This window comes from Armatimonadota bacterium, assembly GCA_020354555.1.
In the GTDB taxonomy this organism is placed as follows: Bacteria; Armatimonadota; Hebobacteria.
In genome coordinates, this window is sequence record CP070648.1 from 1,268,350 (window position 1) to 1,326,020 (window position 57,671).

General features: G+C 65.5%; 43 protein-coding genes (1 of these 43 running past the window's edge). 14 read left to right on the forward strand and 29 right to left on the reverse strand.

The features are described 5' to 3' along the window. The 4 genes from JSV65_05175 to JSV65_05190 form a co-directional block, all read right to left on the reverse strand. Positions 1-1,082, reverse strand: a 1,082-nt coding sequence (locus JSV65_05175; protein UCH35745.1) for a Gfo/Idh/MocA family oxidoreductase, incomplete at its 3' end; no start/stop codon positions are given. 155 nt (positions 1,083-1,237) lie between these two features. Next, the gene (dprA, locus tag JSV65_05180) at positions 1,238-2,308 is read right to left on the reverse strand and encodes a DNA-processing protein DprA (GenBank protein UCH35746.1); all 1,071 of its coding nucleotides are present in this window, start codon (positions 2,306-2,308) and stop codon (positions 1,238-1,240) included. An 83-nt stretch (positions 2,309-2,391) separates the two neighbouring features. Next, positions 2,392-4,029 carry a phosphoenolpyruvate carboxykinase (GTP) gene (locus JSV65_05185; protein ID UCH35747.1) on the reverse strand — a complete coding sequence of 546 codons (1,638 nt, stop codon included), beginning with the start codon at positions 4,027-4,029 and terminating at the stop codon, positions 2,392-2,394. Positions 4,030-4,489: 460 nt separating this feature from the next. Continuing rightward, positions 4,490-6,886 (reverse strand): DUF4838 domain-containing protein, encoded by a 2,397-nt coding sequence (locus tag JSV65_05190; protein UCH35748.1) that lies wholly within the window; start codon positions 6,884-6,886, stop codon positions 4,490-4,492. Positions 6,887-7,178: 292 nt separating this feature from the next. Between JSV65_05190 and JSV65_05195 the strand changes: the two genes are divergently transcribed. From JSV65_05195 to JSV65_05220, 6 genes are all read left to right on the forward strand, one after another. Continuing rightward, positions 7,179-8,378 (forward strand): hypothetical protein, encoded by a 1,200-nt coding sequence (locus tag JSV65_05195; GenBank protein UCH35749.1) that lies wholly within the window; start codon positions 7,179-7,181, stop codon positions 8,376-8,378. Positions 8,379-8,442: 64 nt separating this feature from the next. Then, positions 8,443-10,602 (forward strand): hypothetical protein, encoded by a 2,160-nt coding sequence (locus tag JSV65_05200; protein ID UCH35750.1) that lies wholly within the window; start codon positions 8,443-8,445, stop codon positions 10,600-10,602. Positions 10,603-10,715: 113 nt separating this feature from the next. Next, entirely contained in the window at positions 10,716-11,591 is an 876-nt protein-coding gene (locus JSV65_05205; GenBank protein UCH35751.1) for a hypothetical protein, read from the forward strand. A 68-nt stretch (positions 11,592-11,659) separates the two neighbouring features. Next, the gene (locus tag JSV65_05210) at positions 11,660-13,570 is read left to right on the forward strand and encodes a VCBS repeat-containing protein (GenBank protein UCH35752.1); all 1,911 of its coding nucleotides are present in this window, start codon (positions 11,660-11,662) and stop codon (positions 13,568-13,570) included. A gap of 63 nt (positions 13,571-13,633) precedes the next feature. After that, positions 13,634-14,101 carry a hypothetical protein gene (locus JSV65_05215; GenBank protein UCH35753.1) on the forward strand — a complete coding sequence of 156 codons (468 nt, stop codon included), beginning with the start codon at positions 13,634-13,636 and terminating at the stop codon, positions 14,099-14,101. Beyond that, a complete protein-coding gene (locus JSV65_05220; protein UCH35754.1) occupies positions 14,098-14,550 on the forward strand; it encodes a hypothetical protein in 453 nt (150 codons plus the stop codon). The genes JSV65_05215 and JSV65_05220 overlap by 4 nt, the downstream gene beginning before the upstream one ends. 120 nt (positions 14,551-14,670) lie before the next feature. Here JSV65_05220 and JSV65_05225 read toward each other — a convergent pair whose 3' ends face one another. The 5 genes from JSV65_05225 to JSV65_05245 form a co-directional block, all read right to left on the reverse strand. Then, positions 14,671-15,369, reverse strand: a complete 699-nt coding sequence (locus JSV65_05225; protein ID UCH35755.1) for a DNA alkylation repair protein — start codon at positions 15,367-15,369, stop codon at positions 14,671-14,673. A gap of 114 nt (positions 15,370-15,483) precedes the next feature. Then, complete coding sequence (locus tag JSV65_05230) at positions 15,484-17,913, reverse strand: VWA domain-containing protein (protein UCH35756.1); 2,430 nt, start codon at positions 17,911-17,913, stop codon at positions 15,484-15,486. Positions 17,914-18,196: 283 nt separating this feature from the next. Then, the gene (locus JSV65_05235) at positions 18,197-19,462 is read right to left on the reverse strand and encodes an exo-alpha-sialidase (GenBank protein ID UCH35757.1); all 1,266 of its coding nucleotides are present in this window, start codon (positions 19,460-19,462) and stop codon (positions 18,197-18,199) included. 71 nt (positions 19,463-19,533) lie between these two features. Continuing rightward, positions 19,534-21,342 carry a right-handed parallel beta-helix repeat-containing protein gene (locus tag JSV65_05240; protein UCH35758.1) on the reverse strand — a complete coding sequence of 603 codons (1,809 nt, stop codon included), beginning with the start codon at positions 21,340-21,342 and terminating at the stop codon, positions 19,534-19,536. Positions 21,343-21,397: 55 nt separating this feature from the next. Further along, complete coding sequence (locus JSV65_05245; GenBank protein UCH35759.1) at positions 21,398-24,568, reverse strand: hypothetical protein; 3,171 nt, start codon at positions 24,566-24,568, stop codon at positions 21,398-21,400. A 223-nt stretch (positions 24,569-24,791) separates the two neighbouring features. On the opposite strand from JSV65_05245, the gene JSV65_05250 reads away from it, so the two are divergent. Then, positions 24,792-26,132, forward strand: a complete 1,341-nt coding sequence (locus JSV65_05250) for a DUF2029 domain-containing protein (GenBank protein ID UCH35760.1) — start codon at positions 24,792-24,794, stop codon at positions 26,130-26,132. Here JSV65_05250 and JSV65_05255 read toward each other — a convergent pair. The 4 genes from JSV65_05255 to JSV65_05270 are packed head-to-tail and all read right to left on the reverse strand — an operon-like array spanning position 26,080 to position 30,773. After that, a complete protein-coding gene (locus JSV65_05255; protein ID UCH35761.1) occupies positions 26,080-27,468 on the reverse strand; it encodes a TIGR04282 family arsenosugar biosynthesis glycosyltransferase in 1,389 nt (462 codons plus the stop codon). The two genes, JSV65_05250 and JSV65_05255, sit on opposite strands and share 53 nt — an antisense overlap. Before the next feature lie 24 nt (positions 27,469-27,492). Continuing rightward, entirely contained in the window at positions 27,493-28,437 is a 945-nt protein-coding gene (arsS, locus tag JSV65_05260; protein UCH35762.1) for an arsenosugar biosynthesis radical SAM protein ArsS, read from the reverse strand. Positions 28,438-28,466: 29 nt separating this feature from the next. Beyond that, a complete protein-coding gene (locus JSV65_05265) occupies positions 28,467-29,687 on the reverse strand; it encodes an NAD(P)/FAD-dependent oxidoreductase (GenBank protein UCH35763.1) in 1,221 nt (406 codons plus the stop codon). Positions 29,688-29,690: 3 nt separating this feature from the next. Next, positions 29,691-30,773, reverse strand: a complete 1,083-nt coding sequence (locus JSV65_05270; protein ID UCH35764.1) for a 4Fe-4S binding protein — start codon at positions 30,771-30,773, stop codon at positions 29,691-29,693. Between the two features lie 378 nt (positions 30,774-31,151). Here JSV65_05270 and JSV65_05275 point away from each other — a divergent pair, with 378 nt between their 5' ends. Next, a complete protein-coding gene (locus JSV65_05275) occupies positions 31,152-31,913 on the forward strand; it encodes a DUF547 domain-containing protein (protein ID UCH35765.1) in 762 nt (253 codons plus the stop codon). 38 nt (positions 31,914-31,951) lie between these two features. Here the strand turns inward: JSV65_05275 and JSV65_05280 are convergent, their stop codons facing one another. Next, positions 31,952-33,499 (reverse strand): sulfatase-like hydrolase/transferase, encoded by a 1,548-nt coding sequence (locus tag JSV65_05280; GenBank protein UCH35766.1) that lies wholly within the window; start codon positions 33,497-33,499, stop codon positions 31,952-31,954. Between the two features lie 383 nt (positions 33,500-33,882). On the opposite strand from JSV65_05280, the gene JSV65_05285 reads away from it, so the two are divergent. From JSV65_05285 to JSV65_05300, 4 genes are all read left to right on the forward strand, one after another. Then, positions 33,883-35,718 (forward strand): heparinase II/III family protein, encoded by a 1,836-nt coding sequence (locus JSV65_05285; GenBank protein ID UCH35767.1) that lies wholly within the window; start codon positions 33,883-33,885, stop codon positions 35,716-35,718. A gap of 302 nt (positions 35,719-36,020) precedes the next feature. Then, complete coding sequence (locus JSV65_05290; GenBank protein UCH35768.1) at positions 36,021-37,637, forward strand: hypothetical protein; 1,617 nt, start codon at positions 36,021-36,023, stop codon at positions 37,635-37,637. Between the two features lie 35 nt (positions 37,638-37,672). Then, on the forward strand, positions 37,673-39,808 hold the full coding sequence (locus JSV65_05295; protein ID UCH35769.1) for a hypothetical protein: 2,136 nt from the start codon (positions 37,673-37,675) through the stop codon (positions 39,806-39,808). Between the two features lie 110 nt (positions 39,809-39,918). Next, a complete protein-coding gene (locus tag JSV65_05300) occupies positions 39,919-40,323 on the forward strand; it encodes a hypothetical protein (GenBank protein UCH35770.1) in 405 nt (134 codons plus the stop codon). 114 nt (positions 40,324-40,437) lie between these two features. Here the strand turns inward: JSV65_05300 and JSV65_05305 are convergent, their stop codons facing one another. From JSV65_05305 to JSV65_05370, 14 genes are all read right to left on the reverse strand, one after another. Continuing rightward, the gene (locus tag JSV65_05305; protein UCH35771.1) at positions 40,438-41,337 is read right to left on the reverse strand and encodes a diacylglycerol kinase family lipid kinase; all 900 of its coding nucleotides are present in this window, start codon (positions 41,335-41,337) and stop codon (positions 40,438-40,440) included. Between the two features lie 156 nt (positions 41,338-41,493). Then, positions 41,494-42,534: a bifunctional riboflavin kinase/FAD synthetase gene (locus JSV65_05310; protein UCH35772.1), complete on the reverse strand. Its 1,041-nt coding sequence runs from the start codon at positions 42,532-42,534 to the stop codon at positions 41,494-41,496. Positions 42,535-42,590: 56 nt separating this feature from the next. After that, positions 42,591-43,559 carry a tRNA pseudouridine(55) synthase TruB gene (gene truB / locus JSV65_05315; GenBank protein UCH35773.1) on the reverse strand — a complete coding sequence of 323 codons (969 nt, stop codon included), beginning with the start codon at positions 43,557-43,559 and terminating at the stop codon, positions 42,591-42,593. A 3-nt stretch (positions 43,560-43,562) separates the two neighbouring features. Beyond that, positions 43,563-44,474 carry a bifunctional oligoribonuclease/PAP phosphatase NrnA gene (locus tag JSV65_05320; GenBank protein ID UCH35774.1) on the reverse strand — a complete coding sequence of 304 codons (912 nt, stop codon included), beginning with the start codon at positions 44,472-44,474 and terminating at the stop codon, positions 43,563-43,565. Positions 44,475-44,484: 10 nt separating this feature from the next. Next, positions 44,485-44,889, reverse strand: coding sequence for a 30S ribosome-binding factor RbfA (rbfA, locus tag JSV65_05325; GenBank protein UCH35775.1), 405 nt, complete (start codon positions 44,887-44,889; stop codon positions 44,485-44,487). A 62-nt stretch (positions 44,890-44,951) separates the two neighbouring features. Next, positions 44,952-45,236: a DUF503 domain-containing protein gene (locus JSV65_05330; protein UCH35776.1), complete on the reverse strand. Its 285-nt coding sequence runs from the start codon at positions 45,234-45,236 to the stop codon at positions 44,952-44,954. Between the two features lie 76 nt (positions 45,237-45,312). Further along, positions 45,313-47,646 carry a translation initiation factor IF-2 gene (gene infB, locus JSV65_05335; protein UCH35777.1) on the reverse strand — a complete coding sequence of 778 codons (2,334 nt, stop codon included), beginning with the start codon at positions 47,644-47,646 and terminating at the stop codon, positions 45,313-45,315. Between the two features lie 55 nt (positions 47,647-47,701). Then, on the reverse strand, positions 47,702-47,980 hold the full coding sequence (locus tag JSV65_05340) for a YlxR family protein (GenBank protein UCH35778.1): 279 nt from the start codon (positions 47,978-47,980) through the stop codon (positions 47,702-47,704). 15 nt (positions 47,981-47,995) lie between these two features. Then, on the reverse strand, positions 47,996-49,435 hold the full coding sequence (nusA, locus tag JSV65_05345) for a transcription termination/antitermination protein NusA (GenBank protein ID UCH35779.1): 1,440 nt from the start codon (positions 49,433-49,435) through the stop codon (positions 47,996-47,998). A gap of 221 nt (positions 49,436-49,656) precedes the next feature. Next, positions 49,657-50,664: a Gfo/Idh/MocA family oxidoreductase gene (locus tag JSV65_05350; GenBank protein ID UCH35780.1), complete on the reverse strand. Its 1,008-nt coding sequence runs from the start codon at positions 50,662-50,664 to the stop codon at positions 49,657-49,659. Between the two features lie 75 nt (positions 50,665-50,739). After that, positions 50,740-51,726 (reverse strand): Gfo/Idh/MocA family oxidoreductase, encoded by a 987-nt coding sequence (locus JSV65_05355; GenBank protein ID UCH35781.1) that lies wholly within the window; start codon positions 51,724-51,726, stop codon positions 50,740-50,742. A 27-nt stretch (positions 51,727-51,753) separates the two neighbouring features. Next, on the reverse strand, positions 51,754-53,097 hold the full coding sequence (locus JSV65_05360; protein UCH35782.1) for a sulfatase: 1,344 nt from the start codon (positions 53,095-53,097) through the stop codon (positions 51,754-51,756). 191 nt (positions 53,098-53,288) lie between these two features. Beyond that, the gene (locus JSV65_05365; protein UCH35783.1) at positions 53,289-54,089 is read right to left on the reverse strand and encodes a sugar phosphate isomerase/epimerase; all 801 of its coding nucleotides are present in this window, start codon (positions 54,087-54,089) and stop codon (positions 53,289-53,291) included. Between the two features lie 239 nt (positions 54,090-54,328). Beyond that, complete coding sequence (locus JSV65_05370; GenBank protein ID UCH35784.1) at positions 54,329-55,321, reverse strand: Gfo/Idh/MocA family oxidoreductase; 993 nt, start codon at positions 55,319-55,321, stop codon at positions 54,329-54,331. Positions 55,322-55,545: 224 nt separating this feature from the next. Here JSV65_05370 and JSV65_05375 point away from each other — a divergent pair, with 224 nt between their 5' ends. Together JSV65_05375 and JSV65_05380 are read left to right on the forward strand one after the other, a co-directional pair. Further along, the gene (locus JSV65_05375; GenBank protein UCH35785.1) at positions 55,546-56,322 is read left to right on the forward strand and encodes a tetratricopeptide repeat protein; all 777 of its coding nucleotides are present in this window, start codon (positions 55,546-55,548) and stop codon (positions 56,320-56,322) included. Between the two features lie 237 nt (positions 56,323-56,559). After that, positions 56,560-56,949 (forward strand): hypothetical protein, encoded by a 390-nt coding sequence (locus JSV65_05380; GenBank protein UCH35786.1) that lies wholly within the window; start codon positions 56,560-56,562, stop codon positions 56,947-56,949. A 36-nt stretch (positions 56,950-56,985) separates the two neighbouring features. On the opposite strand, the gene JSV65_05385 is transcribed toward JSV65_05380, so the two are convergent. Further along, positions 56,986-57,671: the 3' portion of a cellulase family glycosylhydrolase gene (locus JSV65_05385; protein UCH35787.1), read on the reverse strand. Its footprint extends 493 nt past the window's final position; 686 of the gene's 1,179 nt are visible here — the last part of the coding sequence; the start codon falls outside the window, past its right edge — the gene reads right to left on this strand; it ends in the stop codon at positions 56,986-56,988.

A 57,671-nucleotide genomic window follows, 5' to 3' on the forward strand; every position in this document is an offset into this window, starting at 1 on the left:
AGCGCCGCGATCATGTCGCGCCGCTTCGCGAGCGCATCGTCGGCCGGCAGGCCGCGCGTGGCGGCCGCGATGGCGCGGATATCATTCACCCCCTGCATGATGCTGTCGTACCCGTAGCCGACGTACTCCGGCTGATCGGGGCTGTTCCAGTCATCGTAGGTCTTGAAAAAGTTAGGATTGTAATGCTCGAACCCGCCGGATTGCGTGACGAAAAGGAGATTGCGGTTCTTGTGATCGGCCCAGTACTCGCCCTCCGTACCGAGGAGATTGAGCCCCTGGTTGGTCAAAGCCGACTGGTGCTCCGAGCAGACCCATGCGGTCTGAACCCACAGAACGGAGTCATCCTCCCATTCGATGGTTGCCTGCACCGCGTCGAACGCGTCTTTGCCCAACGTCGGCAACAGCTTCTTCTGCGCAAACGCGACGACGCGCCGCGGCCGGAGGCCGGTGATGAAGTAATAGGCATCCACGTAGTGCACGCCGATGTATTCAAAGGACGAGCTTTGCTCGCACCACCGCGCGAACCACTTCAAAGGAATCTCACGGCGCTCCTCGATCCACGCGTGACCGTGGAGCATCTGCCCCAGGTCGCCCTTGCGAAAGCGGTAACGCGCCGCGCGTATCGCGCGATCGTGGCGCTTGTGGTAGTCCGTGTAGACGTACGCGCCGCGCTCGTGTGCCGCGGCGGCGATGTCGTGCGCCTCGCTCACCTTCAGGCACAGCGGCTTCTGCACGACGCAGTGATGTCCGGCCTTAATTGCCGCCATGACGACCGGCGTGTGCAGGTGATCCGGCGTGGCGACGACCACGATTCCCGGTGCCGGCAGCTCCGCTATCGCCTGCTTGTACTCCTCCGGGCGGCTGTCTTCAGGGGCGACACGCTCCGGGTCGGGGTAGCAGCGGAAGGTCTCGTCGGGGAACACGTCGCGGAGCCGCAGGATCGTCGCCGCGCGTCGCGAGGCGACCGCGATATCACCCGCGCGGTGACGCCTGCGCTCCTGAAACAGCGTCGGGAGGACGACCTCCTCGGAAATCATGCCGCCGCCGACGACGAGCACCGGCAACTGCAGATCAGTCTTCATAACCAACCTCCGATCGTATCCCTGGAACCCGTCTTGATGCAACGCGGGGAGCCGACGCGGGACACCTCCGCAACGGCATGACTGTGTGGCGAAGCGACAGTTTCGGCGGAGACGCCGTCCGGTCCTGCCGGCGACCGACGCGGGCCGGTGCCGCGCTAGTGCACGCGCACGAAGTTGTTGCCTGGCATGCGGCGCACCAGGCCGCGCAGCTCGAGGATCGTGAGGATTGCGTTGACCTGCGAGGAAGGCAATTGCGTCTCGACGATGAGCGAATCCACATCGGTTTGCTGTAGGCTGAGGCGGGCCAGGATGTCGCTCTCCTCTTGCGACAGGTCCTCGACCGGAGGCTCGGGGCGCTTGGGAGCCGCGGGGAGGTCCAGCTCGTCGAGAATGTCGTCAACGGTCTCCACGAGCTTGGCGCCCTGCTTGATGAGCAGGTGCGTCCCGCGACTCTGCACGGTGTTGACCGCGCCCGGGACCGCGAACACGTCGCGGCCCTGATCGAGGGCATGGTCGGCGGTGATAAGCGCGCCGCTCTTCTCGGGGGCTTCCACGACGACGGTGGCAAGCGCGAGTCCGCTGATGATTCGGTTGCGTGCCGGGAACCGCCACCGCTCGGGGCGCGCGCCGAGCGGGAACTCCGGAATGACAGCGCCGTGCTCTACGACGCGCCCGATGAGGGCGTGATTGCTAGGCGGATAAGTCACATCGAGCCCGCAGGCGCACACGCCGACGGTGCGCCCCGCCTGCAAGGCGCCCTCGTGTGCTGCGGAGTCTATGCCGAGCGCGAGGCCGCTGATGACGGTGAGCCCTGCGCGAGCCAACTCGCGGCCCAGAGTCTCAGCAACCAGGCGTCCGTAGGGGCTGGCCCGGCGCGTGCCGACGATCGCGATCGCGCGCTGGTCGCAATCCTGAATCTCGCCCCGGACGTAGAGGATTGGCGGCGACCCGTGAATCTGCCGGAGCAGGGGGGGATAGTGCAGGTCGCGGATGGTGACGATGTGCCCGCCGAGTTCCTCGAGTTTCCGCAGGTCATCGTCGGCTGGCGCCTGAGCGGCATCGCGCAGCCGGCGCTCTTCCGACGGGGACAGGGGACAGACAGCACGCCATTCCCCGGCCGATGCCGCCAGCAAGTCATCGGGCGACGGAAAGCGTTCGAGCAAGGCCAGGGCCTGTGCCGGCCTCAGCTCTGCTCTGCTCAACGCCAGCCATGCCTCGAGGGCCACTCTGACTCCCTTGCGCGAGCCGCCGGCCGCACAATCGCGCGCAACTCCAGAGCGCGACTGACGCCGCGGCCGGCGCGTCGTGCTCAGTCCTCCGCGGCTTTGACTATCGCGGGGTCGAGGCCGGTGAACTGCTCCACGTACTCGCGCCGCTCGCGCTTCAAGTCATTGACGAGCCGCTCGACCTCGGCCGTGGAGTAGAAGGCGGACGGATCGAACTTGCGGATGTCCACACCTTCGATCTCCTCCGGGACTTCGAGGCCGAAGTGCGGTTCCTTGGTCCACTTGACGGTGCCCCGCACGGCGGCGCGGAACAGCGCCGAGGTCTCAGGGATCTGGATGCGCATGACCTCGCGCTTGACGCGGAACGTGCCGTCCTTCTGCTTCTCGCGCACCTCGCCGACGCCGCCGGTGTTGATGAGGTAGCACTGAACGTTGGGGTGCTTGCGGAAGAATCCCAAGACCCAGTTGCCCTCCGCGGCCTCGTCGCCAACGATGAACGGATTGGTGCCGACGACGCGCACCGATTCGCCGGCACGCCGCGGGTCGCCCGCCGAGCTTTCCACCGATTCGCCGAGCATGAACGCCAGCGCTCCTTGCTCCGGGGTCAGGCGCGATACCATGGGCAGCACCGTATTGCGCCGCGTGATGAAGAACAGCAGGAGCCCGTCGGTCTCGTCGGCCGGCGGCAGGTCAATGGTGTCACTCGCGTGCGGTGCGAAGTTGGCCATCTGCACGACGCCGCGGCCATTGCTGGTCAGGGTTTCATCCTGGAAGTCAATGTTGCCTTCGGAGTCCACCATCACGTTCTCGAAGATGGTGTTGGGCTGAATGGCGGCGTTGTAGAGCAGCGGCTGGCCGTGAGGATCGAGGCCCTCGGTCTTCAGGTAAAAGCCGCGCTCGGTACCCAAGGCGCTGCCATCCTTGCGCAGGAAGCAGACGTCATCCTGGACGACATCCATCGTCTCGCCGTCCTGGGACAGGCCGTGATCGTGACAGGAATGCGTCGTCTTGCCTGTTGCCGACAGACCGAACAGGAGTATGCTGTAGCGATGCATCTTGCCATCAGGCTGACGCGCCTGCACCATCTTCGCCCCCGCGTGCACGCCGAGCATGCCTTCCTGCTTGGCGTACCACATCGCCATGCGCAGGAACCCTTTCTTCGCCTCGCCCATGTAATCCGAGCCGAGCACGAAGGTGACGCCTTGCTCGGGGAACACCAGGATCTGGCGATTCTGCTCCGGCCACTCCGGGACGCAGATCCAGTGCATGTCGGGACCGGGGGCGGTCGGCCTGTACGCGAACAGCGTCTCGCCCCACATGTAGGCGAGCTGTGCGGCGTACTTGCTGTAGACCGAGACGTACATCGTGCAGTGGGGGCAGAATGTGGTGTTGTTGCCCATGGTGCGCTCAATGCAGATCAGCCGCGTCCGGTCGAGATAACGCTGGAGCTTGCGCAGCGTCTCGGGCGCTTGGTCGAGGATCTCGCGCTGGCGCGGGCTGAGGTCGGGTTGCAGCACCTTCTTGCTGCCTAGGTAAACCGTCAGGCCCGCACTGCGGTTGCGCACGCTGGATACGAAGTTGTAACTCCCGAACTCGGTTAGCTGGCCGAACTGGAGCGCTCGATCCTTGGCGGCAGCATCCGACAGATGCTCCACGTTATGGTAATGGTACAAGGCTCTGGCCAGCTCTCCGACGTCGAGTTGCGTCTTCTTCCTTGCCATACCACGACACCTCCGCGACGCTGCTTGCCCAGTCTCGCCAGCGCTGGTAGTCCTCAACTCGTCGGGGACGGGGTCCGCGAGAATGATTCCTCGATCCGCCGACCTTCCGGTGACACACGGGCCCTGTGAGTGTGGGGATCTGCGCGTGCAGAAAGGATGCCAAGGGCGCCCGTGCCCGCCCCGGCGGTCGCACCGTCAGCAGCCCGCAGATACGAATGTTACCATAAGGGTCTCATTCCGCGCAACCTGGATTCCGGAGAAGCCGTGAGCGGCGAGCATACATGACGCCGCTTGGCGACTCAACGACTTGCCGGCGCCGTGGCAGCAGGATTTGCGCAATGCCTACGCCGGAGAACGCCTTGGCTCTCGGTGTTGCACGTGGGTGCGCCGGCGCGAGCTGACTGCGCCGCGCGGCGGAGGTGGGCAAATCAGCGATGACAGTGCGCGGCGAGGTCGGCGCTCACAGATCGCCGAGACGGAACAGAGCCACGTCGTCCACATAGACCTTCTCATCCCGCTCGAAGCCGTTGACGATGACGATTGCCAGTAGTTCCGCGACTCTCTTCCCATCGAGCTCCGCCGGGATCCGTGCGGCGGTTGCCACAGCCTGCCAGCGGCCGGAAACAGGGGTGATCGTCGTGCTCGCCGCGGGCAGGTTGCGGTGCTCGGCATCGCGAGGCGTGATGGAAAGCTCGACGGTCCCGGCGCTATCCTGTCCGGCGGGCGTATAGACTAAGCACACCGCCGCATAGCGCCCGGGGTCGAAAGGCGCGAGTTGATAGGGCCCGCCGCGCTTGACGCCATCGCACAAGACGCTCGCCCCGCCGCTGTGGGCGAGCTCCTGCGTTCCGGTCATCGAGCCGATGCCCCACTTGACCCACAGGCTCCACTGCTCCGGCTGCTCGCCGCCCTGCTCGAACGAGGGGTTGGCGAGAAGGTTGCGGCCGGTGCCCTCGGCGACGGCCAGCATGGTGCGGGCGTGGTCGCGCAGCGCCTCGTTCTCCGTGGAGTCCACGATTTGCCGCAGGCGCGCACGCACCTCCTCGCTGCGGCCGACCCAGTCGTAAACCTTCCACAAGCCGGTGGCGCCCCAGTCGCCGCCGCGCAAAGCCGGGTATCGCTCCATCGTCAAGGGCTGCACGAGGACCGGGTCATCGGGGAACTGCTCGAGCGAGAGCCGCCGGCGCTTCTCGTCCATCGCGATGCGCCCTGCGGCGTCGTCAACGACAGCGAGAGCTGCGCGTTCTGAGGCCACCGGATCACTGAGCGGTTCGCGGCGCGGGTAGGCCAGCGCTGATGCTTCGTAGTACTCGAAGGCTTGCAGCAGCAACTCCGCGCGGGCGCGCTGCTTGTCGGTCTTCGTCTTGGCGACGACGGATCCGAGCAGCCGGCGGCATTCGGCGATTTCGTCGGGCGTAACGTCGGCAAGATAGCTCGCGTTATAGAAAGGCAGGTACTGGCCCGCCTCGGCGAACCATGCCGAAGCGAGGATGCGCCGCGTCCAGAACTCCTCCCAATGTACATAGTAGGCCTTTAAGTCACCCGCCGCGTCCGGGCCAACGCAACGGTCGTACCACTCGTCCAGCAAGGCATCCACATCAAGATACGGGTTCCACTGGAGCTTGAGCGAGGCGTACAACTTCGGCCCCTCGCCCCAGTTGGGGTACGCCTCGGCGTACAACGCGCGCACGCCGTGCTCGCGAGCGAAGCGGTAGTAATCCGCCATGTGGTGGAACCACACCCGTGGCAGGCAGTACGGGCTGCCGTAGATGTAGTCGTACCAGCCGACGGTCGGCGAGGCCGCTTGCCAGGCCTGCGTCATCTCCTCACCCTGCGCGCGCAGGGCGGGATGAGTCCACTTCATACGGTCGTAGGTCATGAAGGGGATAATGCGCTCGTGAACCTTGACCCGGTCCGGCGGTTGAGCGATTTCGCTGTACGCCAGGCAGCCGAAGAACTTGTCGGGATGATGCTTGAGCACGCCCTCTACCACGGCGTTCGCCCACTCGAAGTAGCGATCCGAGAGGTGATCGCGGCCGAGGAAGTTCTTCACGCCCGGATCGCGGGCGCGGCACGTCTCACACTCGCAGTGGCCGCTGGAGTCGTTCACGCCAAGTGAGGATGACTGCGCTTCGGGATGCTCGTCGAAGTACCGGACTATGTTCTTGACGGCCTCTTCAACGATGCCCGGGGCGGTGAAGCACGGCTGCCAGCCGTGGGTGTCGTTGGTGGGGGGCAAGAAGCGTTTGCCGTCATGAATCGGGAAGAACTCTGGGTGGGTCTTCATGTAGGTCTCGGGTGGAAACAACTGCACCAGGTTGTGATGGAAGCTGACCCGGCCGTTCATGCGCAGCCGCCGCGCCCAGGTGTTCTGGACGGCATTCGGGAGGCCGCTGAAGAGGCGCGAGAAGAACGCGGGTTGATCGCGCAGCGGCTCCATCGCGATCCGTATGCTTGCGCGAACCGGCAAGTCCGTGCCATCGGGACCGGGCAGCAGCCAGCGCACGCCAACGTACCGCTCCAGGAATTCGTATACGCCGAACTCGGTCCCGGCCGGGGCCGGCCCTACGATGACGATGTTGAGCGGTTCGGGGAAGGCGATCACGAAGCCGTCGCCGTCGAGGTCGTGCAGATCGAGCGACAGCGCGCTGACGTAGTCGCTCGGGCCGACGTGGATCGCCGCGAGCCCGGCGGGAGCAGCGGGTACGATTGCGAGGAGAGCGCCGGTGGACTCCTGAATCGCGTGCTGCATCTCGGCACACGCTGTCCTGAGGGTCTCGGGCACGTCCGCGGCCAGGACGATGGCTGCGCGCGGCTCACCGTTCTCGACGATGCACACCGTGTCAGTCGCAGCCATGAGCGGGGCTCCCGTCAGCCACGCCAGTACGATCGCTGCCGACCGCATACGTAACATATTGCGCCTCCCGCCTCGCGACGACGAGACTATCCAAGGATTCAGACATCGGACGTCCTGTCAGGGCTTGGTTGGTCTGCATAACCAACTATGTCTTTGGACGCAGTCCTGCGCGCCACCTGCATCGCCGCCGCGCGTGGCGCGGTTGGCTTCACATTGCAGGATCGCGCAAAGAGGATTGGCGCAAGCAGGGGGCAAACAAGAGTCCCGACGACGAGGGATCGGAGATTGGACTATGGAGTATGGGCTGTTCCTGTTTCTGGGCCTGGTGTGCGCCTGTTTCTGCGCGGCGGGCGGCCTCAGCGAGATTGACCGCTGGGGCCTGCACTGGAAGGCGGTCAACTACGAGCGGGCGATGCAGGCCCGGCATCTGCGTGACGGCGGCCTGGCCATCGGCGGCGTTGACTTTCCCTTCCCCAAGGGGCACGAGCGCGAGGATGACGAGAACTGCGCGTATCTGACCGGCGCCTACCTCGCCGCGGTGTGCTTTCGATACGCGGTGACGGGAGAGCCCGAAGCCTTGGAGCAGGCTAAGCGGAGCGCCGCGTCGCTGCGCAAGCTGGTGGATGTGACCGGATCCCCGGGTTACCTCGCCCGCTGGTGGCGCCCGGCAACCGCCGACGCCCCGACGCCGACCGGTTGGCTCGCCAAGTGCTGGCAGAGGAACGGCGCCTACGAATGGCTGGGCAACCCGAGTACCGACCAGTACACCGGGGTCTTCTTCGGCTGGAGCGTCTACTACGATCTGGCGGCCGATGCAGCGGAGCGCAAGCTCACAGCGAAGTATGTCGGCGACATGGCGGGCCGCATCCTGGACGCGGACATGAAGATTCTCGATCCCGAGGGGAAGCCCACGACCTGGTACGACATGGCCCCTGAAACGCTGCAGCAGCCGGTCTACGCCCCGGTGGCGTTGCACCTGCTCAAGGTCGCATACCAGGTCACGGGCGAGCAGCGCTTCGAGGACAAGTATCGGGAGTTGGCGCTGCAGCACGACTACCTCGCGCGGTCCTGCAAGCGAAGCGACGACCCGGAATGGAACCGCTCCGATGACGTGATGAGCTTTGAGTCCTTCTACACCACCATTACTCAGGAGAAAGACGCGGAGATCCGGCAGGGCTTGGTGAAGGCGCTCCAGGTCAACTGGGATGACGTGCGCGCGGATGGGCGGTGGCTGTTCGGCATATTCTACGACGCCCTGTGCCCCGGGCGCGGCCAGTCGAAGATCGCTCTTCAGGAACTCGTCGACTACCCGTCTCACAAGATAACCGTGAAGGATCGCGAGCAGACCGAGGAGCCAATCCCGGCGTGGCAGCGCTCGTACGGCTGGTTCGAGTTCATGTGCGACACACGGATGCGCCTCGTCGGCTCCGAGCAGGCGGGCGTGGACTACCTGCTCGCCTACTGGATGGCGCGCCATCACGGACTGGTATGAACAGCGGCGCCGTCGGTGATACCAGGCTCAGCATCACGCTTCGTCAACGCGCAGGAGAGGCCCCATGCGACTGACTGACATTCTCCCCTCAATCCCTCCTGTGCGCCGTCTCGTGGTCTCCGCGCCCGATGCCGCCGGGGACAGCGTGGACTTCTGGATCTGGTACCGTTCGTTTCAAGGCCTGATCAACCGTGAGGAGCCGCACCTCTATCTCATGCAGGGCAGCGACCGCGCGCGCCGACGCCGGCCGCGCGACCTCTGCGAGTCGCACTGGCTCGACTACTATGTGAAGACGTTCGGCTTGCCCGTGGATGACCTCGATGACGTAGATGAGGTGATCGAACGCTACAAGCACCTCGTCGGCGGCTACATCCTGTACGACAACGAGTGCGTGATTCAGACCCAGAACCTGGCCATCACGCGCGCCGGGCTCGAGAGCTTGCTGCCCGTCGCGCCCGACCAGGAACACTGGATGGAGCGCCACGGCATCGCCAAGCGCGACGACCTGCGCGGCAAGTTCGCCGACGACGCCGAGGCCGCGGAGTGGGCGATTGGGAATCTCTGGCCCTACTGCCACAAACGGCTCTACGCCAACCTGTGCGTCCACCGTCCGTTCTGGTACGCCATGGGTCACACGCTGGAGGACTTCATCGTTTATCATCGAGGCCTGGCTCTCGACCTGCCATTGAGCCGTCAATCGCGCAAAACGCTCCGCCTCTACCGTCGGATGCTGGAGTCCGCCGATGCACCAGGCGTGCAGATGAACTGGCACTGCATCTGCGACCAGGAGAAGGAATACGTCGCCGAGGCGGCCGAGCGAGGATTCTTCACGCTCTGCAGCGTGAGCACGCCGAACCTGACGATCCACGGCGGAGTGGGCGACCTGGATGCGGCATACGAGCAGCCCCGGCCCCAGCGCGAGGACTGTCGCGCCGAGCCGGACAGGATTTACGTCTGTCTCTATGTCAGCGATGGGGATGCGACGTGGGCGATGAACAACCTGCACTCCGGTAACTGGCTCGATCCCGCGCGGGGGCGGTTCAAGCTCGGCTGGGGGCTGCTGCCCTTCATGGTCAAGCTCATGCCCGGGATGGTGCGCTACTACCATGAGACCCGCAAGCCGAACGACTGCTTCTGGGGCCCGTCATCCGGGGCGGGTTACACCTACTCCCACTTGTGGCCGGACAGCCTGGTTCATGGTTATCTGGAAGAGACGCGGCGGCTGCTCGACCAGACCGGCCAGCATGGCTGCAATATGGTGAACTGGTTCCTGCGCGACTGGTGGCGGGAGGTCGAAAACGACACGGCCGTGAGTAGGGAGCAGGAGACTCTGGCGCCGGGCCCGGGATTGATCTGCGGCCTTGGCGGGTCACCGTACGCCAAGAGCTATCTCGACGGGCCGATCCCAAAGCTGCATTCGGCTCACATCGCCAACGGGGGACGCGACAATATCGGCGATATCGTTAGCTTGAGCAGGGAGTGCCCCACGCCGCCGCTGTTCCTGTTCCTTTTCGCCCAGATAGCTGCGGGAGTTCTCGGGCATCTCGCCGGCGAAATGGAGGAACTCGCGCGACACCCTCAGATCCAGCTCCTCGGCATGGACGAGTTCTTCCTGACGCTGCAAGATGCTATCGCTCGGGGGTTGGTCAAGCAGCCGCTGTACGAGAAGACGGAGGCGCTCGCGGAGACCTGGCTGAAAGCGCCGGGGCGACACCGCCTGCCGCTGTGCGATCGTGTCGCGACGGAGCTTGCGCGGGTCGCCCATGCTTCGCCCGAGGAGCGGCGGCGACTGCTCGCGGAAGGCGCGTGGATCGAACTCGTCTCGCGCGAGATCGAGCACGTCGCCCGCGATCGAGAGAAGTTCTTCGCGCACTTCAAGGGCTTGCGGCCCACCCCGCGGGCGGAGGAAGCGGACACGCTGCTCTACGTCGCGTTCACCGTGGCGTGGAACGTCGTGCGCGCCGCGATCGAGGCCCAGGGCATCTACGCGAACCACCGCACGCAGTGCCTCAATGACTTCAAGCGGACATGCGGCGATTGGGTTGACGCGGCGCCGTTCGAGAGACTGTTCGCGGCGTGGGAGAGGTGGGAAAACGGCGCGCCGGGCGTGGAAGAGCTTGGCGGATGGTGCGATGGCGTCGCCCGTGCCGCATCGGTGCTGCGGGAGCGCCTGAGTCCCGGGGAAACCGAGGAGTTCACGGGCTGGCCGCCTCCGACGATTTGAGAATGCGCGCCAAGCGGGAGGCCGCAATGCGGACGATCATTCCACGGGCTGTCGTCGCATCAATCATCATATATTGCCTAATGTTGGGCGCGATCGCGCACGCGGAGGCAGCGATGCTCGTACCGGAGATCTACGGCGAGTGGTGGACGGTTGCGGGGGATCCCGACCTGGGTGCTCTCACCGATCCCAAACAGCAGCCCGTTGATTTCGCTGTCTGGCGGGCCGCCGATGGAACCTGGCAGCTTTGGTCGTGCATCCGAAACACGAAATGCGGCGGCCACACGCGGCTGTTCTATCGGTGGGAAGGGAGGAACCTGACCGACCCGGACTGGACACCAATAGGCGTCGCGATGCAGGCCGATCCGCAGTTCGGCGAGACGCCCGGCGGCCTCCAGGCGCCCCACGTCCTCAGGATTGGCGGGGTCTACCACATGTTCTACGGGGACTGGGAGAACATCTGCCTGGCGACGAGCGCTGACGGCAAGGCTTTCACCCGGCGGCTCAACGCCGACGGCAGGGCCGGCATGTTCAGCGAGGGCCTGGGGAACAACACGCGCGATGCGATGGTCTTGCCCGTGGGCGAGGCGTACCACTGCTACTACACCGCGTTCCCGAACCAGCACGGCGCGGTGTACTGCCGGACGTCGCGCGACCTCATGGAGTGGAGCGACTCCACGGTCGTCGCCTTCGGCGGATCGGCGGGCACCGCGCCGTGGTCGGCCGAGTGTCCGTTCGTCGTGCATCACGAGGCGTCGGGGTATTACTACCTCTTCCGGACGCAGCGCTACGGCCCCGAGGCGCAGACCAGCGTCTATCGCTCGAAAGACCCGCTGCACTTCGGGATTGACGAAGACGAGCGCTACTTGGTGTGCAGGCTGCCCATCGCCGCGCCGGAGATCATCGAGCACGAGGGTGAGTACTACATCGCGTCCCTGCTGCCGAGCCTGAAGGGCATTCAGGTCGCCCGCCTGCGCTGGAGCGAGCGCTGAAGCGCAGGCGACTGCATGCCGGACGGATTGCCGGCGCTGAGCGGGCGTTGTGCGCAAGGTCAGGAGTCATGAAGAAGTCCGTGTTGCTGTGGCTGGCTGTCGCCGTGAGTCTGGTGTCGGGCCCGGGTGCGCGGGCGCGGTTCGAGCGGATTGCCTACAACAATCCCGGACTCGTCGTTGACCTGGGCGTGGGATTGTGGGCGGTGCCGCTGCCGATGGACTATGACGGCGACGGCGACAACGATCTGCTGGTAGCAACCACCAACAAGCCTTCCAACGGCATCTACTTCTTCGAGAACCCCGACGGCGCCGTCGGATTCCCAACATTCAGGCCGGCCGTACGCCTCGGTGATGCGACGGGCAACATTCAGATCTCATATCCAGGCGATGCCTACCGCATTCTGACTCCCGGCCGCGACCATCGTGAATTCAAGAGCAGTCTCCTGACCGCCGGGGAGCCGATCCCGTACGAGCAGAGCTTCTACGCCGGCCGCGCAAACCAATGGCGAATGTACGATTACGATGGCGACGGGGCGCTCGATCTGGTGATCGGTGTCAGCGATTGGCGCGAGTACGGCTGGGATGATGCGTACAACTCCGATGGTGTCTGGACGCGCGGCCCGCTGCACGGATACCTGTACGTCGTCAGAAACGTCGGAACCAACGAGAAGCCGAAGTACGGTGAAGCAACGCAGGTCGCGGCCGGCGACAAGCCGCTCGACGTCTTCGGCTGCCCCTCGCCGAGCCTCGCGGATTGGGATAGCGACAGCGACCTCGACATCATCTGCGGCGAGTTCCTCGACAAGCTGACGTATTTCGAGAACGTCGGAACGCAGCATGCTCCGCGCTATGCCGGCGGTCGGTTCCTGAAGTACGAGGGCAGGATCATCACGATGGATCTGCAGATGATCCAGCCCGTCGCTGTTGACTGGGACAAGGACGGCGATGTTGATCTTATCGTCGGGCAGGAGGATGGCCGCGTCGCATTGCTGGAGAATACGGGCACGTTGATGAGCGGCACGCCCGCCTTCCTGCCGCCGCGCTTTTTCCAGCAGCAGGCGGATTGCGTCAAGGTCGGCGTCCTCGTGACACCGTGCAGCTGCGACTGGGACGGCGATGGCGACGAGGACCTGATCTGCGGCGATACCGCGGGTTATATCAGCTTCGTCGAAAACCTCGACGGCGGGTATCCGCCGAAATGGGGCGCGCCGCAGTACCTGGAAGCCGATGGCGGCACGATACGCATACAAGCCGGTTACAACGGCTCAATCCAGGGGCCGGCCGAGGCCAAGTGGGGCTACACCGTGCCGTGCGTTGCGGATTGGAACCACGACGGCCTGCTCGACATTATGGTCAACTCGATCTGGGGCGAGGTGCTGTGGTACCAGAACATCGGAACGCGGGCCACGCCGCGGCTCAAGTACGCACAGCCCGTGGAGGTTGAATGGCAAGGCGACCCGCCGAAGCCGGAATGGAACTGGTGGGATCCCAAGGGCAAGCAACTCGTGACCCAGTGGCGGACGAGCCCTGCTGTGATTGATCTCAACGGCGATGGCCTCAACGACCTCGTGATGTTGGATCACGAGGGCTATCTCGCGTTCTTCGAACGGCGTAAGGCCGCGGGCGAGTTGCAGTTGCTACCGGGCAGGCGCATGTTTTTCAACGAAGACGGCAGCCCGCTTCGATTGAACGCAGGTCGCGCCGGCAAGAGCGGACGGCGCAAGGTCGTGCTCGTGGACTGGGATCGCGACGGCCGGCTTGATATCCTGGCTAACAGCGTCAACGTGGATTTCCTGCGCAATGTATCGACTGATGGCGGCTACGTCTATCGCAACATGGGGCCGGTGGATGACATGATTCTCGCCGGGCACACCACGTGCCCGACCGTCGTGGACTGGGACGGGAACGGGGTGCCCGATCTGCTCGTGGGCGCGGAGGATGGATTTCTCTACTATCTGGAGAACCGTCACGGCTCCTAGCCCGGGCGCGATGCGCCGGATACGATCGAAGTCGCGGAGCCGCCGCGCAAGCTGGAGCGCACGATGCCGAAAGAAGTGATGCGGCGCAAGGCCGCCGACAACGTGTACCTGCACAAGGACTTCCACGGCGCATTGAGCGCGGGCATTGAGTACTTGCACGAGCGCTACGGCGACGAGGCGGTGCGCGAGTACCTGCGCGGATTCGCCGCGACCTACTATGGCCCGCTGATCGCGGCCCTGCGGGAGCGCGGGCTGATTGCACTGAAAGAGCATTTCGAGCGGATTTACGCGGCCGAGCAGGGCGACATTCGGGTGACCTGCTCCGACGACGAACTCCTGCTCGAGGTAGCGGCCTGTCCGGCTGTCAGCCACATGCGCGGGCGGAGCTACGCCGTCGCACGGCTGTTCTCGGAGACGGGCAAGGCGGTTTACGAGGGCATCTGCGAGGGGACGCCGTTTGCGGTTGAGGTGCTGGAGCGCGACGATGCCACCGGCCGCAGCCGCGTGCGGTTCCACAGGAGGGAGCTGTGATCCCCTGCACGGATTTCATTCCCGCCTACAGCGAGCTGTTCAAGTATCTGGAGGCCCGCGGCGGCCGGGAGGCGGTGTTGGACTTCTGGGACTATCTCTCGGACAACTTCCTGGGGAATCTCAGACAATTGGCCGAGCAGCGCGGGATTCGCGGTTGCTGGGACTACTGGACGCACACGCTCAACGAAGAAGCCGCGGACTTCACGATGGAGTTGGACGAAGAGGCCGGTGAGTTCCGTATCACCATGCACCGCTGCCCGTCGAAGGGGTTGCTTCTGCAGTGCGAGCACATCAAACCGTACCGTGACTACTGCGGCCACTGCGATGTGCTCTACCGGCGCATCCTCGAGCCGCTCGGCTACGAGTGCTCGCTCGATATGTCGCGCTGCGACGAAGCCGCGTGCGTGTTTGAGGTGAAACGCAAGGGCCCTGCTGCCGCTGGCGGGTGAGTGGCGGCACAGTATCTTTCCAGTTTTCTGGCGTCGCCGCCCAGGCACTTAGCTTGCGCGAGACTCCACGCTCGCCTTAGTCGCTTTGAGTGACAGCCTCCGGCCGGTCGCCCGCGCTTCTCACGGCTGGGCCTGTGCTTTCCTGCGGCTCAGTCTCGTCCTAACCGCATCGCTGGTCAGCTCGCGCAGGGCATCGGAGGCAACCCAGTTCGTCCTCCGCGGACTTGCGGCGAGAATCTCGTTCGCCGTCCTGATGGCCTTTCGATTCAGACGAGGATTGCGCTTGCCGATTTGCCGCAGAGCCCAATTGATGGCTTTCCTGACGAAGTTTCTGTCGTCGCCGGCCTCGCGCTTGATGATGGGCAGGAAGCTTTCGAACGATTCATCGGTTGCGCCCTTGTCGTGGACGCTCAACGCGGCCATCAGGACGAACCCGGCGCGTTTGACGAACTCCTCGTCCCGCGCGCTCCATTCGAGCGCCTTCTCGTAGGCAAACGGTGTCTTGTCGAAGAGATTACTGCAGCACTGGTCGCACACATCCCACGAATCAAAGTCCCTGACCCACCGCTCCATTTGCCGTTCCGTCACGAGCTTCGGGTCGTCAACCAGGCCGGCGAGTATGCGCGCGTCGTGGATGTCTGAATCCCACAAGCGCTGCGCGAGACCGTGGTCGCGGCGGATCTCTTTCGCTATACGCCGCAGGGCAGGCATCGAGGCCCCGTACGTGTTGCGCGGGTTGATGCCGAACCGCGCCATGCCCTCGACCGCTCGCGGGTCGGCAAGCGACTTCAGGCGCTTCATGATCGCTTCGTATCGCATCTGTCTTCGACGGCGCTGATGGTGCGCACTCCCCGGAACATTTCTCGGCTTCGCCGGGGCATGACATCCGACCAGCCGCCGGGCCATGGCCGGGGGCGGCGTGGAACGACGGCGCTACACCCCGCGCCTCGTCCCGGTTGATCGGTGGCACAGTCCCGCCAGTGCGCAGCCCAGTAGGAGCATGAGGATGCCCACTGCGGTTGCGCGAGGGGCGTGAGACGCGAGTGCCACCGCGTCATCTGTCGGCTCAGCAGCGTCGTCGCCTACCGAGCTGGCGTGCCGGTCTCCGAGCAGTTCGTCAAGCTCCTGCTCCGTGAACACATCCTTGCCTTCGTCGCCGATCTGTATCGCCTGGCCATTCGTCACCACAAGCACGCGCGGGCCCTGGGAGAAATACTGATTCAGCTCCGGCCGCCTTCGCGTCAACTGGAAGTAGGCCTCGCTGTAGGCTTTCACTTGCACCACCTGTTGCACGCCTTCCTTGTACCGCGCGTCCTCCCAATTCCCGCCGCGATTGAAGAAAGCCTGGTTGTTGCGCGTCTGCGCTTGCTCATATCGGAAGGCATCCCCAGCGCGGTCGAGCTGCACGTTCTGCGCGGCGAGGTTGGACTGACTCCTGAGCATCTGCGCGTTCTGCCTCTGCGACGTCGCCCACGACCCGACCGGGCCCGCCGGCCCCGCGGCCCCGGCCGGCCCCTTCAGGCCTGCGTCCACGTTGCTCATGGTGATGCTCCGCGCCTCTTCGAATTCGATTCGGCTCCCTTCCTCAGCCAGGAATGCCGTGTACTCGGTCAGGATGCCGTATCGTGTGCTCAGCGCGATTACCTCGTCAACCAGTTCCTTCTCTTCGCCGTGCACCATGATCTGATCGAGCAGCCAGCCGATCTTCCTGCTTGCCCATAATGGGGCAATGTAGTCGTGCTCGCGCTGCGATGTCGGGAACCGCACCGACGTCGCGAATCGCTTGCGCTCAGGCGAGGCGTAGCCGGTCAGTGAGACTTTGGCCATCACCGGCTTCTCGGCGCGGTAACGCCCGAACACGAGCAGCTGCGACCCGGCGAACAGGTCCGGCATTTCCGCAGGAAACACGTCATAGGTCTCGACTTCGGCGACGTCCAGCGCCACCCGGGTCAGCACCGGCTGGGCGACCTTCGCGAAGAAGCGCGAAACCTTGACTTCGATGTCTTCCTTGGGCCGCACGTACTCCGTCACCCCTCCGTTGTTCTGAGCGAGCTGCTCCAGGAAGATCGTGTTGACGTCGTAGCCCGCACCGAAGACGAACAAGCGGGCTCGCCGATCGCCGCCCTGCGCGTTCCATTTCTCGACGTCTTTCGCAATCGTGCCGATGTCCGTCTGCCCGACCGTCGGCAATCCGTCGGTCAGGAACACGACATAGCTCGCGCGCTTGTCGTCGAAATCCATCCCAAGCGCCGTGTCCAGCGCGGAGTGGATGTCCGTCCCGCCGCCCGCGGTCATGTCCTCCACGAGCTTCCGCGCCTCGCGCACGTTCTCGCGCGAGGCCGGCTTCAGCCGGTTGCCGACCCCGTGCACCCTCACGGTATTGCTGAAAGTGATGATGCGGAACCGGTCGTTCTCATTGAGACTGTTGAGACAGAACGCCAGCGCGCCCTTCGCCTGCTCGATCTTCTCCCCCGACATGCTTCCGGACTGGTCGAGCACGAACGCGACATCTTTGGGCTGCACATCCTTCCTCGCGAGCTGCGGCGACGGCGCGGCCATGACGAGGAAGAAGCCATCCTCCCCCGATTCCTTGTAGGTCAACACGCTCGTACCGACGTCCTTCTCAGATACCGTATAGTGCAGGACGAGATCGAGGCTCGGCCTTGTGCCGTGCTCCTCGAGGGTGGCGAAAGCCGTGTGCGCGTCTGCTTTGTCCACTTGCATCTCGTGGGTGGGGGAGTACACTGCGCGAATGGGTGTCCTGGACTCGACCTTGATCGCCACGCGCACTTCCTCGATCGGCGCGGACGAGAACTTCTCCGTGCTCAGCGGATAGACGTAGCTCACGACGCCGCTGTCGTACGCGAGAAGCTCAGTGTACTCCATCTGAATGCGCTTCGTGCCATGTGCTGGAATCGGGAACACGCGCACGCGATATGTGTCCCTCCCGACGTACTCCAGCAGCGCCGGGTCGCGGCGCTTTCTCACGATGCTCTCGTAGATCTCACGGGCCTTGTCTCGGTTGAGGAGTTCCGCGTGCAGCGGCTGTCCTTGGTCGTAGAGCGTGAACTCGCGCACCGACGCGCCGTGCGGCAGAGGGAAGACATACACCGCCTCCTGCTCTCGACCGGAGCGGTTCTCGAAAACCTGGTCAATCTTCGTGGTCGCCGCTTGGCCCTCGATGGTGACGTCCACGCGGTGGTACTTGACCGCGAAATTGGGGGCGTCGGGACGCTCGGGAATGAGGATGCCGTCCGCGGGTGCAGGAGTCGCGCCGCCCAAGACCACCAGTGCGGCCAGCATGGCGGCCAGGCCGACCCCACGCCGCATGCCGAAAGCCTTCAGGAACACGTTGCGAGACATCTTACCCCTCCTCGATGGGGCCCGGGCGTTGCCGAAGCGCGCTCACGAACCCCATTCCAGAGGAGTTCCGGCGGCGCGGCGCTCTGCGCCACGCATCCAACAGCCGAAACCCCTTGAGATCGCACTATCCATTTGACCTCTAGCAGGGGCAGAAGGTTCCAGGGATTCTGGCATTGCGCACGTGGAGGGGGCAACGACAGGCAATCCGAGGACTGACGGCTAGCCGGCCACGGCGCACAAGTGCTCGGCGTGCCTCAGGCTGCTTGCCGGCGGGCTGTGGGCCTTACTGCGGCACTTCGAGGTCAGCCAGCCATTCGTCCGTGATGCGCTTGCCGAGGAGGAAGAACTTGCGGTCGGGGTGCCACAGGACGTTGTTGCTGTTGCGCGTCGTGAAGCTCGTGTAGACTCCGATGTCGGTGCGCTTGAGCGGCCCGATCCCCGCGCCGTCATTGTCCATGAGCTGCTTCGACTCGCTGAACCAGATCGGCTGCTCGGCGCGCGGACGATACTTGCCCAGCGCGATGAAGGCCGGGCGCCGGTTGCGGCCGGATTCCTCGGGCTGGCTGCCCTCGAAGCGCCCGTCATTGTTGTGGTGCAGCAGAACGTAGCGCCCGTCGGGAAGCTCGTATATGGGGCAACAGCACAGCGGCTCCAAGATGGGCTGCCCATGATCGCGCCGCAGCAAAGGCGCCGGACTGCGCCATGTCCTCCCGTCGTCGTCGGACACGCTGTACCAGATGTACCCGCTCATCGTGCGCATGGTGCAGAACAGCCGCTGGTCGGGAAGGCGAACAAGGCTCGGCTCCTGCGCGACGCTCAGCATCGGCTTGTCGTAGTATGGAACGCACAGCGCCTCGTCGCCCCACGCCGAGTACTCGACGTTGATGTCCTTCGGCTCGGGGTTGTCATCAATATTCGTGAAGCGCATGAACTCGACGACCGACTCCCACGCGCACCAACTGTTCTTGTGCGGCGGCGTGCGCACCGCCTTGCTCACCCACCGCGTGAATCCCGTGAACCAGCCACCGTGCAAGTCGCGAATCGGTTTCTGCCACACGATCCAGTTCGACGGCACCTTGGGATCGGGGTCGTCGTGCGGGCTGCGCGGCATCGGGATCGTCTGCGGCGACGACCAGCTCTTGCCCATGTCGTCGCTGTAGACGCAGTCCATCGTGCCCGTGATCTGATGGAGCACGTCGTCAATCCCGTGGTACTGGTTGTAGATCACGTAAATGCGGCCGGAGCGCGACACGATCGGGAATCCCCAGCTTGCCATGTAACCCTCGCCCGGCTTCATCGGACCGACCAGGCGCTCCGGCGCGATCCACGTCGCCCCTTCGTCGTCCGACCGCGAGAAGACGATGCGATGATCCCCCGCCCCCTCGTGGCTGCTCTGGGTCCACACCGCCATGAGCGATCCGTCCGGGCCGTCGAAGACGAGGAAGTGCTCGTTCCCCGTATCATAAGTGGAGCCGTCCACCGACCCCGGCCTGTAAACCACATAGTCCGGCTTGGTGCGCTGGATTTCAACATCGAGATCGACGTCCATGCTCGCATACCTCGTTTGAATTCGCGATGTCGCCCGGGCGCATCTCGCGCGCGGACGAGCGGCGGCGTCGTCTATTTCGGAGCCTCTCGTCTCAGCGGCAGGAGAGGCAGCGCGCGCGCGAGGGCGTCCGCATCATCTTCGAGCAGGAACACGAACACCTTCATGCCCGCGCGGTTCACCTCGCCGGTGTCGCGATCCGTGAAATCGCTCCGCCCGTCGGCGACGTAGACCAGGCCGTCCGAGACGGCAATCCCCCGCGGGTCATTGGAAAACGGCCCGAGATGCCAGAAGCCTCGAAGCTCCTGCAACTCGGAATCCATTTCCAGGAATCCGCTGCGATGGTTGCGCCAGTTCTGGTTCCCCACATAGGCGGAAAACGTCGCGAACACGCGGCGCTGCGTCTCGTCCGTCCCGATCCCCGCGATGTGATCCCCAAAGCCCTCGAAACGCGGGATCACGGGATCACCAAGTGGGGCCAAGGTCTCGGCCGTCACCTGATAGATCTTCGTGCGCCCCGCCGCCAGCAACAGCCTGTCGTCAATCGCCTCCATGCCCTCCACGGCGCCGATCGCCTGCGTACTCCAGCGCCGCAGGACCTGCCCCTGCGCCGCATCATCGAGCGACAGGGAATAGATGCGTTTGCCGTCGTCGTCCGCGAGCAGCAGCACGTCTTCGCCGTTGACGCGGACGACGTCCAGGCCCTCAGGTCCCGGCGCGGTGAGCGTGCTGCCCGGGAACGGACTGGTCGGGATCGCGCGCGCCACCCGCCCGGTGCGCCGGTCAAGTGCATAGATCAGATGCGCGTTGTCATCGGCCACATAGACGCGCTCGCCGAGCACAGTCACGCCCTCCGCGTCTTCGCCCATGGTGCCGTCCGTCGTCGGCCGCAAGTTGTAGATCCCGACCAGGAGCGGCACGCGCACCGGCAGCTCGTGGGAAGTCCGGGCGGCGCCGCGTTCCACCACACCCGCGACGGTCCTGGGATATGCGTTCGGGGCTTCGAAGACGCTCGCGTAATTGGCGCTCACACTCGCCTCGCCGGCGTTCGAGAAGACGTTTGCGGCAGCATAGACGGCGGTCCTGGACATCTCTCCCGTGTGCTGTTCGGCGCCGTGCGCGACGAACCCCACGCCGAAGCGGCGGTTCGCGCTGAACGTGCAGTTCTGGACGCAGAGCACGTTGTAGTCGCCGCCCTCGACCGGAGAGTTGATGATCTCGACGCCGTCCTCGCCGTTGCCGTTGAACCGGCTGTCAAGGATGAGCGCATGCGTCCGCGTCGCGAGGCGAATCTCGATGCCGTCGTCGCCGTTGTCTGAGAACGCGCAGCCGTGGACGAGCACGCCCGCGTCCCCGTCGTAGTCCAGGCCGTCATCGCGGTTATCAACTAATCGGCTGGCGAGGATAGCCCCCTGAGTTGATTCGAGGTCAACGCCGTCGCCGTTACCAGTGACGAGACACCTCCGCATCAGCAGCACGGTATTGAAATCGTTATCGAACCCGACCCCGTCTGACGCGTTGCCTGCGATGTGACAGTTCTCGATATCCAGCGACGCTCCGGCCCGGAGCAGTATCCCCGTCTCTCCGTCTCGAATGGTGAGACCGGCCATGCGGGAATGTCCCGTCACCGTCACCACGGCGCCGTCGCCGGCTGCTTCGCCCGTGATTACGCACGTCTCCGCGTCTTCGCCGATGAGGTGGATCGCCGACGGCAGCACTACCCGCTCTCGATACGTGCCGGGCGCCACCAGTATCGTATCGCCCGCCGCCGCGGCCTGCACGGCCCCGCCGATCGTCTTGAAGTCGTCGGGCACACGACGCATCGCCGCCTGGCATACCGTACACGCGAGCCCCGAGATGGCCAGAACGAAGAGGTGTCGCACGACACGGCTCCGGAAATGCGATCGACGCATCGCCACAGCGCAAGCCGTCAGCCGTCTAGTCATCGGAATTCCGCCTTTCCAGGATTGGCTCACCCCAATGCGCCCAGTCGCAGACATTCGCCCCATCGGAATCCGTAATGAGAGTGACGAGAACCGTCTGCCCCGCCCATTTGCCGAGGTCCAGCGTGGTCTCCTGCCAGCCCTGCGGCTGAGGCACAGGCGCTTGCCACAGGATCTCGCCGTTCACTGCCGCGATGAACAGCACGCTTTCCCCGCCGTCGCGGACCCCGTAGTGGAAGCGCAGTCGGCATGGCTCCTCAGGAAGCGCCAGCGCCCAATCAAGCACTGTCCGTCCTTGCGACGGCGTGTGTCCGCTGATCGCGCGCATTGAGACGTCTCTCATATCCACGTCTGCGATGGTCCCGCTGCCATAAACGCTGCGGTCGCCGCCGAGGCCTCGCGACAGTGTCGCCGTGCTGAATGGCAGGTCGGCCAGCTTGGCCGGCAGCGACACCTGCTCGCGCTCGTACACCAGCGCCGCCCACAGTGAACGACCGCCCCCCTCGAAGTGATAACGGCGCGGCCTCTGGTCGCTCGCGGCCGCCGACGGGATCGTCGCCTGTGCCCGCGCATCTGACACCAGGTCAAACGCCAACGGCCCCTCGTCTGCGCCGGCCTCGATCCTGGCGTCATTCCAGTAAGCCCAGTCGTAGGAAACATCGCCGGCGGGACCGGGAGCCGTAATCAACCGCAGCGTGGCCACCGTGCCCGCGAGGTCGCTCAGGTCGACTTCGCTCTCCATCCAACCCGCGTCTCGGCTCTGGTGGCGGGTGAATCGGGGTTCACCGTTGATCGAGATGACGAACGTGACGCCGTCTCCGGTATCCTTGAGGTCGGGAACGTGGACGATGTCGGCGAGCCCTGTGGCGAAGCGCAGCGTCAGCGCCTCGGCCCGCGGCAGCTCGACAGTGAACTCACCAATCGTTGCTCCACCCGCCGCCTCGCCCTGCCACGGAGGGTGAGCGAAGATAGCCGGGCGCCGCTCGCCCTTGCAGGGGGCGCTTCGGGCGATGAAGACGCCGCCATCGGCAAGAGGTCCGGTCTGACCGTCGAGACTGCCGGGCGCCTGCCCGGGCGGTGACATCAAGCGCCGCGCTTCGCCCATCGCTTTAGACGCCTCCCACACGAGCTTCGCGTAACGCTTGACCTGGGCAACGGCCCGCCGGGCGCCGCGATAGAATGTCTGCAGCACCAGTGGTCGCTCGGGACGCGCGACGGCCACCGCTTTCGGCACCGGTTTTCCGGGCCGCGCCAGATAACGCCGTTCCGGGTCGAGGCCGTACACCCCGTTCCTGTCTTGCGCCGGCCAATCGGACACCACCCACGGCGCCGGCAGGGCATTCGTACCCGCGGCTATGAGCATGACGGGCGCCCGCTCCGGGCCGCGCAAGACCCAGCCGTACGACTCGCGTCTCAAGTTCGCCCGGAAGCCGGCGTTGCCGCGCCACGCCATGGCCTCGCTCGGCGCCAGATCAAAGTCGGGTCGGAGCTGTTGTGTCGCCCACAGCCGCCCGAGATCCAGCGCAAGCCGCACGCCATCGGCTTCCCAGTCAATGCTCGACTCGTGGACAGGCAAAGTCGGCAGGGACGCCAGTCGGACACCGACCTCTGTTGCGTCAACGTATGCTGCCAGGGCGGTCACCGGGTCGGGCATTCCGAGATGCCCGTAGAGCTGCACGAACGGAGAGAACAGGAAGCTCCGCACGGGATGGTACGTCCCCAGGTGCTCGTTCGGGTTCCAGAAGATCTCGCCCAGCTGCGCGAACGAGCATGGCAGGAGCACCTCGTGGATCCCTTCCGTGCCGATGGCGACCTCGGGCAGCGCGGCGTGCAGCTCGCGGAGGTATAGCTCCGCGCCGCCGAGGGCGTTGACGCCGTTCACGCGGCCGTGGGTGCTGTTGATCAGCACGGGATAATCCAAGTGGATGGCGTCAAACCCGAGCGTGCGATGAGCTTCCACCATCCGCTCGATGAGCAAGCGCCGCGCCTCGGGATACGCCGTGTTGAGCACGACGATCTGATGCTCCGGGTCGTGAGGGCGATCGAGGTACCAGCCGACGAGGTTCCCCGACCAGCGATCGCGCAGGAGCATATCGTCGTATTCGTCTCGCAGCGGATGCCGCGGGTTGATCCCGGCGAAGTTGAAGTGCAGCATGACGCGAAAGCCCAGCCCTCGGACCATGTTGATCCAGTCCGCGACGCCAGGGCCGGGCTCGTATTCCGGATAGTTGACGTCGTAGCCGTAGGACCGCCAACTTGGGACGTAGATCAGCGTGCGGTCTGGCGGCACTTCGCGGGCGAGTCGCTCCAACTCCGGGCGCTCCAGGAGAGCTTGAATCCGCACCACGAAGCCGATGCGACCTGCCCAGTCCGGTTGCCGCCGGGCGAGAGGCGTCAGGCCGTAGGAACGCTCCATCAGCCTGCGGTACTGCCCGGCGGGGCTTTGCCAGTGGCCCTGATACGCATCCAGTCGCCACGTCACGGCATCAAAGCTGCGATGGTCTTGAGCCGGGCCGTCGGTTTCCGTGGCAAAACGCAGAGCGGCCGTCTCGCCCGTGCGCTCGTAGCTGAGGTGTTTGAACTGCCTGAGGGGATCATCGGTCCAGAGCGAGATGCCGCCCTTCTCGCCTTGAACGAACAACGCGGCCGCCTGCCATGACCCCGGCCACTCATAGTCCACCTCGGGTTCGGTGCGAGCGGCATCCACGACCACGCCACCGGCGCCTGGGACAATCAGTCCTACTCTCCGCAAATCCAGGCCGCGCCAGCCCCACTCGACGCCGCCGATTCCGCCTTCGGCCCGCGCGACGCGTTGGGCGATGACAAGCCCGCCGGTCGCCTCGTCGGCCTTGACGGTGGTCGTGACGCGAGCCGGCTGCTCGCCTGCCGTCTCTGCGACCCATTGACATCCCCCCGGAAATTGGCGCTCCCGCACGAGGCGCGTCGCCTTGAGGACGCCGCCCTTCTCCATCACTCCAACCTGCGTTTGCCCCTCGCTGGGAGCGAAATAACGCTCCCCCGTAAGCCTATTCTCGAACGACACCAGGGATCCGTCATCGAAAACAGCGCCCACGGTGCTCGTCGTCACGGTGAGGGACTCCGCCTTCGCTGCGGCCGTCATCGTCATGGCAAGCACCAGGGCAAACGCAAACCGGCTCGTGGTCATGCTGCGCTCTCCGCGATCTCTCATAGTCACATCGCTTGTTTCGTTCTGCCACTCCGCAGTCGCGCCCTTCTGTCGGTCGTCGGCCGGGCGCTCCCTTGGCACGAGCGAAGGATAATGATGTCCTCTTGATGGCGAATGCGCCGAGCAGGTGAGGAGGGCATGCGCGGCGCAATCCTGATCCATGCTTACGGCTGCCCCGCCGAACCGCGACCAGCAGCGGCCTGTGGTTTCGATTCCGGCTCATGCCGTGCTATGTGGGCTCGGGCTTGCGATTGCGGTCGGGCTGTGGATGCTGCACACGCCCGCCGACGGGCCCTGGGGGTCGCGCTTCATCGCGGGTCAAGCCATCGCCTTCGCGGCTTACCTCGGCGCGCTCGCGCTGGCGCGGAGCGGCCGCCTCCGCGGTGTCGCTGCGCTCACGCTAATGCTGGCGTTCGCTCTAGGCCTGCGTGCGGTGACGTGGGTGCGCGCGCCGCGCTTGTCCACCGACTTCTATCGCTACATCTGGGACGGCCGGGTTGCCAACGCCGGGATCAACCCGTATCGTTACGCGCCCGCAAACCCGAAGCTGAGCCATCTCCGCGACGACCTGTGGCGTCCCATCAACCACAAGCGCGTCCCAACCATCTACCCGCCTGCCGCGCAGATCCTGTTCGCCGGGCTGTGGCGCGTGCCCGGCGGCCCGGAGCGCACCTTCCGGTGCGCATTCGTGTTGTTTGATCTCGCGGCGCTCGGCCTGGTGTGGATGCTGCTCGTCCGCCTGCGTAGGCCCCGCGAATGGCTCGTGGCGTATGCCTGGCATCCGCTGGTGATCACCGAGTTCGTGGCTGGCGCCCATGTGGACGTTGTCGGGGTATGCTTCCTGCTCGCCGCCTTGGTCCTGGCGCCTCCGGCGAATGACAGACGGGTCGGCTGGTCGGCGGCGGCGCTCGGCCTGTCCATTATGACCAAGGGCTACGCGTTGGCGGCGCTGCCGTTCATGTTCCGGCGCCATGGTTGGCGATACCCGGCATGGGTAGCGGTCACGTGTGCTGCGGTCACCGCGCCGTTTCTGGGGGCTGGCGCCGCGCTCTTTGGCGGGCTGACCCAATACGTCGCCCGGTGGCGGTCGAACGCCAGCCTGCTGCTGTGGATCGAGCGTGCGGTGGCGCCGCTGACGAATGACGAAGCAGTCGCGGCAAAGGCGATCGTCCTGGCCGCGCTGATTGTGCTCGCTATCTGGCTCATGCTGCGCGCGACGCGCGATGACGGGGATCCCGTGCGCAACACATTCATCATTCTCAGCGCGGCGCTGCTCCTGGGTGGCCCGGTTCTGCCGTGGTATGTCGCGTGGACCGTGCCGTTCCTCTGCCTCTGGCCTGTCGCCGGATGGGTGCTGTTCACGGGGCTGGCTTCAGTGGCATACTACACTCACTGGTCGCTGCCGGACGCGGTGTCGCCGGCAAAGCAAGTCGAATACGGCGTGGTGTACGCCGCACTGGCCATCGAAGGCGCCTGGCGCCTTTTCCGCCTCAGACGAATCGGTCGGGTCGCCAGCACAGGCTCCGCAGAGCCATCCCGATAATCGCGGCGCCCGCCTTTGCGGAACCGGTAATAGTGCCGGTTATCTTGGACTTCCCAATGCGACGGCGATAGCTGACCGGCACCTCCGCGACGCGCAGGCCCGCTCGTGCTGCCTTCGCCTGCATCTCCATCGTCCAGCCGAACGCGCGATCCGCCATCCCCAGTTCCATGAGCGCGTCCGCGCGAATCGCCCGAAACGGCCCGAGATCCGTCGCGCGCTGTCCGTGAAGCAGCCACAGCATCCGCCCGGCAAGCCAATTGCCGAACACGGAATGCGAAGGCAAGGCGCCTCGCTCGCGGGTTCCCGCCGTGCGCGAGCCGATGACCAGGTCGGCGCGCCGTTCCAGGATCGGAGCAACCAACCCAATCATTTCCTCGGGGTGGTCGCTGTAGTCCGCGTCGAGGAAGACGACGAGGTCCGCGCGATCGAGTGCCGAGACTCCGCGCAGACACGCCGCTCCGTAACCGCGCTCCGGCTCGGAGACCACGCGAGCTCCGTGAGATCGGGCGACCGCCGCCGTGCCGTCCGTGCTGCCGTTGTCCACCACGATGACTTCCGACGCAAGCTCGGGGGGGATGTCGTCCAGCACGCGGCCGATGGACGATTCCTCATTCAGCGCCGGAATGACTACGCCGATGCGCGGCGGACAATCCGAGAGCCGCAATTCGCGCAACGCAGCGCGGGTTGCAGGGCAGGGCGTCGGCGCGCCGCGGGCTTCGATCGCGCGCAGGTGCGCAGCCAGGAAGCGCAGATCGTCAACCGTGTCCACGTCGTACCATGTGGCAAGCAAATCGACCCGCAACTCCCGGCGCTCAGCGGCCGATCGAGTCTGCGCGTGCGCTTCGGGGGTGCTCCACGGGATGTCATCCAGCATGTGCGGGTCGAGTGAGCGACCGGCGATCAGATAGTAGCCTCCGTCGCGTGTGGGGCCGAGCACGATGTCGGCCCCGCGCAGATGGCGCGCGGCCGCCGTGATGCGCGATACCGGCAAGCTCGGGCTGTCGGATCCGACGATGACCACGCGCTCACACTCGCGCGCTCGAGCGCGCGCCCAAGCGTCGGCGATGCGCTCTCCGAGGTTATCGCCCTGCTGGGGGAACACCTCGATTCCAGGGCACGCGCGCTCGATCCAGGCTGTGCTCGAGAGAGACGCGCCCGCCCACGCGATGAAGGGCCGCGCATCGCGCAGACGCGATGCGGCAGCCACGGTGTCCTGCAGGAAGCCTTGATAGAGACGCGCCGCGCGCTCCGCCCCGATGTCTGCGGCGAGACGACTCTTCACCTCGCCCGGTTTCGGCTCCCGCGCAAAGATGACCAGGCCGAAAGTGAAGCCCATGCCCTCGAAGCCGTCCTTCGATACTTACGAGGCAACTAGCGAACCCATGCAGCCGGAGCCTGCGCCCGCGGTACACCCATAGCAGTGGGTCGCGGTCTTTATGGGCCGCGCGGAGAGAGCCGCATAGTCGAACTCCCATATCGTCTGCGGCACATCCTCGCCGAGTCGCAGGTCGAGCGCCTGGTTGAAGTCGCAGTCGTACAGCCGTCCGTCCCACGCAACGCTGAGCAGCACTCGGCACATAACGTGCGCAACGGCCTCCGGGTTGTGGCTTTTCACCAGCAGGTCCCAGTAGTCCTCGAGGTCGCCGGATTCGCGCAGTTGCTCCTCGAAGCGGCCGATGGGCATGTTGGTGATAGTGATCAGGCGGCTGAACTCTATGCCGTGGTCGCGGCCCAATTCGTGTCGGTACGCGTCCTCCAGTTCGGCTTGCGGGCCGGGCAGGGCGGGCCCGGCGGGATTGTACACGAGAGTGAGCGACAGGCCGCTGTTGGCAACGCCATAGCCGATCCCGTTGAGTCGCTTCAGCGCGGCGATGCTCTTGCCGTACGCGCCGTTGCCGCGCACGGCGTCAACGTTCTCCTGCGTGTAACACGGCATGCTGGCCACCAGCTCTGCCGTGCGCTCAGCAAAGAATTCGGGCAGATCGGCCTGCTCCGGCTCTGTGAGAACGGTGAGATTGGTGCGCACCTTGACATTCGGGACGACCGCCGCGGCGGCACTGACGAAATCGCGAAACGTGGGGTTGAGTTCCGGGCTACCGCCGGTCAGGTCGAGCGTCTCAATGGGATGCCGCTCCAGCACCGACACGATCGCGCGCTGGGTGTCCCACTCCATGCACTCCTTGCGCTCCGGGCCGGACGCGAGATGACAATGCCGGCACGACTGGTTGCACAGACGGCCGAGATTGACTTGCAAGATGTCCAGGCCGGACGCCTCTATCCCAGGAAACGGCGAGTAGATCTGCATGAGCTGCTCCTACGCATTGATGATGTCACCTAGCAGTGGAAGCGGGCGCGCAATGGATGGTCCTTCGGCAGTTCTTCCCAGCGTGCGCGGTGGGCAATCAGGGCGCGTGTCAGATCGCCCACACGAATGTCGCCGACGAAGCATCCGCCGACGATGTATCCGTCCCGCAGCACCACGCGCGCCGTGCCGTGCGGCGTGTAGGGAGCCCACAGTGTCTCCACACCGTCCTGGTCCGGGACGATGCTGCCGACGCCGCAGAAGTCCACGCCAGCAAGCTCGGACACATTCAGGAACGGCGCGGCTTCGTAGCGCTCAGCCCCTCCCTTCATGTTCGCCCCTGCAACGCGTCCCATGTGCGCGGCGACGTACCACAGCATTTCGGCCGGAGCGGCGGAGCCGTCGGCCTGCCGCACCTGGGCACAGTCGCCGGCCGCGAATACGTCGGGCAAGCTGGTGCGCATAGAGTCGTCCACCACGATGCCTGCGGCCACTTCCGCGCCCGCCGCTTCGGCCAGCTCGCGGTTGGGCGCGATACCCACCGCGAGGCTGATTATCTGACACGGGATGTGGTCGCCGCTCTTGGTCGTGACCCCGGTCACGCGGCCGTCCGCCACCGACATCTCGGTGACCTCTTCGCCCGTGCGGACGTCCACACCCATGCGGCGCAGCGCGTCATGGACTACCTCGGCCTCCTCGGAAGTCATCTGCTTCGCCAGGAAGCGGTCGTCGCGCATGATGAACGTCGTCTTGATGCCATGATGCGCGAGCGACTCCACGATCTCGATCGAGGTCAGCCCGCCTCCGACGACGACGGCGGCCTCCGCGTCCTGCATGGCGTGGGTGATCTCCACGACGTCGCGCAGGGTATTGAGGCCAATCAGGCCTTTGACGCCCTCTCGCACCCAGGGCAGCATGCGCCCGCGGGTGCCGGTTGCCAGCAGTATTCGGCGGTAGCTCAACTCGGCCCCGTCAGCAAGTGTGATCGTGCGCGCCTCTGGGTCAAGCGAGGAAACGGTCGTGGCGCACTGGAGGTCGAATCGGTTGCGCCGGTAGAAGCCCCTGGGGCGCCCCACGGTGTCCGCGAACTCGATGCGCCCGAGGAGGTAGTAATAGAGCGCCGGGCGCGAGTAGAACTCGCACTCCTGATCGGTAATCACGATGACTTGCGCCCGCGGGTCGCGCGCGCGTATGGTCTCCGCCGCGTTGACACCTGCGACGCCGTTGCCGATTATGATGTACGGGGCTGCCATGGATTACGCCTCCCTCTGGCGAGGCGCCGCCAATTGGCGGACGAATGGCCGGCGGAAACGATACGTGTTCTTCACCGCGGCGGCATGCTCCGGCTCCGGAAACTGCCGGAAACTGAGCGCGTAGCGCGGGCACACCGCGATGCACGCTCCGCAGCCGACGCACTGATCGTCCTTGAGCGGAATGCCCTGACGCGCGCGCATGCGGATGTCAATGCCCATCTCGCAGTACCGATTGCACGTGCCGCATTCGATGCAGCGCTGATCGTCGGTGTAGATCGCGAATCTGCCGTGTTGGGACAGCGCCCCAAGTCCCGCCGCAAGCGGGCAGAAGAAGCGACACCACGGCCGGTTCCCCAGAATGGGATAGAGCCCGATCCCCACGAGATCAACCAGCACGAATCCGACGATCCACTCGTACCATTTGAAGGGCCAGGTGACCTTGAACCACACGCCCAGGGTTACGATGCCCGCGGCGACGAGGATCGCGTAGAAGGTGCGGTCGAGGCCCTGAGCCCGAGGTCCTTTGGGGCCGATGGTACGGAACGCCTCACCCGCGGTCTCCGCGAGATTGCCGCAGAAGCAGAACCACGAGCAGTACCGCTTGCCGAGGACCAGCGCCACCGCAGGCCAGACAATGAAAGACATGATGGCCCCGTAGACGAGGATGGATTCCGGACGGTTCGGATTGAGGACGCTCATGTGTAAAGGCCACGTGAGATGAACCCGCCGGGCGAGAAGCGGCATGCCGAAGCCCAGGGCGAGCGGCCCGGCCATGATGATCCCGATGACGGTCTGCACCGTCATCACGGAGACCGTGCGCCAGCGGAAGTAGGTGTTCTTCCACCGTCGGATCACCCACACGCCGAACACGATGACGCTTGCCCAATACGCCCACGGCACGAGCGGGCCGAGCCAGCGCGGGCTGCCCGGCCACAGCGCGCGGATGACGATGACCGCGAGCAGCGAAAGCACAGCGGTTCCCGCCAGCCACGGCAGCACGTCGAAACGCCGCCGCGCTCTGAAGCGCTCGCACAGCGGACAGTGATCGAAATCGTGGTACTGTGCTATGTCTGTCGGCTCCGCCACGTTGTCGTTCGCCTCCTGCTCGGCGGTCCCGAGGTGCCCCCGACCGGTCGGTGCTGCTGGGCCAATCGCGCGCCCCGAATCGCGCTGTGTCCGCGCATTACAACCGGTGGAGTCGATTTAGGCGGTCCAAGCGATTGCCCCTGCGATGCGATGTTGGATCCATCTACCATACGTCACGTGCCGCCCGGATGCTGCGAACCGCGGTGCGCCTGGTACACGCCCGGTTGAGACAGGCAAAGCCAATCCCCGTGGTAAACATGCCGCACAACGTTGTGCCGCGGCCGCAACAGGAGTCACTGGTGAGAAGTCGGGAACGAATGACAGTCCATTGCAGCGCGACGATGTTCGGACGCCGGTGCTACACGAAAGGGCGGGGGAATGAAGGTTTGTGCCGCTGTTCTAGTTGCGATAGGGCTGGTATTCTCGACCGGATGTGCGCCCGAGAATGCCGTCGGCATCGGCGACTCCGCGCCGACCGCCTTCAGCCACGAACTGTTTGACGCGGTGCTCCAGGAACACGTAGGATCCCACGGCCTGGTGGACTACGCGGCGCTGCGGAGGGACCGCGCTCGCCTCGATCAATACCTCGACGCGCTGGCCCGAACCGACGCATCGTCCCTTCCGTCGCGTGAGGATCGTCTGGCCTACTGGCTGAATGCCTACAACGCATTTACCATCGCGGGCGTGCTCGACCACTATCCCGTGAAGAGCGTGCAAGACGTCGAGCGCTTCTTCAAGGAACAGCGCTACAAGGCCGGCGGCGCGCGATACTCACTGGACGACATCGAGAACGCGGTGATTCGGCCGACTTTCCGGGAGCCGCGCATCCATTTCGTCCTCGTGTGCGCCGCGAAGAGTTGCCCGCGCCTGTGGAGCCGCGCAATTGATCCAGGTACGCTCGAACAGCGGCTCGAGGCGTCAGCAAAAAAGTTCATCAACAGCCCCGCAGGCGCGCGCGTTGATAGAACGAAGAAGGAGTTGACGCTGTCAGCGCTCTTCAAGTGGTACCGTACGGACTTCCTCGGCGAGGCGGATTCGCTTGCGGGCTACGTGCGGCGGTACCTCGATGATCCGCCCTCTGACTTGGCGCAGTACCGCGTTCGCTTCCAGGCCTATGACTGGAGCCTTAACGAGCGGTAGGCGCCCGGCCCGCGGCCCGAAGGAGCTTGCTCGCCCGCTTAGGCGTGACTCATTCGCCGCGGCAGCCGGTTATCGGTCTCGACCAGTCGCTCCATCAGCCGTATCAGCAGGTCCCTCTTCAGCTCGCGCCTCCCGGGGTCATGCCAGAGATTGTGCAGCTCCCCCGGGTCTCCGCTGAGATCGAACAGCTCCCCGTACTCCTGCCCGGGATAGGCCGTGATCTTGTAACGCTCAGTGATCAACGTGCGCAAACGCAGACCGAGATAGTCCTCGTCATTCTCGACGACGACGCTGTCCTGCAAAGCTCCCGTTTCCCCGCGCAACTGTCCCGCGAACGAAATGCCGGGCCAGGGCGGGAGCTGGTTCTCGGTTTCCGGCTCAGGCGGCGCCAAGCCCTCGGGTATCGGCACTCCCGCGATATCCAGAATCGTCGGCGCGAAGTCGAGATAGCTGATAAGCCCGGCGCTCGTGACGCCCTTGGCAAAGAGGCCCGGGCAACTCCAGATGAACGGCATATGGACCAGGCCGTTCATGTGAAACGGCCCCTTGTTGATCATCCAGTGATCTCCCATCATGTCCCCGTGGTCGGAGAGGAAGCACACCACGGTATTCTCGCGCAGGCCGCACCGGTCGAGCTCATCCATCACGCGCCCGATGTTGTGATCGACGTGCGAGATCATGCCATAGGTCAGCGCGAGAATCTCCCGCAGCTGCTCATCGCTCATCTTCGTCGGGCGCATGCGCCCACTGAGCGGCAGCGGCCTCTCGTACACCTCTCCGTAGAACGGCGGCAGCGTCTCGAGTTCACCCTCACGACGCGTGGGCATGGGCATGTCGGCGGAATCGTACATCCTCGCCCACGGCTCCGGCGGGCAGTAGGGATGATGCGGATCCGGAAACGAGCACCACGCGAAGAACGGCTCCTCGCGCGCATGCCGCTCGAGGAACTCAATCGTCCGATCCGCGACCCAAGTGTTGTAGTGCAACTCCTCGGGGATCGCGCAGTGCCATGCCTGCTCGGCATTGTGGGGAGTTGGCGTGCCGGCCTCGGGCTTCCACAGCCCTTCGGCTCCGGGGTCTTTGCCGCGCAGCCAGCGACGGTAGTCACCGGTCGTTCCGGGCCCGTGGCCGATGCTTATCTCGGCGGTCTGGAAGCCGAAGTACGGCGTCGGCATTGCGTCGAGAATGCCGTGGTTCCAGAAGTAGTACGACTCGGCCCAGTGAGCTGGATCGAGCGTACTCGGATCAACGCCGTGAGGCGTGGAAAAGGGGAGCAGATGGAGCTTGCCGACGGAGTGCGTGGAGTAGCCCGCCTGTGACAGCGCGTCGAGCATCGTCGGGAAGCGGCGATCCAGCGGGATGCCGTTCGTGCGCACCCCGTGAGCGCGCGGCGTCAAGCCGTTGAACAGCGTGGCACGCGACGGCATGCACAGCGGGTTATTGACGTACGCGCGAGTGAAACGGACACCGGCGGCGGCGAGCCGGTCCAGGTTAGGCGTCTGGATCACCGGATTCCCCGCGCAGCCCATGTGGTCGCCGCGCATCTGGTCGGTCACGAAGCACAGGAAGTTGAGACGTCTAGGCATCCAGTTGTCCTCCTCGTCCGTGTCGCACCAGTACTGCGGCGCCGCCCACCGCGCAGCACCGCGCCCGCCGGGCGCTGCACCCGGTAGCCGGTTCCATCTCTCTGCAGTTCCAGCACTTCAATCAGCACCCCTGCCTGCAGCCGACTGCGCTCGGCCGCTGCCAGACCGCGCCCGCTGGCCGAAGCACGATGGCTTCGCCGGCGACGGCGATTCGGTCATTCCGCAGTCCTCGCGTCCGCTTGACCCAGGTACACCGTTCATGTATCCTTCGGAGAGTTGCGCGTCGGGGGCGTAGTCAACGGTCTACCGTCATGAAATACGCGCTGCGGCTTGCCTTCTCCATGGCCCTGATGTCTGGCGTGATGCTCACGGAAGCTCGAACGATGATGGCCGATGAGGAGAGTCATCCCGTGAAGACATGGGCGCAACTGGTGGACTCCGTCAAGAATGACAAGGCTGCGCGGGGCATCCGCGACGCGCTGGTCGAGCGCGCTCGCGCGGTCGCTCAATCGCCGGTTGTGCGCCGGGTTTACCGGCTGGACGACGTCGGCAAGCATCGCACGGGGCTCGACGGGCGCGCGCAGTATCTGGAGCCGGAGATCGCCGAGACCTTCGCGCTCGCGATGTCCGATTACGGTACTGCGAGCACGATCGCGAGTGAGTTGCCCCTGCTCGCGGCGGCGTACCGCCTGACCGACGAGGACGTCTTCCGCGCGCGCGTTATCGAGCAACTCGCCGAGACTGCCACATGGTCGCCCTTGCAGCGTCCGGGCTGGACGCTCTATGCGCCCGGCCATCGCCTGCCCCCGGACGGCCAGGACGGCAACTGGCTTGCGACCGGCATGGCGATGAGGGGCATCGGGGATGCGCTCGACCTCATGCCGCGCGGTTCGATACCGGCTGACCTGCGCGGGTCGCTGGACGATCTCCTCGCGCGTGAGATTGCGAGCATCGTTGACGATTGGGAGACGAAGCGACCTTGGTTCGTCAGGGGCGACAACCCGATCACCAATCAGTGGATGCTGCCCACCGAGGGCTTGGTGCGGGCGTGCCTGGTGCTGGGCGTTGAGAAGCATCGGGACGCGTATGAGTTGGGTGTCGCAAACACGGTGAAGGCGCTGGACAGCCACGGCGCAGCCGGCGAGTTCGAGGAAGGCGTCGGCTACGCAGCGTTCACCATCACCTCGATGGTGCACACCGCGCACGCCATGGCCACTGCCGGGGACCGGCGGGCCATTGACCACCCGTTCCTGCGCAATTGCCCGACGTGGATCGTCCATCACATTCAACCCGGGGGCATGCTCATCAACTGCTTCGATGCGGGCGCCGCCCGCGCACTCGGCAACCTGCGGCCGCTGCTGTCCCTGCTCGCCGTGTGCACCGGAAGCTCCGCGGCGCGCTGGGCATTGGCGGAGCAAGTGGGCGGCCCTTCGGACGACCTGCCGGGGCTGCTGTGCCGTGAACTGCCGCCGGTGGGCGACGAGGCAGCACCGCCTCTGCACGCGTCCTACGAGCGAGCCACCCGGGTTAACTGGCGGGACTCCTGGGGGCACGACGCCACCGGGGTCTGGGTGCGCGGCGGCCACGGAACTGACCAGCACGACCACCACGACCGGGGCCACGTGAACTTCATCTCTCGCGGGCGTCCGATCCTCATCGAGGCCGGCACTCCCGCTTACCACAACCCGCTGATTGAGTCGCACTATCAGTCCGGCGTCGGCCATAACGTCCTGCAATTGGGCGAGGCCATGCCGCGCACCGACGTCGCACCGATGTCCGTGCGGCGCCTGGGCGACAGCGGCGGCGAGGTCACCGTGGATCCTACGAAATGCTACGACGACCTGGAGCAATGGCGTCGTACCGTGCAGTGGACCGCCGATGCCATGACTGTGAGCGATCAAGTGAAGCTCGAGGCGGGAACGCGCCAAGTTGTCTGTTTCCGTTGGCATCTGGGGACTGCGGACCACGTCGATATCATGGGCAGCGACGATGCTTTCACGGTCCACTGGCCGGACGCGACCATGACGGTTCAGGGATCCGGGCCGCTGCTCGTCTCACAGGAGATGCTGCCGGATAACACGCTGGCGTCCGGCCCGCGCAGCAGCGAGTCCCCCGACCACTTGCATACCTGCATCGTGATCAGATCACGCGATGCAGCGGAAGCCCTGAGGCTGGTGACGAAAGTCGTGCCCAACGACCGGACTTCGGGCAACCAGTGAGGGCCCTGCAGTGTCGGAATGACTCGCGGGCTTCGGTGCGCACCTATCGAGGTTCGTGTATTAGGGAAGGACGCAAGGGACGGCGGGGCACATCCCGAACGAACCTCGTCCGGAAGAGTCTATGTGTATTACCGGCGCTGCGGTAATACACGAGACTCTACAAGGGATCTCGTGCGGAAGAGCGTTTGGCATCAGCGGCCATCCGCGAATGCCAAACGCTGTATGGGAGTGAACCGGCAGGCGCGTCGAGCCAGGCTGCCATTTGCCTGGGCACCCAGGGAGTGCAGAGGAAAAGCCGAAGCATGGACAAGTTCCGGTCAGCCCTAGTCGCGCTCGCCATATCGGTCGGGGGCACGTGTGCAATGTGCAGCACCCACATGAACGCGATGCAGCGGATCGATTTGGAACCGGTCCAGGGCAGCATGGCGGTCAAGATGCGCTCGCCGGTCTTGCCCGGCGGCGCGATGGTGCTCGTCGTGCCGGAGACGATCGGGGACGAACAGGAGGTGCTGCTCAACTTCCCCGGTTACGAGCCGTACTGGACCGGGCCCGACACGGCAGGGGCCGTCGGGTACACGCTGGCCAATGAGAACGTGCGGTACGAGGTGCGCATCGTCCCGTTCTGCGATCATGTGGATGTGTGGCAAGGCGTTAGGAACCTGACGGCGCGCACCTGGCGCCACGCCTTTAGCTTCGCGTGTGTCAACCCAGGGCCGATCAACGACAAGACATTCGACCGCACGTACATCGCGACCGCGAACGGGCCGGCGCGTATCGCGGACATCTCGCGGACAACCAGTTCGCGACCACTGCAGTTCTACGAGTTGACGGGGAAGCAGTATCAGAGCCATGCATTTGTGGACGGCTTCAATGCCACGTGCCAGACACCAGCCGCGGATTCGTGGGTAGCCACGGTGGCGCCGGACGGGCGGAGAGTCGTGGGAGTCGCGGCGAACGATGCGGCATTCCTCTTCAACAACGGCGAATACGGATGCATCCATGCCTGCCCCGACTTCGGTGACGTGCCGCCGGGGGAGACGCGCTGGGCGCTCATGCGGGTGTACGCGATGCCGGGCGGCCTCGACGACTTCATCGGGCGCCAGGCCCGCGACAGACAAGGCTTGGTCCCTTCGCTGCGGGCGGTCCAGCGCGATCCGACGAAACTGACCTATCAGGCCGCGGAAATCTGGCTGCCGTGGGCCGATGCTGGGCATCTGACGCTGCGCCTCCCGGAGACTCTTGCGTCAGGTCTCGGGTTACTCTTCATAGACCATGCGCGCGCCGACATGCCGCCCGTCGTGCGCGTTGATTCGTTGCCCGATTGGCAGTGTGATTGCGCCACCGGCGCCCTGTGGTACACCCTCGAGCTGCCGAATGACGTAGCCTTCGGCGGGCAGATCACGCCTGTCGCCAACGGGGCGGAGATGCTGTTCTGGGTGGCGAATCAGACGAGCGCAGCACTGAAGGGGCTGAGCCCCCAGTTCTGCTTGATGGCGAACGGCGCGCCGCCTTTCAAGGCGAGACATCTGGCGCGCACGTACCTGCGCACCGGGGGAAACTGGCGGGCGCTGGCGCGAACGACACACGAGGTGATGGACCCGAATCTCGCGCCGTGGGTGATAGCCGGAGTGGGGGAGGACGGACCGCGCGCGGGCGCTAGTTGGCCGGGTGGCTGGTACGTCTGTCACGAGCGTGCGGAGGCACCGCTGCTGGCGACTGCCGACGCAGCCGGCGTTCGCGTCATAGCGATCATGTGGGAGAACGGCCGCAGCGTAATGAGCAATGGCCGCATCCCGTGCCTCCACGCAGATCCGGCGATACCAGACGCCGAGCCGGGGGACACGGTTCACGCCCACGGCCGGGTATACGCCCTCTCGGGTGGGCTCGATCAGCTATGGACGGCGTATTCGACGAGATGAGCCGCAATCATTGACTGACACAGAAGGAGGTCGCAGTGAGCGATAAGTCAGGCATCTGGGATGAGCCTTCCGTGCAGGAGTTCAGGACACTGTTTACGCGTTTCGACGGGCTTCCGTCGAATGAAGTCCGCGATCTGGCGTTAACCGCGGACGGGACGGTCTGGGCGGCCACCGCGGCCGGGCTTGCCCGCTTCGACGGGAAGCTATGGGAGAGGATATGGGTCGCCGGCGCGCTTGCAGGCGCGAATGTAGGGCGGCTCGCGGCAGGACGCGACGGCGACTTGTGGGTCGGAGGATCCACAGGCGTGTCCCTGCTGCGAGAGGGGCAGTGGCGCCACTGGTGGGGCTATGAATCGCCGACGCGATGGATTCATGACCTCGCGCCCGACGACAACGGCGGGGTGTGGGCCGTAATGTCGCATGAGGGCGATCTCGCAACGCGCGACGTCTGGCACCTGGTCGGAGATACCTGGCAATTCTGGCAGGTGGGCGCCGCCCGGGACATCAGCGGCATCGCGCTCGACGGCGCGGGCCGTCCCCATGTCGTCAGTGACGGAGCGCTGCTGACGCTGGACCGCGATCAGTGGCAGGCGGTTGACCTCGGCGGCGCGGAGGTCCTTGGTGCCAGCGCCGCGCCGGATGGCTCGGTCTGGGTCGGAACGAGCGACGATGTGATCGTGCTTCGAGAAGGCGCGATCGCCGAGCGCATCGGCAAGGCCGAGGGCCTGCCGGTAGCGGGAGTTCGGAAGGTCGCGTTCGGCCCGGACGGGGACGTCTGGCTCACCCACTCGACGGCGGTGTCGCGCCGCACAACGACGGGATGGCGCTACTACTCCCCCGACACCTGGGTTCCCGGGGACGGCGCGAATGCGATCGCGCTCGCGAGCGACGGCACGGTATGGATGGCCGGTTCGCAGGGCGTGGCCCGCATTGAGAGCAGTAGCATGACGCTTGCGGATAAGGCGCAGCCCCTCGATTCGCTGACGCCGGCCCTTCACATGAGAGATGGATTCCTCTGCGACGTCGCGTATGCCGTACCGAATGATCCCGACTCGCCGCGGCATTTTCACATCAGCGATAACGACGGCCTGTGGACCGCGGAGTACGTCGCGTCGCAATGCTTTCGTTACGCCGTCACGCGCGCGCCGGAGGCAAAGGCCCACGCGCGCGCCGGCCTCGAAGCGCTCATGCGCCTGGTCGAGGTAACCGGACTGCCCGGTTTCTTCGCTCGCGCCATGTATCGCTTGGATGATGAGACGGTCGCCGCGGTAGCTGGCGAGTGGCATCTGTCCTCTGACGGGCAGTGGGTGTGGAAGGGAGATACCAGCTCCGACGAGATGGACGGCCACATGTTCGCCTACGGCGTGTACTACGATCTCGCGGCCGATGAGCAGGAGCGCGAGCGCATCAGCGCCCTCGTCTCGCGACTCGTTGGCGGCATCATCGACAACGACTATATCCTCCAGGACACCGACGGCAAGCATACCCGGTGGGGAGTGTGGAGCCCGAGCCTGCTCAACGAGTCCCCGGAGTGGCAGGCGCAGCAGAAACTGAACTCGCTCGAGATCCTGTCGCACGTCCGCACAGCCCTGCACATCACGGGAGAGCAGCGCTTCCGGGATGCATATCGCGAACTGGTCGAGACGCACGGCTATGCCGAAAACGTGCGCAGGGAGCAGATGGCCACGCCGATTGACGCGTTCCACAAGTTCGACGACGACCTCGCCATGCTCGCATACTATCCGCTCATTCAGTACGAGGATGACCCGGGGCTGCGGGAGATCTACCTCGACAGCTTGGCCCGTTTCTGGGAGTTCGTGCGCCCCGAAGTCAACCCGCTGCACGTCTTCATGTGCAATGCGCTGCTGTGCCGTAAGGAAGGCCTGGAGCCTGCCGTCGAGGTGCTGCGCGGGTACCGCATGGATCACGCGTCCCGCGCCGTGGTCAACGAAGTGCGCCAGGACGTCGAATGGCGCCAGGTCGGCCGCAGGCGCCTGCTGGTAAAGCCCCTGCCGGGCGCGGAACGCGCCGCCTATCACTCCAATCAGAACATGTACGCGAGCGAACGCCGCGCCTCGCCCGGGCGAATGCGCATGCCCACGCCCTTCCTGTGGACATACTGGCTGGCACGCTACCACGGGCTGATATCGGGGCCGGCGGACGGTCGCTAACGTCTTTCCCGCTGCGAACGCGCCTCGGCGAATCGGCAGCCGCGAACCACGCCTATGTCACACCCGCGCTCATGCATGGAACATTCTCCGGGGCGGCAAGGAGGAGTAACGTGCAGGCCAGGCGAGGCTTATTGGTGGCGGTGTTGTGCGCTGTCGCACTTGCGGCGGGCTGTGGCGGCGGACAGATCCCACCCGAACTCATCGGCTCGTGGCGTATGGTGCAGAGCGGCGAGGAGGTGGCCCACCTCGGTGTCGGCGATCAGACCTTCAATGCCGACGGCACGTGGCACGGCCAGGAAACCAACATCTACGGCGGATCACTGCCCGGTAAGGAGTACCAACAGACCGGTACTTTCGAGGTCAAGGGGGATCAGCTCATCATCACGCGCGACCTCGGCGGCGACAAGGTGCCGATTCCGCTGTATTTCGAGGTCAACGGCGATACGCTCACGACCCGCTGGCAGCTCGATGAGCACGGCGCCGATACATCCGTTGTCTACCAGCGAGTGAAGTGACATTGCCGGCACTGCGTGGATCGCGTAAGCCGAGCCGGCTCGTGAGAAACGCGGTCAGTCGTTGCGTCGGATGTCGGTATCCCCGTGGTGTTCGCCGCCGACAGCGACCAGTCGTCAGCGTCCTCGGAGCGGCGAGGGCCAAAGCAGCTTCGCGCGATGCTGCGAGACGCGCACGTGCACCGGCGTCTCGCACTGCACATCGCCATCAACGAGCACGTGACGCGACTGCTCGAACGTTTCGATCGTGACTTCCCGGCCTCGCCATGTGCGAACGGCGGGATGCGTCAGGTGAGTTCCGCGAAAGACCCTCGGGAGATTGCGCAGGAAAGCGACACGGCTCACGTGCTGCACCAGAACTACGTCGAGCAGGCCGTCCGCGATCTCGGCCTTGGGCGCGATCTTCATTCCCGCGCCGTAGGAGCGCGCGTTCGCGACCGCCAGCAGAAGCGCCTCGCCTTCCCATGTTTCGCCATCCACGGTCAGACGCACCGGGGTGGATCGATAGGCAATCAGCTCCTGCGCCACCGCGAATAGGTACCCGACCGGTCCGGCGACCAGCGGCCCGTGATGATTCATGCGCAGCGTGACCTGCGCATCGAAACCGACTCCCATGATGTTGACCGACCACAGCAGCCCGTCATTGATCTCCAGCAGGTCAACGTCAGCCGTGCGCCCCGGTATGAGTTGCCGTGCCGCGACAGCGGGGTTGCGGCTGAGGCCGATGGTTCGCGCGAAGTCGTTCCCGGTGCCGCACGGGATAAGCCCGGCGGGGATGCCGGTGTCGAGCAGCCCCGCGAGCGCCTGCGACAGCGTGCCATCCCCGCCGCAGGCCAGTACTGCATCGAAGCTCTGAGCGGCAGCCTGGCGCGCGAGCCGCTCCGCGTCGCCCGCGCATAGAGTCACGGCCGTCGCGACTTCCCACCCCGCGCGCTGGAATTCGGTTCTCGCGCGCGATGCCGCGACGGCTCCGCGATTCCTACCGGCTCTCGGGTTGACGACGAGTGATGCGCGCATGGTTCAGCAATCCGGCAGTCGCGGAGTCACTTCTAACGCGGCGCCCGTTTCCCTTCTGGCTTGCCGCTAGCGGTGGCGTCAGCGGCACAGCGCGAGGGCGGCACGACGCCCCACAGGGCGCGCTCCCGGCTTCGCCCGTCGCACGGAGCGAAGCCGTCAGGCGCTCGACAGCGCCCGCCTCGCCTGCGCGATATCTCGACGGATTTGCTCCTGCAAAGCTTGGCCGTCGGGGAACGCTCGTTCCTCTCGCAGGCGAGTGACGAGGTCTAGCGTAATCGTGCGGTCGTACAGGTCGCCGGGCTCGCCTTCCAGGACATGCGCTTCGACGCAGGCGGCAGGATCGGAAGGCCGGGTGCGGTTTGCAGGAAAGGTCGGGCGCACGCCGACATTGGCCACCGCCGGGATCGCGGGGCGACGCTCGTCGTCGATGCGCCGGGGCGGATCGAGTTCGCCGTCCGGCGCGCTCGTCGAATCCGAAGCGCCGCTCCGCTCGCATTCGGCGCGACCCTCGATGCGCGCCCATACCGCATAGACGCCATGGGGCGGCAGCAACTTGTCGCGACTGACGCACAGGTTCGCGGTGGGGAAGCCCAACTCTCGGCCCCGCCGGTCGCCGGGCGTCACAGATCCCCGGATCGTGTAGTAATGACCGAGAAGCACCGCGGCGCGCTCGATGTTGCCGGAGGAGATCAACTGCCGCACTACGGTGCTCGAGACCTCGGTGTCGTCCACCGCCACGCGCTTGACCGCCGAGGCTTCGAATCCTAGCTTGCGGCCGAGTTCCGCGAGGATTGCGGCATTTCCCCTTGCGCCGCGCCCAAAGACGAAACCATCACCGGCGACAACGCACCGCGCCGCCAACTGCTCCACCAGGACGCAGTGTGCGAATTCCTCTGCGGTCAGGCTGGCGAAGGCGCGATCGAACTGCGCGACGACAAGCGCCTCGATCCCCGTCTCCGCAATCAGCGCCGCGCGCTCCGGCAGCGTCGTCAGCAGCAGCGGCGCTTGACGGGGCCTGAGCACTCGTTCCGGGTGAGGATCGAACGTAAGCGCGGCCGCCACTAGGCCGGCTTCGCGCGCGCCAGCGACGGCTTGGCGCAGAACCGCCTGATGTCCGACGTGGACCCCGTCGAACACGCCGACGGCGACGCAAGTAGGCGAGAGCACGCCTGCTTTGATTTCGCGCAGAATCTCCATAGACGCTCAGACCGTCACACCGCGGTTGCCGCTCACGTCGGATGACACCTGGCTGCTTAGATGACGACAACACGAGGCCGCAGCGTAGCGCCCCGCGGTTCGCCGAGGCCGATGAACCGGCCTGCCGCATCGTACATGCGCGCCATGCCGCAGGCGTCGAGCGTTCCGCTCACCTCGACCGTGCTGCCATGCGCTACCAGACGCGCCTCCCGTGGTTCGAGCGTGACTGCCGGCAGCGATGACAGGGGCTCGTCCAGCGGGCGCAGCAGTCCCTCGAAGCGCCCGCCTGCGATTGCCTCCTCGACCCGTTCGATGGTAACGCTGTCCGCGATATCGAACGGACCGGATCGAGTGCGCACGAGGAACGAAAGGCAACCGCCGCACCCCAGCACCTCACCGAGATCGGCCGCCAAAGAGCGGATATACGTCCCCTTCGAGCATTCAACCGCTATCCTGGCGCGCGGCAGGCGGGCAGTTACCGCAGCGACCGAATCGAGCCCCGCCTCGCCGCCGGTCGCCTCGACGGGCGGCGAGGCGCGTTCCGCCGGCACACCCTCGTGGAAATCCAGCAGCCGCAACGAATGGACCTGCACCGTGCGCGTTCGGCGAGGCACATCCTGCCCCTGCCGCGCCAACTCATAGAGACGGGCGCCGTCCGCGTGCACGGCGGAATACGCCGGCGCGCTCTGTTCAATTTCGCCCTCGAACCGCGTCAGCTCTCTCTCGATCTGCTGGGCACTCAGGCCCGAGAAGTCCCGCTCGGAGGTGATCTGCCCCTCGGCATCGAGGGTATCGGTAGTTATGCCGAACGTGATCTCACCGACATACGCCTTGTCGCTCTCGACCACCCACTTGCTGAGCCGCCGTGCTCTGCCGACGCACAACACGAGCACGCCGGCGGCCGCGCGATCGAGCGTGCCGGTGTGACCCGCCGCTGTGTGCGTTAGCCGGCGCAGCCACACCACGGCATCGTGCGACGTCATCCCCGGCGGTTTGATGAGATTGAGGAACCCGTCTGCCGCCATCTCCTACTCCCGCGACAGAGCTTCGACGAGGGCGGGGAGAACCCGATCCTGGGCCTGTGGCATGGGGCCGGGAACGGTGCAGCCGGCGGCGTTCGTATGTCCGCCGCCGCCGAAACGCAGCGCAACCTCGCCGACGTCTATCGCGCCCTGGGAGCGGAGGCTCACGCGAACGCCCCCGTCGGGCAATGCGACAAAGAGAGCCGCGGCGCGCGCCTGGCGCACCGCGCGCAAGTGGTCAATGATGCCCTCGGTCTCATCCGGGGTGCTGCCGGCGCTTCGGAAGTCATCTTGAGTCAGCGTGGAGAAAATGACGCCACCTTCGGCCGTCTGGCTCAGGCGCCCCAGCGCGAGGCCGAGGAGCCGGCTCGCCGAGAAGGACTTGCTCTCATATACTTCGCGGTAGATCCGCTGCGGGTTGGCGCCGGCGCGCACGAGCGCGGCCGCAATGCGCAGCACCCGCGGGCTGGTATTGCTGTAGCAGAACCTCCCGGTGTCAGTGAGGATGGCGGTGTAGAGGCAGGTCGCGATATCGGGACTCACGGCCACGTCCATCGCTCTGAGCAGCCGGTACACCATCTCGCCGGTGGCGGCAGCGCGCGGGTCCACCCACTGCACGTCGCCGAAGGCCTTCTCAGTGGCGTGGTGGTCAATGTCAACCGTCGTGCACACGCGCTCCAGACCCAAGGCGAGCCGCCCGACGCGGGAGCGCCCGTCGCTGTCCACCGCAATCGCCAGCATCGGAGGCTGTGCCGGAAAGTCACTGGCGATGCGCTCGGCGCCGGGGAGGAAGCGGTAGATGGCAGGCACGGGATCAGCGCACAGCGGCGCGGTTCGTATTCCAAGCGACTCCAGGCCCAACGCGAGGCCGAGCAGGGACCCGAGGGCATCGCCGTCAGGATTGACGTGCGTCAGCATCAGGCAGCTTCTATGCCGCCGGATCAGATCCGCTATCTGTTGGATCCTCTGTGGGACGCGAGTCACGTTTCACCTGTTCGAGCAGTTCGTGGATGCGGGCGCCCCGCGCCGCGGACTCATCGCGGCGGAACTCGAGTTCGGGGATGTAGCGCAGACGCACGGTCTTCCCCAGTTCGCCGCGGATGAAGCCCGCCGCGCCATCGAGGACGGCAAGGCTGGCGACCGCCTCGTCGTCGCTGCCGAAGACGCTGGCGAAGACGCGTGCGTGGCGCAGGTCGGCGGTGACCTCGACGTCGGTGATGCTGATCATGCCGATGCGCGGGTCCTTCAGTTGGCGCTTGATGATATGGCTGATCTCCTGCCGCAGCAGTTGACCAACGCGCTCCTGCCGCTGAGTGGGCACGACGCACCTCATTGCGTTCTGTAATCGGAGGCCGGCACGCCCTGTTCGCGCCGGTGGCGCGGCGCTCGACAGCGTCATAACATCTCGATGTCGTGGGACAACAGCGCGGCTCGCGGCTCAGACTCGACCAGGTCAACCGCCTTCTCCAATATCGAATGGACCACCGCCTGGTCATTGGCAACGGCACAGATCGCCAGCGTCGCGAAACGCGGTGAGTCGAGGTGATCCACCTCTGCCGCGGCGACGTTGAACCGCCTGCGCAGACGGTCGAGCAGACCTTTAACGACCTGCCGCTTGTCCTTGAGCGTGAGGCTGTCCGTGACCTCGAGTTCGAGCGTGCCGGCGCCGATGGAATACATGGGCGTAATCCACTTCCGGGCTGCAGCGCGTGTGTGTCCTAAGTCCGGTGGAGCCAGCGCGCACGAATCACGCGCGCTAGATGACCTCGCGACGTACTTCGCGCATGGTGAAGGCCTGGATCACGTCTCCAGGCTCGACCTGCTCGAAGCCCTCAATCCCGATGCCGCACTCAAAGCCTTCGCCAATCTCCCGCACGTCGTCCTTGAGGTGGCGGAGAGAGGCGATCTTCCCCTCGTGCACCACTTCGTCCCCGCGCAAGACGCGCACATCCGCGCCGCGTGCGATCGTACCCTCGGTGACGTAGCAGCCCGCAATCGTGCCCAGTCGGGAAATCTTGAACAACTGGCGCACCTCCGCGCGTCCGGTGAGCACCGTCTCGTACTCGGGCTCCAGCATGCCCGTCATGGCGGCTTTGACGTCGTCGAGCAGGTCGTAAATGACCTGATAGATGCGAACGTCCACGCCCTGCTCCCCGGCGACCTCGCGCGCGGCAGACTCGATATTGACATGAAAACCGATGATGACTGCCTGCGACGCCTGCGCCAGCATGACGTCGGAATCGGAGATGTCGCCGACACCGGCGTGGATCACCCGCACGCGCACCTCGGGATGCTCGATACTTGTCAGCGACTGCGAGATGGCTTCGACCGAACCCTGAACGTCGGCCTTGAGGACGACGTTCAACTCCTTGACCTCCCCGGCCTCGATGCGCTGGTAGAGATCCTCCAGGCTCATGCGCTGCGCGGCCTGAATGCGGTTCGCACGATGCCGATTCTGCCGCGACGATGCCACCTGCTTCGCGGCCCTTTCGTCATCCACGAGCTCAAGCGTATCGCCCGCCTCGGGCACGGTGTCCAGGCCCATGATCACGGCGGGCATCGCCGGCCCCGCCTCCGCGATCGGCTCGCTGGTATCGTTGAGCATCGCGCGGATCTTGCCCCCGGCCAGCCCGGCCACTACGGCGTCGCCCGTGCGCAGCGTGCCCTCGCGTACCAGCGCCGTCACCAGCGGCCCGACGCGCCGGTCGAGCTCGGCCTCGATGACGGTCGCCGTGGCCGGCGCGTCCGGGTCGGCCTTCAGCTCCTGCACCTCGGCGACGACGAGGATCATCTCCAACAGACTGTCAATCCCGGTCCCGTTGAGCGCGGAGATATTGACGAAGACCGTGTCGCCGCCCCATTCCTCCGGCGTCAAGCCCTGCTCCGCAAGCTGCTGGCGCGTCCGCTCCGGGTTCGCCTGGGGGCGGTCAATCTTGTTGACCGCGACAATGATCGGCACCCCCGCGGCGCGAGCGTGGTTGATGGCCTCGATGGTCTGCGGCATGACGCCGTCGTCTGCGGCAACTACGAGAACCGCGATGTCGGTCACATTGGCGCCGCGCGCGCGCATCGCGGTGAACGCCTCGTGCCCCGGTGTGTCAACGAACGTGATCCCCTTGCCGCCAACCTCGACGTGATAGGCGCCGATGTGCTGCGTGATGCCGCCGACTTCCTGCTCCGTGACCTTGGCGTGCCGGATCGTGTCGAGGAGCGTGGTCTTGCCGTGATCCACGTGTCCCAGCACCGTGACGATAGGAGATCGCGGGAGCGATTGTTTCGTGGCGGCGCGGGCCTCGGACGCCTCGAGGGCGGCCTCGAGCGCCTCGTCCGTGGGTTCCTCGATTGTGACCTCTCGACCCAACGCTGCGCCAACACGGGTGAGCGCGTCAGGCTCGAGCACCTTGTTGACGTTGGCGACGATGCCCATGTCCAACAGAGCGCCGAGCAGCCGCGCCGGCTCCGATTTCAGCAGTGCTGCGAATTCCTTGACCGACATCGCGGTTGAGACCGCGACCGGCTGCTTGGTGGGTTTCGGCTGAGCTGGCTCTTTCTCGGTCCTCGCCTTGGCGCGCGCGCGCCGGATCGTGGGCAGGCGTCGCGGCGGGACGCGTAGCCGCACTGGCGGCTTGAGGGCCCCCGCGGGCGCCTCTTTGGGACGCCGTTCCTGGGCGACGCGAAGCAGGGGCGCGACGACCTTGCTGACCTTCGGTTCGGCGGGCTTGGTGGGCCGCGCGCGCTTCTCCGGTCCCGCGGGTGCGCGGGGCACGGCGGCCGCCTTGTCCGGCAATTGCTCCGGTGCCTTCTCGGCGACCTTGGCCTTCGGGATCTTCCTGACCGTGGTTGGCGCCGCGGGTTTGCCAGCGGGGGCTTCCGCAGGCGCAGCGGGTGCCGGCTCCGCGGCGGCCGCCACAGGCGCCTCCAGCAGCGCGCGCACCTGATCGCCCTTGCCGAGCGTCTCCGCCACCCGAAGCGCATCCGCGTCTTTCAGCGCGGTGTTGACGGTACGTGCCTTGACCCCTAGCTCGTCAAGTGTCGCCTTGAGCTTCGGCAGGGCGATTCCCAGTTCTTTTGATAACTCGATAACCTTCATACTATCTCGGCCGGACTCCCGCGGTTTCGCACACCCGGATCGGGCGCCCCCGGATCTACCTGGCGTCCGATCCGACCGCCCTCGCCGACTGCAGCATACGCTGAACGGCTTCCTCCGGCAGCGACTGCCCCAGCGCCCGGCGCACAGCTCCCTTGTGGGCAATTCGCTCGACGCATTCGCTGCGTCGGCACACGTATGCTCCCCGCCCCGTCGCACCTCCGGTCGGATCGAACTCGACCCGACCCTCCGGTGTGCGCACCACCCGCATCAGTTCGGCCTTCGGCCGCTGATTGCGGCACGCCACACACGTGCGCATCGGGACGTGGCGCGGCATACTGCGTTGAACTCCTTATTTCGCCGACTCGTCCGCGACAGCAACGGCCGCCGCCGCCTCCTGCCCGCCTTCTTCCGTCGCGGCCTCGGGTTCGCTCTCGCCGCTGGCCTCTTCGGTCGCTGCGGGCGCCGGCGACTCTTCGGGTTCGCCGGTCTGCTCAGGCGTCTCGTCTGCGACAGAGGTCTCCGGTTCGGCCGCAGCCTCCGCTTGAGCTTCAGGCTCCGCCTCGGCTTCCTCGCCGACTTCCCCCTCGGCTGGCGCCTCGACGGCTGATTCGTCGCGCTCTCCGCCGACCACGAACTCGGCAGACGGCTCGCCGACTTCCTCCGCGCCGACCGGCCCGTCTTCGTCGGCATCCGCGGCGCCGGAGATCGTCGCAGTGGCCCGCGCATCCAATTCGGCGTACATCGCCTCTTCCATCTCGGCGATTTGGGTCTCGCTGCGGATATCTATGCGCCATCCCGTCAGCCGCGCCGCCAGCCGGACATTCTGACCTTCCTTGCCGATGGCAAGGGAGAGTTGGTTGTCGGGGACGATAACCGTCGCCGTCTTCTGATCCTCGTCCACGACCACCTCGTTGACGCGCGCCGGGCTGAGCGCACTGGCGAGGTAGCGCGACATCTCGTCGCTCCAGCGCACGATGTCAATCTTCTCGCCGCGCAGCTCGTCCACCACGGCTTGTACCCGGCTGCCGCGATGGCCGACGCACGCGCCGACCGGATCAACGTTGTCCTGGCGGGAGAAAACCGCGACTTTGGAGCGCAGGCCGGCCTCGCGAGCGATAGCCTTGATTTCGACCACGCCGTCGTGGACCTCCGGCACCTCCAGCTCGAACAGCCGCCGCAGCAGCCCCGGATGACTGCGCGAAACCAGGACATGCGGCGTCTTCGTCGTGCGCTTGACCTCGACGACATAGACCTTGAGCCGCTCCCCAAAGCGGCACGCATCCGACGACATCTGCTCCGACGCCGGGAGCAGGGCTTCCACCTTACCGACGTTGATGAACACCGACCGCCCGGTGCGGCGCTGGACGATGCCGGTGACGACCTCTCCCGCGCGATCGCTGAACTCGGAGAAGATGATCTCGCGCTCCGCCTCGCGGATGCGCTGAACCACTACTTGCTTGGCGGTCTGGGCGGCGATGCGACCGAAGTTCTCGGGCGTCACCTCGATATCAACGCTCTCCCCGACCTCGATGCCGGCATCCAGCTTGCGCGCGTCTTCGATTGATAGCTCGACGTTTGTATCCTCGACCGTCTCCACCACGAGCTTGCGCGCGTAAATGCTGGCGCGCGAGTCATCCCAGTCGATCTCGACGTGAATCTCGCCTGCCGAACCGTAGTGCTTGCGGTATGCCGAAACCAGAGCCGCCTCGAGGATCTCCTCGAGCGTCTCCAGCGGTATGTCTTTTTCTTTCTCTATGTCCCGCAGGGCTTGTACGAAGTCCATTTGCATCGCCCTACGCTCCTTAACGCCAAAGAGTGGGAGAACCCCACTCTTCGGTCGCTACGTCACACCGGATTCAATGCTAGTATATCACACAACGCGGGCCTTGACAAGGACGGGAAGGAGCAGCAGTGAGAGCGTCGCGCGAGCCACGCCGGGCGCGGCGCCGCGGCTGACCCTGGGGATTCCGGAGGACCGATGCAGCACGGTCCGCATCTGCCGTGTCGGTCCTACGCGCAGTCGAGCGAGGGCACCGGCACGACACGGCCCGTCTCCAGGGATTCAATCGCCGCCTGGATAACGTTCTGTGCGGCCAGCCCGTCAGATCCCGAGCCGTCAATCCTAGCCGGAGCGGCGCCCTGCGACACTTGCTCCAGGAACCGATGAATGCGGCGGCGGAAGGTGTCCGGAAAGCCCGTCATGCCGCCGCAGATGGGGTTGGTGATGACGGCCTTCTCGTCCGACCGACGCGGGTAGAAGGTGAGTTCCTTGTACATGTCCACGAGGACGAATCGCCCCTCGGTGCCTGCCACTTCGCAGCGCTCCATGGGATGCCCGCGCATGATGTCGTAGCTGCCGGTCAGATGGCCGATGGCACCGCTCGCGAACTTCATGTTGAACTGAGCGGTTGACCAGATCTTCCGTCCCGGCGCCTTCACGGCGAAGCAGTGCACCTGCTCGATCTCGCCGCAGAAGTATCGCATGACATCGATCGTGTGCGGGTGCAGCGCCTTGAGGTGGAAATACGGCGAACTCTCGGCTGGGTTGCCGATCCACATCGACATGTTGATGAAGAGGAGGGCCCCAAGCCGGCGCTCGTCCACCCATTCCCTGGCTTTGGCCGCCGCGGGGGTGAAGCGATGATTGAGATTGGTGCCGAGGCACACCTTCATCTCCCGCGCTTTGAGCACCATCTCGCGCGCCTGCGGCACCTCGTTGCTCAGCGGCTTCTCGCATAGAACGTGGCAGCCGCGCTCCAGCGCCTGCATCGTCGGTCGGTGGTGATCGCTGCCGTACTCATGCCCGCCGGTCGCCACGCTCACCAGGTCCGGGCGCAGCGTGTCGAGCATCTCAACTGCGTCGTGGAAGCCGGGCACGCCTAGACGCGCGCTGGCGTCTTCGGCGCGCTCCTTGATGACGTCACACACACCGACGAGGTCAGCCAACTCGTCTTCCTGATAGATATCGGCATGGCGATTCCCGATCGGCCCCATGCCTATGACACACACTCGCAGCATAGTCAGTGCGATTGCCCCGGATCAGCGCCGTGCGATGCTGATGGTCGTGCGGCGAGGGCACAGCATGCTGGGCCCCTACACGGCCGTCACCGGCGCGATCTCCCCGCTCTCGAGCGATGCGACGGCCGCATCCACGGACGCTTGTGCCGCCAGCGCATCAGCCCCCGAGCCTTCTATCTCATCCGGCCCTGCACTCGCCGCCAACTGCTCGAGCAGGCGCTCCACCCGGCAGCGGTACGTATCCTCGTAGCCCCCCAGACCGCCGAAGATGGAATTCGTAATGACGGTCTTGTCCTCCTCGGCGTGAGGGTAGAGGGCGACTTCCTCGTAAATGTTATCCACGACCACGCGCGCCGTCGTGCCGGCGACTTCGCAGCGAGCCAGGGGATGACGCGCCGCCATGTCGGTGCTGACAGTCAGGCCGCCCACAATATCGCTTGCGAACCGCACGTTCATCTGCGCCGACGACCAGCTACCGCCTTGCGATGCCTGCGTCGCAAAGCACTGCGCCTGCGCGATGCCGCCGCACAGGTAGCGCATGAGGTCGAAGCCGTGACAGGCGATCCGCCACAGCAGCAATGGGGGGTCGCCGGATTTCCCCGCGCAACTCCACCACAGCGACGTGTTGATGAAGAGCGGCGTGCCCACGCGTCCGTCGTCAATCCAACGCTTGGCAGTCACGACCGCCGGGGTAAAGCGCAGGTTGAAGTCCGCTGCGAGACACAGGCCCCGCGCACGCGCAAGCGCAACCACCTCGCGCGCCGGTGTCGGCTCTCGCGATAGGGGCGCCTCGCACAGGACGTGGCAACCGGCTTCGAGGACCTGTCTCACGAGTGCGATCCGGTCGCCTCGCGTGCACACGCTCACCAGGTCTGGCCGCGCGGTCGCCAGCATTTCGTCCAGGTCGCGGAAGGCCGGTGCCTTGAGACGCGCCGCCAACTCCTCGGCGCGCTGCGTTTCAGTGTCGCATACGCCGACGAGCTGAGAACGCGTATCGCCCCGGTAAGCAGCAGCGTGCGCCCCGCCGGCGGCAGTCAGCCCGATGACGCAAGCGCGAATCATAGAAGAGCCAATCCTCGTGCCTGACCGCTACCGCTGCTGCAGCTTCTTCGCAGTGGCGATCGAGCCGATGTACTTGTCCACCCCGATCGTATACGTCATGATCGGGTCGGGCTTGCCGGTCTCCTTCATGCGGCGGTCGAGCCAGGCGAGCATGCGCCCGCGCAGGTGTTCCACGACCGTGCGCTCCTTCTTCGCGAGGTTCTTCTCCTCGAGCGGGTCGGTCACCAGGTTGTACAGCTCCACCGGCGGCTTGTCGTGGAAGTCCGGTTCCAGGGCCTCGATGAGCTTCCACTCCGGCGTGCGCCAACCGCGCTTGCGCATCCAAGTGCACTCGCTGATGTAGAACTCCGAGCGGTAATTCGCCACCTGGCCGCGCACCATGCGCATCAGGTTGTTGCCGTCGAAGCGTGTCTTCTTGGCCTTCTCCAGGCCCATTACGTCGACCAACGTCGGCACGATGTCCTCGAGCAGCGCGATGCCCGTGAGACGCATCCCGGCCGGCAGGCGGCCCGGCCAGTGCAGCACCAGCGGCACCATCAGCGTCGGCTCGTACGTGCCGTGGTGATCGAAATAGCACCCGTGGTCGGCAAGGGTCTCGCCGTGGTCGGAGGTGAAGAGGACCAGCGTGTTCTCCCACTGCCCGAGTTCCTGGATATGCCTGAAGATGCGAGCGATGCAGGCGTCCATGTACGCCAGCTCACCGTCGTACTGCGCGATGACGTGGTTGATGTCGCGGATTCCCGGCGGCATCCATGACAGATGGAAATCGCGGAACGGCTTGAAGTCACGCACCGGGCCCATCGTATCCGGCAGCGCCGGGTCACACGGATCGCCGGAATAGAACATCGTGTCGAACGGCGGCGGCGGCACGTACGGAGCATGTGGGTCCATGTGGCGCAGGAACAGGCACCACGGCTGGCCGGACTGCGCCATCTCGTTCAGCATGGGCAGCGCTTTGTCGTTCAGGTTCTCCGCCTTGCGCGCTGGGCGATCCTCCCACGACACCCACGCCTCATAGTCCGCGTATTTGTCGAAGCCGCGGTAGAAATCGCCCCCGAATCCCACGCATGCGGAGGCATAGCCGTGATCGCGCAGGATCTCGCCGAGGGTAGGATGGTCTGGATCGAGAACCCGACCTTGCGGACTCAGCCCGACCATCTGGGTATTGATAACATCCCACCCTGTGAGCATGCCCGAATATCCCGGCGTCGTCGGCACGTACGGGCTGAACATGTTCTCGAACAGAACGCCGCTGCGGGCAAGCTCATCGAGATGCGGCGTCGTGCGGCGATGGTAACCGTACATCGAGCAGTGATCGCGGCGCAGGCTGTCCACCGCGAGCATGAGCAGATTCGGGCGACGACGTGGCATGGATTCTTCTCCTTGTTGCTATCTGTGAATCGCAAAAGCGCACGCAGCGCTGAATGGCGACCCCACCGAGTGCGGTGTCATTCAGAGCCGAAGGCGAAGAATCTCGGTTCCGCAGTAGGCGGCGGTGCCGGGATTCCTCGCCCCGCCCCGCTGCGCTCGGAATGACAGCCCGCGCAGCGCGCTGACGGGCGCTAACGCACTCCGCACGCCTTGATGCACGCGTTAAGATAACCGCGGCTCTCGGCGGCGACAATGGCGCAGCGCGCAAGTTCATATTCCCCGGCGCCGATGATCTCCAGATCAACCGGGCCCGTGTATCCCGCTTCCGTCAGGACTCTGACATACCCCAACAGGTCAATCTCGCCGCGTCCGCAGGCCTGCACCTCGGGCTTTCCCGGGCCGGGGCCCCGGTCGGGACAATCGCGGATGTGGATGTGCCGCACGCGGCTGATCACTTGCGGCAGCGCCTCCACCGGGTTCTCGCCGGCGCGATAGACGTGGCTGGGATCCATGTCTATCCCGAACCCGGGAGAATCAATCTCGGACATCGCGCGCAGGGTCGTCGGTGTGTTGTAGATGCTGGCGCCGACGTGGGCCTTGACGCACAGGACGACGCCGAAATCGGCCGCGCGCTCCGCCAACTTGGCCATCTTGGCGATCGCCGCTTTGAGATCATCGTCGTTATCCGACTTCCCGCCCGGGCCGATATTGATGACCGGAATGCCGATGTCGGAGCAGGCCTCGAATGCGGTGATGAGGCGCTCCTCGTCGAGGGCGGCCTCCTCGATCGCCAGGAGCTTGAGGCCATGCTGCTGCGCCAGGTCGCGTATGCGCGGCGCATCCTCACGCCACGTGTCGAGACACAAGTGCTCGCACATGCCCTTGATGGCCGACAGCTCAATGCCATCGTAGCCGGAAGCGGCGGTGTGCGCCATCGCCGTCTCCAGATCAAATCCACCGAACAGAACCGAATTCGCACCGAGGGAAAACATTCAGCCTCCTCTTGACCGTTCTCGTTTGTCATTCCGAGCGCAACGAGGAATCTTGGCCCCGCCGGACCCAGGAGTCCCTCCGGGATTCCTCACTGCGGCCGTCGGCTTCAACCCAGTGGCCTCAGCGCACAATTACTTGAGGGCGGGGCGTCACCGTCAGCCGGTCGCTGCGGGGAGGCGCCGGGCGGGTCTGACCTCGGCACGGATTGCCCCTCGCATACCGCATCGGCCCCGGCGCTTCACGCCAGGTCCACGACCGAATGCGTTTCCCAGGACCTGATCGCCCCCTCAATGATCTCCTGCGCGGCGAGCGCGTCGGCACCGGACGCGTCCACCTCCTCCGGCTTCACGCCTTCCGTCATTTGCTCCAACCACTTGTGGATGCGCGACTTGAAGGTCTCCCCGAAGCTCATCATCCCGCCGAGGTAATAGTACGTCTCCTTCTCCTGCGAGAAGCGCGGGTACCACGTCAGCACTTCGCAGGCGTCATCGAGCACGAAGCGCCCTTTGGAGCCAACCACCTCGCAGCGCTCGAGGCCGAAGCTCCCCCCGGCGTCGTAGCTGCCCGTCAGGTGGCCGACGACATCGTTCTCGAAATGCATATTGATCTGAGCGTTCGACCAGATCGTGCGCCCCTCGCCCTTCATCAGGAACGCGTGCACACTCTTCACCGATCCGCAGAAGTAGCGCATCACATCAATCGAGTGCGGATGCAGCGCGCGCAGATGGAACCACGGCGACGTCTCGTTCGGGTTGTTGATCCACATCGTCATGTTGATGATGTGGAGCTTGCCCAGCCGCCCGCTGTCCCCCCACTCCTTGGCGCGAATGGCGGCCGGCGTGAAGCGGTGGTTCAGGTTAATCGCGTAGGGCAGCTTCTTCTGCTTCGCCAGAGCGACCATCTCGCGGCCTTTCTCGATCTCGTTGGAGATGGGCTTCTCGCCGAGCACCGGAATGCCGCCCTCGAGCAACTCCATCGTGGGCACGTAATGGTCGCCGCCGTTCTCCTTGCCCGCCGTGCACATGCTCGCCGCGTCGATTCTAATGTCGCTGGCGAGCATCTCCTTAACGCTGTAAAACGCCGGCACCCCGTAGGCCTGCGATGCCTTGTCCGCGCGTTCGTGGATGATGTCGCAGACCGCTACGATTTCCGAAAGGGCGTCGTCCTGATAGACGCGGGCGTGGGTATTCCCGATCCCACCCATGCCGACAATTGCGATTCGTAAGGCCATTATCGTTCTCCCGTCGGGCAAGACTTGTCGCGCGGCGCGTCGCACAACGCGCCACAATCCTGCAACCGCGCGTGTCTGCGCTTGTTTCTGCGGGCGTCGCCGAACACCTGCCGACAGGGCGTCTCGTCCGTGCGGCGAATACTCCTGACATGGCCCGCAGCCGCAGAAACCGATGTTGCGGCCCTTCCCGGCCGGTCGCGCGCCGCGGAGGGCACCACGTCCGGATGCTCCCGGCGGTGGTCTGTGCGCTGACCGCGAGCGCGCTCTTGCCGGGCTGCGCCGCCCTGCGCTCCTATCAATCGCGTGTCGCGGCGGAGGAGTCCTTCGCCGAGGGGGCCAAGGCTGTCGCGCGGAACGATCTCGCGACGGCGCGCGAGGAGTTCCGACAGGCACTGGACGCGACGCCCGATTCCGCGGGGCTGCACGCCCGCATCGGGCTCGCTTACATGCCTCGTCTCGGCGAGGACTTCATGCGCCTCGAGCCGGCCGCGGCCGCCCGCGCGCTGCCTCACCTCGAGCGGGCTCTGGAGCTGGACCCGAAGCAGCCCTATCCGGTCTATCTTCAGGCGATCTTCGCCGCCGCGCGGCTCGGCCGCGAGTCACGAGCACGCGCCGTGCTCGACGCCGCCGCCACTTGCTTTCACGACGACGGCATGGCTCTCAACGACATCGGCTACCTGCTGGTTGACGCGAACCTGCTCAATGCGGAGGCGTTGCCCATGCTCGAACGCGCGGTGGAGCTCGAACCTAAGAGCGGCATCATCCTCGACAGCCTGGGCTGGGCCCACTACCGCCTGGGAAACCTCCGGCGCGCGGCGGACATGCTTGAGACAGCGTCGGACCTCGCGCGCGGGAATGCGGAGATCGAGTACCACCTGGGAGTCGTGTACGCCGAACTCGGCCGCTTCAACGATGCCCGGGCGCAATTCAACCGCGCCCTCGAGATAGCTCCCAGTTTTGGCCGCGCCCGCACCGCGCTGCAGGCGCTGGAGAACTACTAGGCGTCGGCATCATGAGCCAGCGCTGTCCTGCACATCTGCTGTTGCACTGGCCTTGCCGCCATCGCAGGTTGAGACCCCTCTCCATCCCAGGGAGAGGCCGGATGAGGCGGACTCGCTCGGAGAACAGTCTTATAAGAACGCACCAGCGCGACCCAGCGTGGCCGGCTGCTTGATCTTGTGGATGCCGTCGAGAGGCGGGCAGCCACGCCCTGACCGCTATGCGAGGCACGGCGATCTGTGAGACCTGATCGTGCGACTGATGTCCTCTTCGCGCTCAGCTCAGCCGTTGCGTTCTTCGGCTTCGTGCTGTCGCCGCTGTGGCTGCTGTTCACTCCCGCGGTTGGCCTCGCGCTTCTGCCGGCGTACCTTCTGGTGGATATCCTCACGATGTATCGCGTTCTGCGCGGACACTTCCGGCTGCCGGGACATTTCATCCCGCTACTGTACTACACCGTCTTCTGCGTCGTCGGCATCCGGCGAGACGCCCATCTCGTGCACCGCGAGTATTGGCTGCTCGCGCTGATTGCACTCGCTCTCTTCCACGTCTCGTGCCAGTATCTCATTCCTGCGGCAGTCACGCAGTCGACCCGGCGTCGGCGTGGGGGAGGGTCAAGCATACAGGCGTAGGCCGGGCAGGCCAGATCGGCGGATCGTTCAGCTGCCTCACATCGCGTCGTTCGCTTGCTCCATTAACTTCACGACCGCGGGCGTGCGCGTCGGGTTCACGTCGTTGACATCGCCCGGCGAGTCCCACTGCCACACCAGCGTCAGCGGGATCTTCAGGCGCGCCGCCGTGTCGAGCACATCCCCGAGAAACGGCGTATTCGGCCGTTCCTCGTACTTGTCGCCGGTCTCGCCGATGTAGAGCGGCTTGCCGACGCGGTCGGCAGCTTGCTTGAGCTGCACGAGCGCCTGCGCCGACAGCGCATCCACGTTCCCGAACCGCATGTTGTCGTGCTCGCTGTAGAAATGGATCGAGATCAGATCCATCGGGTCGGGATTCGTGTCGCGCAGGTAGGTCACGAGGTCGTCCAGGCTGTCGTGCGTCCAGTCCATCTCGTCGGTCTGCGTGCGCATGTGCTGCGCCGCCGGGCGCGGCGCGCTGTTGCCGGTCGCGATCAGGTGATTGGAATCAACGTCGCGGATGACCTCCGCGAGCCGCTTCATGTACACGATCATGTCATCGCTCGTGTAGTTGTCGCGCCGCAGGCGCATGTACGACGTGCCGAGATCCACCCAGTTCAGCCCTTCGTATCCGTAGGGGTGCATCGGCCCGAGATCTGCGCCTAGGTTCAGCTCGTTCGACAGTTCCCAGAACAGGATTGTGTCGTTGTCCCGGTAGCGCCCGA

Coding starts and splice junctions, on each gene's coding strand:
- JSV65_05310 (UCH35772.1), bottom strand. CDS start 42,534: ATGGAGATTCTGCGCGAAATCAAAGCAGGCGTGCTCTCGCCTACTTGC.
- JSV65_05275 (UCH35765.1), top strand. CDS start 31,152: ATGAAGGTTTGTGCCGCTGTTCTAGTTGCGATAGGGCTGGTATTCTCG.
- JSV65_05185 (UCH35747.1), bottom strand. CDS start 4,029: ATGGCAAGGAAGAAGACGCAACTCGACGTCGGAGAGCTGGCCAGAGCC.
- JSV65_05370 (UCH35784.1), bottom strand. CDS start 55,321: ATGGCCTTACGAATCGCAATTGTCGGCATGGGTGGGATCGGGAATACC.
- truB (UCH35773.1), bottom strand. CDS start 43,559: ATGGCGGCAGACGGGTTCCTCAATCTCATCAAACCGCCGGGGATGACG.
- nusA (UCH35779.1), bottom strand. CDS start 49,435: ATGCAAATGGACTTCGTACAAGCCCTGCGGGACATAGAGAAAGAAAAA.
- JSV65_05215 (UCH35753.1), top strand. CDS start 13,634: ATGCCGAAAGAAGTGATGCGGCGCAAGGCCGCCGACAACGTGTACCTG.
- JSV65_05265 (UCH35763.1), bottom strand. CDS start 29,687: ATGGCAGCCCCGTACATCATAATCGGCAACGGCGTCGCAGGTGTCAAC.
- JSV65_05255 (UCH35761.1), bottom strand. CDS start 27,468: ATGGGCTTCACTTTCGGCCTGGTCATCTTTGCGCGGGAGCCGAAACCG.
- JSV65_05340 (UCH35778.1), bottom strand. CDS start 47,980: ATGCCGCGCCACGTCCCGATGCGCACGTGTGTGGCGTGCCGCAATCAG.
- JSV65_05235 (UCH35757.1), bottom strand. CDS start 19,462: ATGGACGTCGATCTCGATGTTGAAATCCAGCGCACCAAGCCGGACTAT.
- JSV65_05280 (UCH35766.1), bottom strand. CDS start 33,499: ATGCCTAGACGTCTCAACTTCCTGTGCTTCGTGACCGACCAGATGCGC.
- JSV65_05360 (UCH35782.1), bottom strand. CDS start 53,097: ATGCCACGTCGTCGCCCGAATCTGCTCATGCTCGCGGTGGACAGCCTG.
- JSV65_05290 (UCH35768.1), top strand. CDS start 36,021: ATGGACAAGTTCCGGTCAGCCCTAGTCGCGCTCGCCATATCGGTCGGG.
- JSV65_05245 (UCH35759.1), bottom strand. CDS start 24,568: ATGACCACGAGCCGGTTTGCGTTTGCCCTGGTGCTTGCCATGACGATG.
- JSV65_05320 (UCH35774.1), bottom strand. CDS start 44,474: ATGCTGACGCACGTCAATCCTGACGGCGATGCCCTCGGGTCCCTGCTC.
- JSV65_05210 (UCH35752.1), top strand. CDS start 11,660: ATGAAGAAGTCCGTGTTGCTGTGGCTGGCTGTCGCCGTGAGTCTGGTG.
- JSV65_05365 (UCH35783.1), bottom strand. CDS start 54,089: ATGTTTTCCCTCGGTGCGAATTCGGTTCTGTTCGGTGGATTTGATCTG.
- rbfA (UCH35775.1), bottom strand. CDS start 44,889: ATGAGGTGCGTCGTGCCCACTCAGCGGCAGGAGCGCGTTGGTCAACTG.
- JSV65_05285 (UCH35767.1), top strand. CDS start 33,883: ATGATGGCCGATGAGGAGAGTCATCCCGTGAAGACATGGGCGCAACTG.
- JSV65_05330 (UCH35776.1), bottom strand. CDS start 45,236: ATGTATTCCATCGGCGCCGGCACGCTCGAACTCGAGGTCACGGACAGC.
- JSV65_05230 (UCH35756.1), bottom strand. CDS start 17,913: ATGTCTCGCAACGTGTTCCTGAAGGCTTTCGGCATGCGGCGTGGGGTC.
- JSV65_05375 (UCH35785.1), top strand. CDS start 55,546: ATGCTCCCGGCGGTGGTCTGTGCGCTGACCGCGAGCGCGCTCTTGCCG.
- JSV65_05205 (UCH35751.1), top strand. CDS start 10,716: ATGCTCGTACCGGAGATCTACGGCGAGTGGTGGACGGTTGCGGGGGAT.
- JSV65_05305 (UCH35771.1), bottom strand. CDS start 41,337: ATGCGCGCATCACTCGTCGTCAACCCGAGAGCCGGTAGGAATCGCGGA.
- JSV65_05195 (UCH35749.1), top strand. CDS start 7,179: ATGGAGTATGGGCTGTTCCTGTTTCTGGGCCTGGTGTGCGCCTGTTTC.
- JSV65_05355 (UCH35781.1), bottom strand. CDS start 51,726: ATGATTCGCGCTTGCGTCATCGGGCTGACTGCCGCCGGCGGGGCGCAC.
- infB (UCH35777.1), bottom strand. CDS start 47,646: ATGAAGGTTATCGAGTTATCAAAAGAACTGGGAATCGCCCTGCCGAAG.
- JSV65_05200 (UCH35750.1), top strand. CDS start 8,443: ATGCGACTGACTGACATTCTCCCCTCAATCCCTCCTGTGCGCCGTCTC.
- arsS (UCH35762.1), bottom strand. CDS start 28,437: ATGCAGATCTACTCGCCGTTTCCTGGGATAGAGGCGTCCGGCCTGGAC.
- JSV65_05225 (UCH35755.1), bottom strand. CDS start 15,369: ATGCGATACGAAGCGATCATGAAGCGCCTGAAGTCGCTTGCCGACCCG.
- JSV65_05190 (UCH35748.1), bottom strand. CDS start 6,886: ATGGCTGCGACTGACACGGTGTGCATCGTCGAGAACGGTGAGCCGCGC.
- JSV65_05350 (UCH35780.1), bottom strand. CDS start 50,664: ATGCTGCGAGTGTGTGTCATAGGCATGGGGCCGATCGGGAATCGCCAT.